The sequence below is a fragment of the Uliginosibacterium silvisoli genome (genome assembly GCF_036017035.1).
Lineage (GTDB): Bacteria > Pseudomonadota > Gammaproteobacteria > Burkholderiales > Rhodocyclaceae > Viridibacterium > Viridibacterium silvisoli.
Genome location: NZ_JAYXHS010000002.1, coordinates 230,687 through 287,999, shown reverse-complemented (window position 1 = coordinate 287,999; position 57,313 = coordinate 230,687). Strand labels below are relative to the sequence as shown.

The window sequence follows — 57,313 nt, the reverse complement described above, 5'->3', positions numbered from 1 at the left end:
TGACAGACCTGTGCTGCCAAGGCAGGACCGGCCACGCATGATTGCGTGCTATCGGCGCACAATCTGCGCGAGCCACTGCGCGTCAAACCCGACGTACAGAGACGGCATCTCGATACACCACCCACGCGCCTGCAAGCACAGCCTGCGCTGACGACCGCCGCCCTTGCATGCTTCATCGCGACCATGACAACAGCCCCATGAATTCCCCGGCCCAGCCTCCACTCCCCCACGTTCATATCGCCGGACGCGGCCTCGCTTGCGCCCTCGGCAGCGATCTGGCGGAGAGCGTTGCGGGATTGGCCAGCGGTGGCTATCCGGCCCGGCTGACTGAAACAGCGCAAGGCGCGATTCCCTGTTTCACGATGGAGCCGCCTGCGCCCGACACATCCGCAGGCTGGAATGCGCGCGCCCGCGAAATCCTCTGCCGGGTCGTACGCGAAGCCGGCGGCGACACGATCCGCCACGCACCGCTGTTCATTGCGAGCTCGTCCCTGAACATGGGCGCCATCGAGCGCGGCCAGCCATTCCGCATGGACATGCAGTCCGCAGCCGAAGAGATCGCGAGGTGGCTTGAGTGGCAAGGCCCGGTGCACTGGATCTCGACGGCCTGCACCTCCTCGCTCAATGCACTGATCACGGCCGGCCGCATGATGCGCAGCGGTTACTGTGACGATGCCCTCGTGCTGGGTGTCGAACTCGCCAACAACTTCACCCTGCAGGGTTTTGCCGCCATGCAGTTGCTGTCGGCCAGCGCAGCCCAACCTCTCGGTGCAACACGCGACGGGCTGGTGCTCGGCGAAGCCGTGGCTGCCATACGCCTGAGCACTGCGCGGCAGCGTTGGGCCTTGCTGGGTGGCGCCAGCGTCGTCAGTGACAAGGATGCAACCGGTGCTTCGCAGGAGGCGGTGGTCTCCTGTTGGCAACAGGCATTGCACGCCAGCGGCCTGGGCACCGACGGCTCGGTCGATGTACTCAAACTGCAGGCAGCAGGCAGCCCCGGTAACGACGCGATCGAGCTGGCCGCCGTCGATGCCACGTTTGTGTGCCCACCTGCTCTCACCAGCCTCAAGGCATACATTGGTCACACGCTTGGCGCCTCAGGCGCTGCCGAGATCGCATTGCTCACCGCAAGCCTCGAAGCCGGCGTGTGGCCGGCAGTTCGGCACGCGCAGGACGCTGCTCTGGCACATGGCCTCAGCAAGGCGGCCCCGGCAAGCGTCGCGCGGCTGCTCGCCAGCATCGTCGGCTTTGGGGGCAGTCACGCCAGCGTGGTCCTGCAGGACAGTCATACCGAGCCTGAGCTGCCGCCTGCTCATGCAAGCTCGCCTGCCAATGCCTGGGAAATCTGCGGGCGCAGTGCTTCGGCCTTGGCCGAGGACTGGCAACAGCAACTCATCAAGCGCCTTGGCCAACGGCCACGGCGGATTGGCGCCTGGGCGGAGGCCGGCCTGCATGGCGCCCTCGAATGCATGCATGCGGCAGGCGAAGTCACGCTGCCGGCCGGGGATCTTCTGCGCATCACCAGCCTGTATGGACCGATGGCGGCCACCCAGCAGACGCTGCAAACAATCCGCGAAGACGGCATGGCAATGCCATTCGGCTTTCTGCAAAGCCAGCCCGGCCAATTGCCGGCCATTGTTGCCCAGGCTTTGCAATGGCAAGGTGATGCGCGCATCGCCAATCAGCGCTCCCCGCTCTCCGTGCTGGAAACCGCGTGTTGCGAGGCAGGGCCGCAAGGCATGCTGATCGGCTGGCTGGAGGAAGCACGCGATGCCGCCAGCGCCCCCGGCGGTCAGAGCGGCGCGCTACCCGCATACAGTTTCTGGCTGCGTCTGCGCCCCGCAACGCCAGATGCGCACCTGACATTTGCCCCGGTCACAGCAGACGACCTGCAAAGCTGCCGTTACCTGCGCCTCGGCACACAGGGCCTCGAATGCGCATTTGCATGAGGATTTGCGCGGGCGATATGCATTTTTTTATTGCCAGGACGTTAGTATCGCGACGGTGTAGCCTGTCGCCCCCCGACCGGCACTGAGTTTGCAAGCTGCACCGCCGGAGCTCCGGAAGTCGGCTCCGCGCTGCCTGCCGTAGGGCTTGAAGACCGAGCCGACGAGCGCAGGGATAAAATCATCAATTTTCGTGTCTCACGGCCGTCTACTGAAGAGATGACCAGTTCAAGGAACTCAGAATGATCGTTTGCACCGCCTGTACCGCAGAAAATCTGGATGGCGAGACCATTTGTCATGCCTGTGGCGGCAACCTGCCGACACCCGTCATGGTTGATTGCGTCGTCTGCGCCGCGCCGGTCAAGCAAGGCGCCAAGTTCTGCAAACGCTGCGGTTCGGCCCAACCGGAGGACAAGGCCGCCCCTGATGCAAGCGCGGCGCCAGTCAAGCCAGCTGGCCGCCGGGCCCAGGCAGAGGAAGATGACAACGAGAAAACCGTCATCCTGACGCCCCAGGCACGCGAAGCCATGATGGCGCAGGTCAAGGCTTCTGCGCAGCGCACGCAAGCCCCGGCCCCGACGCCTGCCGCAAGCCCTGTTGCCGTCGAAGCCGATGTGGCAAGCCTGTTTGCACCGGCACCCACGCCAGCCCCTGCGCCCGCGCCGCGCACCGAAGCAACGCCTGCACCTGCAGCCAAGCCCCGCGAGCCGGGTGCTGCACCCACGATGTACGAGCTGGCCGCCGCGCAACAACAGAAAAAGGCAGAAGCCAAACCCGCCGCTGCACCGAAGCGCAACTACGTGGCGATCGGTCTGGGCGCAGGCGCCTTTGCCGTCGCAGCGCTGGTGAGCGCGCTCTTGCTGATGAGTGGCCACTCCAACGAAGAACCAGCACCGCTCGCCAGCGACGCCTCCTTGCCGCAACCCGAGGCATCTACACCTCCGCCCGTTGCCACCACCCCGGCGGCGCCAGCGCCAGAAGTGTCAGCCCCGGTAGCCGCCGCGCCCGAACAATCGGCAGCCGTTGTGCTGCAGCCGCCACCACCAGTCGTGACTGCAGCGCCACCAGCACGCCCTGCTGCTGTCGCAGCTGAACCAGCGACGGTGCCGCCTCCCGCTGCGGCAGCTGCAAGCTCGAGCGCTCCACCGGCAAATACGGCAGCCGCCAAGCCTGCTGATGCAGCGCCCAAGAAACCCAAGGCGACCACCAGCAAGCCAGACGCGTCGGCCGCCAAGCGCAAGCAGGCCGAAGAGGCTCTGCAGCGCCTGTTGAATCAATAGTCACATCACTTAGTCGAACACCGATGATCAGGAGTCCCCTCAAAATGCAAATGAAGACAACCAGCGCGCTTTGCGCCTTGGCCATTTCCATCCTTGCCGGTTGCGCCACCAGCGGCGACGAAGCGCCCAAGACGGCCCCCCCTCCTGTCGCACCAGCGCCTGCACCGGCCGTGGCCAAGGCCCCTGCCCCGATTGATTCGACGATCGCCTGGCGTCAAGGCAAGGAACAAGACCTGGCCGAAGCCCGGTCGCTTGCCTCGAAAGCTCAATCCATGAAGATCCCTGTCGTGGTGAAAACGGGACGGGCGCAAAAGCGCGACGAGGCCTACAACAAGACGGAACAGCTGGACGCAGTGAAGAACGTCACCCTGAGACCGCTGGCGCTCGACAAGATCGGCAAGAACGACAAGATCTGGGCGGAAGTCATTCGCCAGATCGGCAAACATGCCGCGCAAGCCAACGTGCACGAACCACAGCAGATCCTCGTCAGCGTGACCAAGGGCACGAAGGCCCGCGTGACCCAGTGGATCAACGAGGGCGTCACTTCCGCCAACAATGGCCAGAGCCCGGAAATCCAGGTGTTCGAAACCACCCAGACCAAGGACGCAGCGGTCTTCTATCAGCCGCAAGACCAGAAGCAGTTCTTGAATTGATGCCGGGCCGACCTGGCCAGCAGATATGACAAAGGGGCCAACGGCCCCTTTTTTCATGCGGCAAGGTCAAGGAACTAGGCTGACAGCGCAACCACCTGCAGCTCACCCAGGCGCACGCCGGTCCCCTGCCCCAGCACACGCGTGAACACTTCGTGTGTCACAGGCGGACAGAAGAAATACCCCTGCGCCGTGCGGCAGCCTTCGCGAATCAGGAAGTCCACCTGCGCCCGCGACTCGGCGCCTTCGGCCACCACGTCGAGCTTGAGGCTCTTGCCCATCTGGATGATGGCGCGAACGATGGCAGCGTCATCCGGATCCTCGACGATGTCACGCACGAAGCTCTGGTCGATCTTCAGGCGATCGACCGCGAAGCGCTTGAGGTAGGACAGTGAAGAATAGCCCGTACCGAAATCGTCGATCGATAGACGCACGCCCAGCGCCTTGAGACGCTGCATGGTGTCGAGCACGTCTTCAGCATGCTGCATGATGAGCGACTCGGTGATCTCGAGCTCAAGATGCTCTGGCGCCAGGCCGGTCTCGGCAAGAATCTCGCGCGTCGTTGCCACGATGTCATCGCGACGGAACTGCAGCGCTGAAATATTCACTGCGACAGCCACATTCGGGAAACCACCCTCCTGCCAGGCCTTGGCATGCAGGCATGCCTGACGCATGACCCAGCGACCGATCGGCAGGATGAGACCAGACTCTTCCGCGATAGGGATGAAGCGCCCCGGTGGCACGAAGCCCAGCGCTTCCGACTGCCAGCGGATCAGCGCTTCGGCGCCAACGATGGCACCCGTGGCGAGATCGATCTGCGGCTGGTAGTTGAGCAGCAACTCGCCGCGATCCAGCGCCTGGCGCAAGTGGTTTTCCAGCTGCAGGCGCTCCAGCGCATTGGCATTCATCTGCTCGGTGAAGAAGCGGTACGTATTCCGTCCGCTCTCCTTGGCGTGGTACATGGCCGTGTCGGCGTTCTTCATCAGCGCGTCGGCATTGCGGCCATCGTTCGGATACACCGCGATGCCGATCGAGAACGAGGTGCCCAGCGTGTGGCCGTCGACATCGAAAGGCTCGGAAAGACGACGCAGGATTTTCTCGGCAATGCGCGCAGGCACGTCGGCATCCGTCAGGTCAGCGAGCACGATCAGGAATTCGTCACCGCCCTGGCGGCAGATCGTGTCGGTGTCGCGCACACAGTGCCCAAGGCGCTCGGCAACAGCCTGCAGCAGACGATCGCCCGCGAGGTGGCCCAGCGAGTCGTTGATGGTCTTGAAGCGATCCAGATCGAGGAACAGCAGCGACACCATAAGGTCGCTGCGCTCGGCGCGACCGAGGGCCTGTTCGAGTCGATCCTGGAACAGCGTGCGGTTCGGCAGCGTCGTGAGCGGGTCGTGATGCGCGAGGAAGGCGATGCGGGCCTCGCTGGCCTTGCGCTCGGTGATGTCGGAGAACACCGCGACGAAGTTGGTGACGGTGCCGCTGCGATCGCGCACGGCACTGATCGACAGCCAGCCCGGAAACTCCGTGCCATTGCTGCGCCGCTGCCAGGCTTCGCCTTGCCAGGAGCCCTGCTCCTCCGTGAGGTTCCACATGGCGGCGAGTTGCGCGTCATTGACGCGACCCGAGGACAACAGGCCGGGCGTCTGGCCGATGGACTCGCCCGCGTCGTACCCCGTCAGATCGGTGAAAGCACGATTCACCGACAGGATGTGGCGATGCGCATCGGTAATCATGATGGCCTCGACACTGTTGTCGAACACCGTTGCGGCAAGGCGCAATTCTTCTTCGGCGCGACGCTGCGCCGAGATGTCGGACATGGTGAACACCACCGGATGCAGACCCGTGCGTTCGTCGCGCGGCAAGGGTTCGGCACGCGCCACGAACCAGATGCGCGAACTGTCGCGGCGCTCGACACCGACCACAGCCGAAGTCGAACGCCCCGAGCGCATGGCGCGCGCCCCGGGCAATTCGTCGATCGGACAGGGTGAGCCGTCCTCGTAGAAGTAACGCAGGCCCATCGGATCGTAAAGCGGCGGGAACGCCTCGCCCGGCGCCAGGCCGTAGGTGCGGCGCGCTGCGGCATTGGCGATGATGACCTGGCCCGATGCGTCGCGCATCACCACGCCTTCGCGCATCGCCGCGAGGATCAGGCGCATGCGGCCTTCGCTCTCACGCAGATCAGCCTCGGCATGCTTGCGCGCCGTGACGTCTTCGATGACCTCCATGAACTGGGTCGAACCCAGGCGACGTGTCTTGACGATGGACAGGGTCAGATTGACCCACACCGTCTCGCCAGTTGCGCGCAGCAGGCGCTTCTCCATCGAGAATTTCTTGTCGCTACCGAGCACCAGCTGGTCGAGCAGGCGCTCGTTCGACTCCACGTCGTCCGGATGCGTCAGCTCGCGGAAATCCTTGCGCAGCAATTCTGCTTCCGTGTAGCCGGCGATCTCGCAATAACGCAGATTGACGCGCAGCAACTGGCCGGTGATCGAACACAGGCCCATGCCCACCGCCGCCTGCTCGAAGGCGCTGCGCAGACGCGCCTCACTGTCCTCCAGCGCTGCTTCCGATGCGCGGTGCGCGGTAATGTCGATGAAGATGCCGCGCATGCCGATCACATGGCCGCGTGCTCCCGTCACGAGCGTACGCAGATCGCGTACGAAAATTTCGGACCCATCGGCATGGAGCATGCGGTATTCGCATTCGTGCGAAGCCGCTGCACGGAACTGGGCCCGCAGGAAGGCCATTGCGACATCTGCATCCTCGGGGTGCAGACGTGAGCGCCAGAAGCCGGAACGCCTCCAGCTATCGAGATCGAACCCCAGGAGGCGCTCACCCGGTGCTGACACGTAGGTGAAGCAATCCGAGCCGACGTCATATTCCCAAGCCACCACATTGGTGCCTTCGACGATCAGGCGGTAACGCAATTCGGAAATTTCCAGCGCGCGACTGCGCGCGTGCAACTTGCCAACCTGGTTGCGATAGAGCAGTGCCGCTGCCAGCAGCAGCACAAAAGCCCCGAGCACGACCAGGCCGATAAGCCCGGGCGCCACGCTGTCAGTCACCACGCTCTGCGCCGCACAGTCGAACGCCGTCAGACTCCCCGTCAACGCGCAGGACAGGGTCGACACGAAGCGGACCACGCGGTGGCCCGCAGAACTGATGGAGAAGAGAGGCGCAAACGCTGTGCGCGCAGGCATTGACGTCATGGACCCTGGCTTACCTCCCGTTCACAGCGTGCCGATTGGAAAACCGGCAAACAGAGATGCTTGAGAATCATTGAAACGACACGCCGGCAAAACGCTCCGGCACGACATTCCATTACGGCATTCGATACGACGTCTACAGAAACGGTGCGGCGGCACTACGTCACGAAGACAACTACATACGACCCGTCGATGCGGAATGGGCATGCATTCGCATCAGCGTCGTACAACCCCTGCGGCCTGCTTCAGCCTGTATGTGTTTTGCGCAGCAACAAAATACTCCGGCGATCATGCTGCGCGAGTGGCCGCGCCTGCCGGATGGCCGCATGCGCAGCATACCTCATCCCTAAAGCATTGATTTGGCGTTGCATTGCAACATCGCGACAGAACGCACACCCAGCCATCCAGTCGCCAGACTGACTGTAACAATCAACGGCGCGACATGGAAAACTTGAACAGGGTCCACAAAACGAAACGCCCGCACAGGCTCTACAAGAGCATATGCGGGCGTTGCGGGCGGGTGGTCCCGGCCGGCGCGCTTGCCGGCTCCAGCGATTACAGCGCGCTGGCGTTTTCTGCCAGATAGGCTGCCACGCCTTCCGTCGACGCGGTCATGCCCTTCTTGCCCTTCTTCCAGCCGGCTGGACAGACTTCGCCATGCTCTTCCGTGAATTGCAGCGCATCGACAACACGCAGCATCTCGTCGATGTCGCGGCCCAGCGGCAGGTTGTTGACGACCTGATGCTGAACGACACCCTCCTTGTCGATCAGGAAAGAGCCGCGGAAAGCCACGCCAGCCTCGTCGAACTCGACGTCGTAGGCCTTGCAGATTTCGTGCTTGATGTCAGCCACCAGCGGATAGCCGACCTGGCCGATACCACCCTTGTCGACCGGCGTGTTCTTCCAGGCCAGGTGGGTGAATTCGGAGTCGATCGACACGCCGATGACTTCAACGTTGCGGCTCTTGAACTCGGCCAGACGGTGATCGAAAGCGATCAGTTCCGACGGACAGACGAAAGTGAAGTCCAGCGGGTAGAAGAACAGCACGGTGTACTTGCCCTTGGTGTGCTCGGACAAGGTGATGTTCTTGAATTCGTTGTTGCCCAGAACGGCAGTCGCGGTGAAATCAGGGGCTTTTTTACCAACCAGCACAGCCATGATGGTTCCTCTCTCTTGTCAGTCAGGGATATTGCGGGAAAATCGTTCGGGAAAAATTTCCGGACAAGTGCAGGACGCATCCGGCTGGATGACTCCGCCTCAGGGCTGCGGGGTCAAACGGGAGCGCATTGTAGATAACAATTGCCTAGACGGTGGGCAGTTGCGCGAACGCGTCATGCCGCTCGCTAGAGTCTTCGACCTCGATGCCATCGACCCGCGCCCCGGCAGGGCCCTTCCCGGCCCAATGAATCATCGCTGCCACGGCCGCGTTGGGCCCGCAGACAAGCGCTTCCACCGAACCGTCACGACGATTCCGTACCCAGCCGCCAAGGCCCAGGCGGCGCGCCTCTTCGACCGTGCTCCAGCGAAAGCCCACACCTTGCACGAGGCCCCTGACGATCAGCCGCCGCGCCACTATGTCATCAATGCTCATGGCCGCATCTCCGTCAGGGACTTCCGATTTACTTCACGCGCATGCCGGGCTGCGCGCCGCTGTCTGGCGACATGATGAACAGGCCGGGCACTTCGCCGGACTCATCCGAAGCGGCGAGCACCATGCCCTCGCTCATGCCGAACTTCATCTTGCGCGGCGCGAGGTTGGCGACCATCACCGTCAGCCGCCCGACCAGCAGCGCCGGATCGTAGGCGCTCTTGATGCCGGCGAAGACCTGACGCGGCTTCTCTTCGCCGATGTCGAGCTGCAGCTTGATGAGCTTGGCGGCGCCTTCGACGTGCTCGGCTGCAACGATCTTCGCAATGCGCAGATCGATCTTGCCGAAGTCATCGATGCTGATGAACTCGCCAGCCTCTGCTGCAGTGTCGGCAGGCTTGGGTGCAGCAGCCTTGGGCTCGGCCTTGGCGGCTGGCTTGGCCGGTTCAGCCGCTGCGGCCTCCGGCAAGTCGAACAACTTGTCCATGATCTTCGGGTCGACACGCGTCATCAGATGCTCGTAGGTGTTGATCGCCACCAGCGGCGATTCGTCATTCCAGTCCTCGAAGCTGCAATTGAGGAACTTGCCAACCTTGGCTGCCGTCGCCGGCATGATGGGCGCGAGCATCGCGGTGAGTATGCGGAAAGCATTCAGCGCAACGCTGCAGACTTCGTGCAGCTCGGCTTCCTTGCCTTCCTGCTTGGCCAGCTCCCACGGTGCGTGCGCGTTGACATATTCGTTCGTGCGATCAGCCAGCGCCATGATTTCGCGAATGGCCTTGGAGAACTCGCGCTCGTCCAGGTAAGTCTTCACGCCAGCCTTGGCGTCGCGCAGGGCGGCCAGCAGCGCCGCGCCTTCTGCGGCAGGCGATTGCGAAAGCTTGCCTTCGAAGCGCTTGGTGATGAAACCGGCGCAGCGGCTGGCGATGTTTACGTACTTGCCGATAAGGTCCGAGTTAATGCGCGCAACAAAGTCTTCCGGATTGAAGTCCAGGTCTTCGACGTTGGCATTCAGCTTGGCGGCGATGTAGTAGCGCAGCCATTCCGGGTTCATGCCGATGTCGAGATAGCGCAGCGGGCTGATGCCGGTGCCACGCGACTTGCTCATCTTCTCGCCCGACACGGTGATGAAGCCGTGCACGTAGACGTTGTCCGGCACCTTGTAGGGCTTGCCGGCGAAATGCATCATCGCTGGCCAGAACAGGCAATGGAAATTGACGATGTCCTTGCCGATGAAGTGCACCTGACGCGTTGCCGGGTCAGCAAGGAAGGCCTCGAAGTCGCCGCCAGTCTTGCCAAAGTAATTCGCGAGACTGGCGAGATAGCCCACCGGCGCATCCAGCCACACATAGAAGTACTTGCCCGGTGCATCCGGAATCGGGATGCCGAAGTACGGCTCGTCGCGCGAAATATCCCAATCGGATAGGCCGCTATCGCTCGCCAGCCACTCGTTGGCCTTGTTGGCAATCTGCGGCTGCAGGCGCCCGCCCTGTGTCCAGCCCTTGAGGAATTCCACGCAACGCGGATCGGACAGCTTGAAGAAGAAGTGTTCGGAGTCGCGCAGCTCGGGCGTCGCGCCGGTCAGCACCGAAACGGGATTCTTCAGGTCAGTCGGCGAGTAAACCGCGCCACACACTTCGCAGTTATCACCGTTCTGGCCGGGCGAACCGCACTTCGGGCATTCGCCCTGGATGTAGCGGTCCGGCAGGAACATGCTCTTCACCGGATCGAAGAACTGCTTGATCACCTTGCGGTCGATGAAGCCCGCTTCGCGCAGCTTGCGATAGATGTCCTGCGACAGGCGCGTGTTCTCGTCCGAATCGGTCGAGTGCCAGTTGTCGAAACTGATGTGGAAGCCGTTCAGGTATTGCGGACGCTCGGCAGCGATACGGCCGACCAGCTGCTGCGGCGTGATGCCTTCGCTCTCGGCCTTGAGCATGATCGGCGTGCCGTGCGCGTCGTCGGCACAGACGAAATGCACTTCGTGACCGACCATGCGCTGCAGACGCACCCAGATATCGGCCTGGATGTACTCCATGATGTGGCCGATGTGAAAGGAGCCATTGGCGTAAGGCAGTGCGGTCGTGACGAAGAGCTTCTGAAGCGACATGAGAGATCCGGAAAACGCTGTTTAGCCCGCGATTCTACCAAACGGCGCAAGCGAAACCGCTGCACTCAAGGATTGAGCCAGGCGTGAGGGCTGCTCCGGCTGCCCGAATATCCATCTGGTGCCTTCGAGGATATGAATGCACCATCGATTCAATTCATCCCGACCGCACAAGCACATGGCGCAATCCGCCGACCCCGCTGCGTCCGCGAGCTTGTCCGACAAGCATTTGCGGGCAGAACAGATCGAGCTGCTGTTCACGCACGGCCCGTCGCTTCTGCTGGGCAATACGCTCGGTGTCATCAGCGTGACCTTGATGCTGTGGCAGGCCTTCGAACTGCATGTGTTGCTGATGTGGCTAGGCGCCATTGCCGTACTCACCTTGGCGCGCATCGCCATGGTCACGGCCCACAACGGCCGCTGGCGCAATCGTTTGTCTACCGACGCCTGGGGTGTGCTGTTCATCGCAGGCGCCGCGCTGTCAGGTATCGGCTGGGGCTGCCTAGCCTACATCACATCCAATACCGACCCGCTGACGCTGGCGGCTATCGGCATGATCCTGGCGGGTCTCACCGGTGCTGCCGCGCCGGCGCTGGGCACGCTCTATCTGGCTTACGTGTTGTACGCCCTGGCGGCGCTCATCCCCTACGCCGTCCTCTGTTTCACCCAGTCTCATCCCCTCGCCTTCGGCATGGGCTTCATCGCCGTCAGTTACTTCCTGTGCACGCTGATTTTCGGCTGGGTGAACAATCGCTTCACCAAGGGCAGCATCCGTCTGCGCTTCGAGAATCACGAGCTGCTGCGCCAGCTGCAGGTACAAACCCAGGCGGCAGAGCGCGCCCGTTACTCTGCCGAAACCGCCAATTCCGGCAAGACGCGCTTTCTTGCCGCCGCCAGCCACGATATGCGCCAGCCGCTACAATCGATCAGCCTGCTGGCCGATGCGCTACAGGCCGAGCCGCTGACGCCCGCGGCAGAGCGCCTGCTGGCCAGCATGCGCGAGGCCACGACCAGCATGGGCGAGCTGATGGACGAGTTGATGGACTATTCGCGCATCGACAGCGGCACGCTGCAGGCCGAGTTCCGCTCCTTCAATCTCGCACCGCTGCTGATCCGCATCGAAGCCGAATTCGCGCCACTGGCCGCGCAGCGCGGTCTGCGCCTGCATATCCGCCATCGGCCGGTACGCGTGCTGTCCGACCCTCGCATGGTCGAGCGCATCCTGCGCAACCTCGTCTCGAACGCGGTGAAGTACACGGCCAGCGGCGGCATCCTCGTGGCGTGCAGGCCGCGCGGCAAGCATCTGCGGCTGGAGGTGTGGGATTCCGGCATCGGCATCCCGATGGACAAGCAGGATGAAGTCTTCCGCGAGTTCTACCAGCTCGACAACCCCGAGCGGGATCGCCGCAAAGGGCTCGGGCTGGGCTTGGCTATTGTCGACGGCTTGGTCCGGCTGCTCGGCCAACGCCTGGAATTGCGCTCCATCGAGGGCAAGGGTTCGGTCTTCTCGGTCGCGCTGCCGCTCGACACAACGCAGCAGGCCAAAACGGAAATCCTGCGGCCGGAGCTACCCGTGCTGCCGCAAAACATCAGCCGCGTGCTGGTGATCGACAACGAACCCATCATCCAGCAAGCCATGTCGGCCCTGCTGGCGGCCTGGGGCTGCAAACCCATCGCAGCGGAGTCGCTGGAAGACGCGCTGGCGCAGCTCGATTCGGCGCCCGACGCCATCCTCGCAGACTACCGCCTGCTCGAAGGCCGTACCGGCATCGAAGCCATCGAAGGCGTGCGCAAGCACTTCAACGTCGACATTCCTGCCGCCGTGATCACCGGCGACACAGACCCGCATCGCCTCGCCGAGGCACGCTCCAGCGGTTTCCCGCTGCTGCAGAAACCGACCCCCAGCGGGCATCTGCGCGAAGTCCTGTCGACCCTGCTGCAGACCACGCCGGCTCACCCCTGAGCTGTTGGCTTGTCCTGCAGGGGCGCCAAGCCAAGCCGCGCGCGGCCGGCATTGCAGCGCGGGTTCACCGTGCCATCCGCTTCATGCGTGTCGAACTCGCGGCACGGCGTCGGCCTGTTCAAATAGATACCGCAGGCCACGCATTCGCCGGGCTTGCCTTTCAACGCCACGCAGCCCAGCGCCTGAGGATGCGTGCCACGCATGGCGCGCAATACCGGCGTGACCTGCACGGTCAGGTCAGCAGGCACGTAGCCACCGGGCGCGTCATCGGCCTCACCCCAGTAGAACGACACGCGATAATCCGTGCAGCACGCGCCGCAGTTCAGGCAGGAATTGTCGTTACGGCCGTCCTCGACGGGCTCGACGTGACCGGCTTCGGTCATGCCGAGACGCTCGGGCCCCTGGACGGGCAGGCTCTGGCTTCGTAAAAGCCCGTGCTAAACTTGACCAAATCAATCAACTATTAACCCCCTACGGACAAGGCTCCTGATCTGCTTTGCGGCAGACGCGTGCCTCGCCTCCCGAACCCGCTATCGCGGCCATCTGCCGCACGAAGGACCATGATTTTATCCGATCAGCAATTGCTCACTCTTCTCGGCGAACAGATCGATCCGAACACCGGCAAGAGCTACGGCGAAGCCCGTGCGATCCGCTCGGTTCGCATCAATGATGGTTCTGTGGAAGTGACCGTCGAACTCGGCTACCCCGCCAACAGCCAGCATCTACCCATCGCCCAGCAACTCGAAAAGGCCGCGCTGGCACAAGACGGCATCCGCACCGCCACGGTCATTGTCAGCTCGAAGGTCGTCGCCCATGCCGTGCAAGGCAATGTGAAGCTGTTGCCGAATGTGAAGAACATCATCGCAGTTGCCTCGGGCAAGGGCGGCGTCGGCAAGAGCACGACCGCCGCCAATCTGGCGCTGGCACTGGCGCAGGAAGGCGCACGTGTCGGCTTGCTCGACGCCGACATCTACGGCCCGAGCCAGCCACAGATGCTGGGCCTGGCTGGCCAGCAACCGGAATCCGATGACGGCAAGACCATGAAGCCGCTGCTCGCCCACGGCATCCAGGCCAACTCGATCGGTTTCCTCATCGACACCGAACAGCCCATGGTGTGGCGCGGCCCGATGGCAACCCAGGCGCTGCGCCAGCTGCTTACAGAAACACGCTGGGACGACCTGGATTACCTCGTCATCGACATGCCCCCCGGCACTGGCGACATCCAGCTGACCCTGGCGCAGACAGTACCCGTCACTGGCTCCGTCATCGTCACCACACCGCAGGACATCGCCCTGCTCGACGCCCGCAAGGGCCTCAAGATGTTCGAAAAAGTCGGCATCCCCATCCTCGGCATCGTCGAGAACATGAGCATCCACGTCTGCTCGAACTGCGGTCACGCCGAACACATCTTCGGCGCCGGTGGCGGCGAGAAGATGTGCGCCGACTATGGCGTGCCTTTCCTCGGCAGCCTGCCGCTCGACATCCAGATCCGCGAACAGGCCGACTCCGGCGCTCCGACCGTCGTCTCGGCGCCCGACAGCCCGGTCGCCGATGCCTATCGCGGCATCGCTCGCAAGGTGGCAATTGCCATCGCCGAGAAGCAACGCGACCTGCGCCACAAGTTCCCGACCATCGTCGTGCAGAACACGTAACGCACGCGTTTGATGCCGATACCGCGCGGAGCCGTCACAAACCGGTAAAATCCGCGTTTTCCAAAGTCAGAACGCGTGAGAAGAGGAGCGAGCGCGCGGTTGGCCAGGCGGTTCGCGCAGAGCAGTGCTGAGGCACGGCGAGCGAACCAATAACGCCAGCCGCGTGCGCAGCCCTCTTTTCACGCGTTCTGTAGTGAGAGGCGACAAGAACGTGAGCATCAAGGCAGACAAATGGATTCGCCGCATGGCGGAACAGCACGGCATGATCGAGCCCTTCGAGCCCCAGCTCGTGCGCGAGGCCAATGGCGCCAAGATCGTGTCCTACGGCACCTCGAGCTATGGCTACGATATCCGCTGCGCTGACGAATTCCGGGTGTTTACGAACATCAACTCGACCATCGTCGATCCGAAGAACTTCGATCCCCAGTCCTTCGTTGAAGTGTCCGGCAAGGGTTACTGCGTGATCCCGCCGAACTCCTTCGCGCTGGCCCGCACGGTCGAGTACTTCCGCATCCCGCGCTCGGTGCTCACCGTCTGCCTCGGCAAGAGCACCTACGCGCGCTGCGGCATCATCGTGAACGTCACGCCATTCGAGCCGGAGTGGGAAGGCTACGTCACTCTGGAGTTCTCCAACACGACCCCGCTGCCCGCCAAGATCTACGCGGGCGAAGGCTGCGCGCAAGTGCTGTTCTTCGAATCGGACGAAGTCTGCGAGACTTCGTACAAGGATCGCGGCGGCAAGTACCAGGGTCAGGTCGGCGTCACGCTGCCGAAGATCTGAACGCCAGTGCGACCTCTGATCGTCCTGCTCTCTGCTTGCCTGCTATTGACGCAGGGCCTGGCGGAAGCTGCGGTATATAAGGTGATCGGCAAGGATGGCAAGGTCATCTATACCGACGAGCCGCCGGCTGACGGTACGAACGCAAGAGAGCTGCGTGTCCAGAGCTACTCCGGCCCGGCGCAACAGGGGAAACTCAGCGCACAAGAGGATTGGCAAGCCATTCTCAAGCGGCCGGCAGCCAGCAATTCAGCGCCTCCGCCTGTCGTCATGTACTCCACTGACTGGTGTGGCTACTGCAAGCAGGCGCGCCAGTACATGCGGGCCAAGAACATTGCTTTCAGTGACCGGGATGTCGAAAAGGACAAGTCGGCACAGGCGCAATACGCAAAACTGGGGGGTCGCGGCGTGCCGTACTTCGTGATCGGGCGGCTGACGCTCGCGGGCTTCAGCCAGGACTCTTTCGACGCTACTCTCCGCGACGCGCAGAAGTAGCCATTCCTTCATGTACGCGGAGTATCATCCGCGCCTTGTTTCGCTCGCCCCTCAAGGAGCCCGCCCCCATGCGTTTTCATTTCCCCATCATCATCATCGACGAAGACTTCCGCTCGGAGAACGCCAGCGGCTTCGGCATCCGTGCACTGGTCAAGGCCATCGAGGGCGAAGGCATGGAGGCGCTGGGCGTCACCAGTTATGGCGACCTGAGTTCGTTCGCGCAGCAACAGAGCCGCGGCTCAGCCTTCATTCTGTCTGTGGACGATGAGGAGCTGACCTCGGACGAGGCGGAAGAAACCATCGCCGAGTTGCGTGCCTTCGTGCAGGAAATCCGCTTTCGCAATGCCGAGATTCCGATCTTCCTGTACGGCGAGACGCGCACTTCGCGCCACATCCCGAATGACGTGCTGCGTGAGCTGCACGGCTTCATCCACATGTTCGAAGACACGCCGGAATTCATCGCGCGCTATGTCGTGCGCGAAGCCAAGGCCTATCTCGATTCACTGGCACCGCCCTTCTTCCGCGCACTGGTGCACTACGCGTCCGACGGTTCGTATTCCTGGCACTGCCCCGGCCACTCCGGCGGCGTCGCCTTCCTGAAGAGCCCGGTCGGCCACATGTTCCACCAGTTCTTCGGCGAGAACATGCTGCGCGCCGACGTCTGCAACGCGGTGGAAGAGCTCGGCCAGCTTCTCGACCATACCGGTCCGATCGCTGCGTCGGAACGTAACGCCGCGCGCATCACCCACTCCGACCACCTGTTCTTCGTCACCAACGGCACCTCGACATCGAACAAGATCGTGTGGAACTCAACGGTGGCGCCAGGCGACATCGTGGTCGTCGACCGTAACTGCCACAAGTCCATCCTGCATTCCATCATCATGACAGGCGCGATTCCGGTGTTCCTGATGCCCACGCGCAACAACTACGGCATCATCGGTCCGATCCCGAAGAGCGAGTTCAAGTGGGAAAACATCCAGAAGAAAATCGCGAAGAACCCCTTCATCGAAGACAAGAACGCCATGCCGCGCGTGCTCACCATCACGCAGAGCACGTATGACGGCGTCCTGTACAACGTCGAGGAAATCAAGGAAGAGCTCGACGGCAAGATCGACACGCTGCACTTCGACGAAGCCTGGCTGCCGCACGCCGCTTTCCACGACTTCTACGGCGACTATCACGCCATCGGCAAGGACCGTGCGCGTTGCAAGGAGTCGATGGTGTTCTCCACGCAATCGACGCACAAGCTGCTCGCCGGCTTGTCACAGGCCTCGCAGATCCTCGTGCAGGATTCGCAGACCCGCAAGCTCGACAAAGACCTCTTCAACGAGGCCTATCTGATGCACACCTCGACCTCGCCGCAATACGCCATCATCGCCTCGTGCGACGTGGCCGCCGCGATGATGGAAGAGCCCGGCGGCACGGCGCTCGTCGAAGAGTCGATCCAGGAAGCCATGGAGTTCCGCCGCGCCATGCGCAAGGTGGACGAAGAATGGGGCGCGGACTGGTGGTTCAAGGTGTGGGGCCCGGACGACGAGCTCGCCGAAGAAGGCATGGGCGAGCGCGAAGACTGGATGCTCAAGGCCAACGAGCGCTGGCACGGCTTCGGCAACCTTGCCGAAGGCTTCAACATGCTCGACCCGATCAAGGCCACCATCATCACGCCGGGACTCGACGTGGATGGCGCCTTTGGGGACAGCGGCATTCCCGCCGGCATCCTGACCAAGTACCTGGCCGAGCACGGCATCATTGTCGAGAAGTGCGGCCTGTACTCCTTCTTCATCATGTTCACCATCGGCATCACCAAGGGCCGCTGGAACACACTGGTGACCGAGCTGCAGCAGTTCAAGGACGACTACGACAAGAACGAGCCGCTGTGGCGCGTCATGCCGGAATTCGTCGCCAAGCACCCACGCTACGAGCGCATCGGCCTCGCCGACCTGTGCCAGCAGATTCACGACGTGTACAAGCTCCACAACGTGGCACGCCTGACGACAGACATGTACCTGTCCGAAATGGAACCTGCCATGCGCCCGACCGATGCCTGGTCGATGATGGCGCATCGCAAGATCGAACGCGTGTCCATCGACGAGCTCGAAGGCCGCATCACCGCCATGCTGGTCACGCCTTACCCACCCGGCATTCCACTTCTGATCCCGGGCGAGCGCTTCAACAAGACCATCGTCGACTACCTGAAGTTTGCACGCACCTTCAACGAGCGCTTCCCGGGTTTCGAAACCGACGTGCATGGTCTCGTCAAGGAAAAGGAAGACGGCGGGGTAGCACGTTACTGCGTGGATTGCGTGGCGCAACCACAACCCTAAGACTGCAGGCGTCAAAACAACGAGGGCCGTGAGAAACAGCTATATCGCTGTTCTCACGGCCCTCGTTTCTTGATGAGGCGCCCGGTGCAGGCGCACAAAACCTCAATCCGTCGATGCGCCCGATCGTGCCTGGAATGCCGCGACGCCCGCATAGATCTCCTGCTTGGCAGCCTCCGGCCCCTCCCAACCCAGCAGCTTGACCCACTTGCCTTTCTCCAGATCCTTGTAGTGCTGGAAAAAGTGTTCGATCTGTTTGATCAGCAGCGGAGACAAGTCGGTATAGGACTGCACGTGCGAGTACAAGGGCGACACCTTGGTGATCGGCACTGCAAGCACCTTGGCGTCCTCGCCAGCCTCGTCCTCCATGTGCAACACGCCGACGGGCCGGCAGCGGATCACCACGCCAGGAATCAGCGCAAACGGCGCCTCGACCAGCACGTCCACCGGATCGCCATCGCCCGCGATGGTGCCAGGCACATAGCCGTAGTTACATGGGTAGTACATCGTCGTACCCATGAAGCGGTCGACGAAGACCGCGCCCGTGTCCTTGTCGACTTCGTACTTGATGGGGTCGGCTCGCAACGGGATTTCGACGATGACGTGAATATCGTTCGGCACATCAACGCCGGGGGAAACGCGATTAAAACTCATGAACAGCTCTCTTGATTAATAACTGCCGGCCATTATAGCGATCAAGGCCTTACAGCACCCTTTCGGAAAATACGCAGTGCCTGGGCAAAAAAACCAAGGTTCCGGCGGACCATACCGCGCTCCCCTGCAATCCCGGCCAGCCAAGGAGTCATGCGTTTCCTAGAATGAAAGCAGAACAGAACGCAGGAAAGCCCAAGTTACGCAGGAGGTCGCCATGTACAAGCACATTCTGGTTCCCGTCGACGGCTCTGAACTGTCATCCCATGCCGCCACGAGTGCCGTCGCCTTCGCGCGCTCGATCAGCGCACGCATCACGTTTCTCCACGTCCAGCCCGACTACCCGCGCCCCATCGTCGGCGAAGGCACCTTGATCGCGCCGGAGAACCGCGAGGACTTCCTGCGGGGCACGCAGGAAGTCGCCGACGCGATCCTGCACAAAGTCAGCGCACTGGCCGAAGGCGCCGGCGTGGCAGCCAGCACGCGTACCGAGGTCAATGACATTCCCTGGGAAGTCATCACCCGCACCGCGGTCGCGGAACAGTGCGACCTGATATTCATGGCTTCACATGGCCGACGCGGCCTGGCGGGCCTGTTGATCGGCTCGGAAACGCACAAGGTGCTCACCCATACAACGACACCTGTGCTGGTCTATCGCGAAAAATAGCGCGCGTCAGGCTTCAGACGGCGAACAGGTGCTTCACGCGCAGGGTTTCCTGACGCTCGACGAGACCGAACAAACGGTCGATATTGGGGTGTTTGCCTGGATTCGCACGTGCGTCTTCGGTGTGCTCGGCATATAACTCCAGACCCTTGCTGGCCGCCTCGGGCGTGATCGCGCCGAAGGTCTGTGCAAGGTGGTTGTACACCACCAGCGAACCGCCTTGCCCCGGCTTGTTTTCAATCGTCGCCACGACCGCATCACTGCTGTCCACAAGTTGAATACCTGCCAGATGGGAAACGCCGGGCAGTTGTTTGAGCGTGTCGGAGAAAGCCATGATTGCGCACCAGAAGTCGGAAAATTCGGAGCGGCGAAGTGTAGCGCAAAGCATGGCGCGCCCAATCATCCACACGCCTCGCGATTTCCTGCAAGATGTGGAACCGGAGCACCTCGCCAATACCTAAGCATGCAACCGGCCAGCAGTGCCCGGGCTCGACGCAAATAACCAGACAAGCCAATCCCCACCATCAGGAGCGCAATAGATGAGTACGAACAACGCCGGATCGACGAAGAAAGTCAAAGTCTGGGATTTGCCGCTGCGACTATTTCATTGGCTATTGTTGATCGCAGTGTCGGCCGCATTCATCACCATCTGGGCCAAGTCGGATCGCAACCTGCATATGCTTGCGGGATACAGCGTGTTGGCACTGCTGCTGTTCCGCCTCGTGTGGGGCTTCATCGGCGGCGACCATGCACGCTTCTTCAACTTCGTGAAAGGCCCGGGCGCAGTTCTGAGTTATCTGGGCTCCCTGGGCTCAGGCAAGCACGACCCGAGCCGCACCGGCCACAACGCGCTGGGTGCCCTGTCAGTTCTGGCGCTGCTGCTGTCGCTGTTGTTTCAGGCAGTTTCCGGCCTGTTCAATTATGACGATGAACTGAACGACGGCCCGCTGCGCAAGCTCATCAGCGAAAGCCTGTCGGACAAGCTGCATGTCGCACACTCGATCAATCAGTGGATCATCATCGGTCTGATCGTGCTGCACATCCTCGCGATCCTCTTCTACCGCTTCATCAAGAAAGACGATCTGGTCTCGCCGATGATTACCGGCAGCAAGACCTTGCCAGCAGACGCCAGCACGCCGGACGCCAAGGGCGGCAACGCGCTGCTCGGCGCGATCGTCCTGGCCATCGCAGCAGGTGCCGTCTGGTACATCGTCACCAAGCTCTGAACGGCTCACCGGAATACGCACGAAAAAAGGCTGGCACATGTGCCAGCCTTTTTCATTACGACGCCAGGCAATCAGTGGTAGCTGCTGTCGCGATAGTTGTCGTGGCAGTTCTTGCAAGCACCACCAATATCCGCCAGTGCCGCCTTCAACGAGTTGGCATCGCCAGCAGCAGCGGGCAACTTGCGCGTGATGACCAGCAGCTTTTCTTGTGCGGCCTTGAAGCCAGCATCGTCAGACCAGATCTTCGCGTTGGCACGCGTTGGCGCGCCCTTGTCCGAACCCGCGCCGAAACCAGCCCAGATTTGCGGAACGAGCAGGCTTACAAACTCGGCCGTATTGGTTGCCGTTTCCTTGTTGAAAGGCACGTCGCCCTTGGCGATGGAATTCAGAGCACCCACATTGCGCGCCAGCAACTGAAAGCCGCCTTGACGCAAGTGAATCAGATCTTCGGGCTTGGACTGGGCTTGTGCAAGGGTGCTGACGGCGGCGAGCGCGACAACGGCAAGGTAACGAAGCTTCATGCGGTTCTCCTGATTGATTCTCTGTTGATGGGTCTACTTTTGGATACGGCCGGGGTAACAACCGGATGAACACACGCAGCGTGCAGCTTATTCCGGCACAACAAAACTTCTTTCCAGCTTCAATTGCTCAGGCCTGCGCGACATGCTGCGCCAGCGCCCAGCCCACATGCTCGCGCACCAGCTCTGACGCATCATCCTGCCTCGTCCTCAAGGCCGCAAGAATGCCGGTCGATGAGGGCGCCACTGCCAGGGCATTGCCCAGGCCGACAGCCAGATTACGCAACCAGCATTCGTAGCCGATGCGATGGATCGCGCTGCCTGCCATGCGCGTTTCGAACTCCTCGCGCGTCCAGGCAAACAGTTCGACCAGTGATGCGCTGTCGAGCCCATTGCGCACCGAGAAGTCCTTCTCCTCGGTGACGCGTGCAAAACGATTCCACGGACACACCAGCTGGCAATCATCGCAACCATAAACACGATTGCCAATCATGGGCCGGAATTCGACGGGAATCGCGCCTCTGAGTTCAATCGTGAGGTAGGAAATACAACGCCGCGCGTCCAGTTTGTAGGGCGCCACGATGGCTTGCGTCGGGCAGATGTCGATGCAGCGCGTGCACTGCCCGCAGTGCTCGGAAACAGGTTCGTCCGGCGGCAGGTCCAGATCGGTGTACAGCTCGCCCAGAAAGAACAGCGAGCCCGCCTCGCGCGTCAGCGTCAGCGTGTGCTTGCCACGCCAGCCAAGGCCCGCGCGCGTCGCCAGTTCGACTTCAAGAACGGGCGCCGAATCCACGAATACCCGGTGCCCGAAAGGCCCGATGTCGGCCGCGATGCGATCGGCCAGTTGCTGCAGACGCTTGCGCAGCACCTTGTGATAATCGCGCCCCAATGCATAGCGCGAAATGTAGGCGCGCTCGCCATCGGCCAGCGCTGCCTCGGCAATCCCGCGATCGCTCTCGCTCCAGTAATTCATGCGCAACGAGATCACGCTGAGCGTGCCCGGCACCAATTCCGCGGGGCGTGCGCGCTTCATGCCATGGCGCGCCATATAATCCATCTCGCCATGAAAACCGGCGGCCAGCCAGTCGGCCAGGCCCTGCTCTGCATCGCTGAGATCGATGCCCGCTACCCCCGCATTGGCAAACCCGAGTTCGAGCGCCCACGCCTTGATGCGGCCCTTGAGCGCCACCTTGTCGAGAGAGTCCTGTTCTTGTCCGCTCATTTGTCTGATAGCCATTCCGCCGCCGATGATAATCCGCCCGGCCCCGCGCTGAGCTTGCGTTTAGCAGATGCCGCGGCCACCGAAGCCTTCGGTGCGTCACTGGCGCCCGTCGTGAACAGCGAGGAAGCGCATGGTCTCGTCATCTGGCTGACGGGCGACCTGGGCGCTGGCAAGACCACCACCACGCGCGGCCTGTTACGCGCACTGGGTCACACGGGAAATGTGAAAAGTCCCACCTACACCTTGCTAGAACCTTATTCAGTTTCTAGAATATCGCTGTATCACTTTGATTTTTATCGATTCAACCACCCGGACGAATTTCTGGATGCAGGGCTTGATGAATACTTTTCGGACGGCGGCATCTGCCTCGTCGAATGGGCCGACAAGGCCCTGCCCTACGTCCCGCAACCGGACATCGAATTGCGCCTCGCAGTCGAACAGGAAGGCCGCCGTGCCGAGTTACGTGTTTTCACCGAGCGAGGCCGCGCATGTCTGACGCATTCAAGCCTGACCACAAACCCACCGCCAGACGCGAAGTGAATCCGCTGCTGGAAAGCATGTCGCGTCGCAGCCTGCTGAAAGCGGGCGGCGCGTTGATGACCGTGCTCGTATCCCCCGTTGCGTTGGGTGCCGATACCAAGGTACTTGCCGTGCGTGTCTGGCCTGCGCAGGACTACACGCGCGTCACGCTGGAAGGCGGCGATGCGCTGCGCTACACCGCGCAGGTCGTCAAGAATCCCGAACGCCTCGTCGTCGATCTCGAAGGCGTGGAATTCAATAGCGTGCTGCAAAGCCTGCCCTCCAAGATCATCGACGCCGACCCCTACATCAAGCTCATCCGTGCGGGCCGCAACCGGCCCGGCGTGGTGCGTCTCGTGGTGGAGCTCAAGGGCGAGATCCGGCCGCAGATCTTCACGCTCGCCCCGGTGGGCAATTACGGTCACCGCCTCGTGCTCGACCTCTATCCAACACAACCCGTCGACCCGCTGCTGGCCCTGATCGAAAAGAGCACTCCCGAAAACGCAGCCGCTGGTAACACCAACCCGAACCCGGAGCTCGCCAAGGCCGACCCGGCAAAGATCGATCCAGCTCAGCCCAAACTCGAAATCACCCGGCAAACGATAGAGATCACGCCCGACAAACGCACCGAAACGATCCAGAAGACTCGCGTTACGCGCCTTATCACCATCGCGCTCGACCCCGGTCACGGCGGCGAAGACCCGGGTGCGGTCGGCAGGGCAGGCACCTACGAAAAGCACGTCACGCTCTCCATCGGCAAGCGCCTCAAGGCCCTCATCGACAACGAGCCCAATATGCGCGCCATGCTCACGCGCGATGCAGACTTCTTCGTGCCGCTCGGCCAGCGTGTGCAGAAGGCTCGACGTGTCGAAGCCGATCTGTTCGTCTCCATCCACGCTGACGCCTTCATCAAGCCCGAAGCGCGCGGCAGTTCCGTCTTCATCCTCTCCGAGCGCGGCGCATCCAGCACCGCGGCGAAATGGTTGGCACAGAAAGAAAACGCGGCCGACCTGATCGGCGGCATCAACGTCGGCGTCAGGGACTCGCACCTCGCGCGCACCCTGCTCGACCTGTCGCAGACCGCCACGCTCAACGACAGCACCAAGCTCGCCAAAGCCATGCTCAGCGAAATCGGCGGCATCAACACCCTGCATCGCGGCGCCATCGAAGAAGCCAGCTTCGCCGTGCTCAAAGCGCCGGACATCCCCAGCATCCTCGTCGAGACCGCCTTCATCTCCAATCCCGAAGAAGAGAAGAAACTCGCCGACGAGGACTACCAGGACAAGATGGCTGCCGCCATGCTGCGCGGAATCAAGCGCTACTTCGCCAAGAACCCGCCGCTGGCCAAGTCCAAGCTGGCGATGCTCGAATAGCAGCGCCGCCCGCCAAGGGCATCTGGGTCAGGCGGCGCAAGGCCTATAATCTCGCCTTTGCCGCCTGATTCCGCGCATGCCCACCATCCGCAAGCTTCCCGAAGTCCTCATCAACCAGATCGCTGCCGGCGAGGTGGTTGAACGCCCCGCGTCGGTGCTCAAGGAGTTGCTGGAGAATTCACTTGATGCCGGCAGCAAGGCTATCGAGGTACAGCTCACGCAAGGCGGCATCAAGCAGTTGCGCATCACCGACGATGGTTGCGGCATCGACAAGGAGGACCTGGCGCTGGCGCTGGAACGTCATGCGACAAGCAAGATTGCTTCGCTCGAAGATCTGGAAGCCGTCGGCACGATGGGCTTTCGCGGCGAAGCGCTGGCCGCCATTTCCTCGGTGGCCCGCACCAAGATCACCAGCCGTGCACGCGGCGCCAGCCATGCGTGGAAGGTCAGCGAGCGCGATCACGAGCCGATGCCGGCAGCATTGAATGGCGGCACGGTCGTCGAGGTCGAAGATCTGTACTACAACACGCCGGCACGCCGGAAGTTCATGAAGTCGGACTCGACCGAATACGGCCATTGCGATGACGCTTTCCGCCGCGTGGCGCTGGCACGTCCTGAAGTCGGCTTCCAGCTGTCGCACAACGGCCGCGTCAATCTGCGTCTCGCACCGGGCGATGCGGAACGCCGCGCACGCGAAATTCTCGGCGACGATTTCATGGAGCAGGCACGCGTGGTGGACGTCGCAGCCAGCGGCTTGCGCCTGTTCGGCTTCGCTTCGTTGCCGGCCTATGCACGCAGCAATCGTGACGGGCAGTACTTCTACGTCAATGGTCGCTTCGTACGCGACAAGATCATCCAGCATGCGCTGCGCGAAGCTTATGCAGACATCCTGCACGGCAATCGCCATCCGGCGTATGCACTGTTCCTCGAGCTTGATCCTGCGGGCGTGGATGTGAATGTGCATCCGGCGAAGACGGAAGTGCGTTTCCGCGAAGGGCGCGCGATCCATCAGTTTGTTTTCCACGCATTGACGCGCACGCTGGCTGCGCCTGTGCAGGCGGCCGTCGCCGCGCCCGTGGTGGACGAATACGTGGCCTATGCCAGCCCGACCGAACAGGTACACCTCGGCGTGGAAGAGCCTGCGCTGGCGCGTTATTTCTCGCCGACGCAGTTCGAGCGCCCGCTGAGCCGCTCGCCGGCTTTCGAATCGGTTGCGTCCTCACTGAGCGCATCGTTGAGCAACTTCGCGCCGCGCAACCCGGCTGCGGACATCGCCCCGCGCCCCTTGCCGCAAACCACGCAAGGCGCGCCGCTGGGTTACGCCATCGCACAATTGCACGGCGTCTTCGTGCTGGCGCAAAACGAAACGGGCTTGGTGTTGGTCGACATGCACGCCGCCCACGAACGCATTCTCTACGAGCAGCTCAAGCACGTGCTCGAAGGCACACCCGGCGTGCAACGCCTGCTGATTCCTGCCGTGTTCAACGCCAGCAAGATCGAGATGGCAACCGCCGAAGACCACGCCGACACACTTCAGCGCATGGGCTTCGATGTTGCACCGGCCGGTCCCAACGAACTGTCGGTGCGCAGCGTACCGGTGCTGCTGGCGCGCGCCTCCGTCACCGAGTTGCTGCGTGCCTTGCTCGCAGAACTGCGTGACTTTCCCGCAACCGAAGTGATCGCCGCGCGTCGCAACGAGCTGCTCGGCACCATGGCCTGCCACGGCGCGGTGCGCGCCAACCGGCAGCTCACGCTTCCAGAGATGAATGCGCTCTTGCGCGACATGGAGGCGACCGAGCGCGCCGACCAGTGCAATCACGGCCGCCCGACCTGGGTGCAGTTGTCGATGAATGAACTCGACAAGCTCTTCATGCGAGGCCAGTGAGATGGCCGGCCACGACGATCCCGCCACGCCATGCGACATGCACGCGGGCGACGACATGGTGATCGTCGAGCAGCGCCTCAAGCCTGCGGAAGCTGCCATCTTGCGGGCGACGCTCGTAGCCGGTGGCGTGCCCGCAGTGGTCGATGACGTCAATACCGCGCACTATTTCGGCTATCTCGCCTATGCACTCGATGGCGTACGCATACGCGTGCCGGCCCGTCATGCTGCGCAGGCGCGCGAAATCCTCGCGGCCATCGCTGCAGATCGCTACAAGCTCGAAGAGTGGGAATACAACCCCGACGATCCGGCTTTCGACGAACCGCAGAGCGAACCCGATATCGGCCATGAACGCCTGCTGGCCTTCACTCAGGACGCAAGCTATGCACGACGCTGGCATCAGGCAACGCCACGCACCGGGTTCATGTGGTCTGCCCTGTTCTTCGGCTCGGTCTGGTTTCTCTATCGCAAGCTGTACCGCACCGGCACGCTACTGTTTTTCATCGAAAGCATGCTGCTGTGTGGCATCGCCAGCAGCGGCGCATCGCAGCTGAGCTTCGCCGCATTCATCGCCCTGCGCATCCTGGTGGCCTGCACGGCCGAGGGCCTGTATTACGCGCGGGCCCGCACCATCACCCACGAAGTGACACAGATGCTGGATGACGAAGCACGCGTACGCGACATGCTGAAACGACGCGGCGGCGTCAGCTTCCCGCTGGGACTGGGCGCGCTGTTCCTGCAGCGCCTGCTCACCTACGCTCTCTAGACCCTCTCGATACCACTCCCCAATACACATGCAACTCGACAGAATTCTCCAGTCCCAAGGCTTCGGCTCGCGCAAGGAGTGCCGCAAGGCCATCCGTGAAGGCGAAGTCAAAATCGGCGGCGTGGTCGTCAACGACCCCTTCCAGGAATACGACACGACCGACTTCACTTTCGAACTCAACGACTGGGAATGGGAGTACGCCGAGAAGGTATACATCGCGATGAACAAGCCGCCGCGTTATGAGTGCTCGCACAAGCCCAAGCACAACGAGACGATCTACAACCTGCTGCCCGACCCCGTCGTGCTGCGCGGCGCCCAGAGCGTTGGCAGACTCGACGTCGACACCACCGGCCTGCTGCTGTTCTCTGACGACGGCCAGTTCATCCACTCCATCTCGTCCGCCAAGCGTCAGGTGACGAAGAGCTATCGCGCCACCACCAACCAGCCGGTAGATGACGAGCAGATCCGCAAACTGCTGGAGGGCGTGCAACTGGTTGATGAAAACGAGCCTTCGCGTGCCTTGCAGGCGAAGCGCGTGAGCGACAAGCAGATCGAACTCGTCGTCGACCAGGGCCAGTACCACCTGGTCAAACGCATGATCGCGGCAGCCGGCAACCACGTCGACGCATTGCATCGCTTCGCCGTCGGTAACCTGTCGATGGAGGATGGCTCCTTGCCGGAGCTGGAGCTGGGTGACTGGTGCTATCTGCGGCCGAAGCATCTGGCATTACTTGGCTACAACACCTGATGCCATTGCCGGATCATTCGTGCCGCGAAGGCGGGCCGGAAGCAGTGCTGAGGCCCGGCAAGGCGAAGTCGACAAAGTCACGAATGGTCTGGCGCTGGAATGAAGCCAGCGGACGAGCTACGAATGTTTACCTGCCGGACCACCTGCCCGGCACCTACAATGCATCGACCCTGCGCACGATCTTGCACGCTTCCCTTGCCGTGTCATGCACACGGAATCCCGAACTGAATCGATCCCGAACACCTCATGTCCGATACTGAAAAACCCAAGAAACTCAGCTTGCCCACCAAGGCCGCACCGGAAAAGCGAGTACCTGGTACGCCACGGCGCGCACCCGTCCGTGCAAGTGGTGTCGTCAAACCGCGTATCTCGACCGCCGAGGCCAAGGCTCAGGAAGCGAAGCGCAAGCCACCGCGCCGCGAAGAGAGCGAGCCTGAGGCAGCTGCGCCGCGCGCACGCCCGGCTCCCGCCTCGCAATTCGCGAAGCGCGACGAGACACCACGCAGCCGGTCGCAACGCGGCGAAGAGGATGCCCCCAGGGTACGTCGCTCGACGCGCGAGGCCAGCCCGACCTTCAACCCCGATCTGCGCCCTGCCAAACCGCGCGATTACAACGACACCGGGCCGGCCCGTCCGCACGAGCGCCGTACCCGCGGCGCTGATGGCGTCGACACAGAACGCACGGAGCGCCCTCGCCGCCCCGCAGCGAAGCGGCAAAGCGCACCGCAGATCAAGGATGCCGATGGCTCGGTGCGCCTCTCCAAGCGCATGGCCGAACTCGGGCTGTGCTCGCGCCGCGAAGCTGATGACTACATCGAGCGCGGCTGGGTGAAGGTAGATGGCGTAGTCATCGATGAGCTGGGCAGCAAGATCCTGCCCGACCAGAAGATCGAGCTGACACCGATTGCGGAGACCACCCAGACGCAGCGCGTCACCATCCTGCTGCACAAGCCGGTGGGTTACGTGTCGGGTCAGGCAGAAGATGGCTACGAGCCCGCCAGCGTGCTCATCACGCCGGAGAACCACTGGGAAGAAGACCCGATCAAGCGTCGCGTCGAAGCACGCCACCTGCGCAAGCTAGCGCCTGCCGGACGCCTCGACATCGACTCCACCGGCCTGCTGGTACTGACGCAGGATGGCCGCATTGCCAAGCAACTGATCGGCGAAAAGAGCGATGTTGAAAAAGAGTATCTGGTGCGCGTGGAAGGGCCGCTGTCCTTCGACGATCTCAAGCTGCTCAATCATGGCCTGATGCTGGACGGCGTCGCCCTGCAGCCCGCCAAGGTGAGCTGGCAGAACGAAGACCAGCTGCGCTTCGCGCTGCGCGAAGGCCGCAAGCGCCAGATCCGCCGCATGTGCGAGCTGGTCGGCCTGCGTGTCGTCGGCCTCAAGCGCGTGCGTATCGGCCAGGTGAAGCTCGCCAAGCTACCACCCGGCAAGTGGCGCTATCTGGGCGATCACGAGAAGTTCTAACAGGACAGAAAGGCGCTGGCGCTCTCGGCCAGCGCCTTTGCCAAACAAAAGAGACGCAGAAAAGAAAAATGGCTCAGATCTTTCGATCTGAGCCATTTTCTTGCATCTGGCGCGCCCGGAAGGATTCGAACCTCCTACCCCTTGGTTCGTAGCCAAGTACTCTATCCAGATGAGCTACGGGCGCTAAAGGAGCGGCATTGTATAAGCACTGCAACAATTCCGCAACTACTCTCACGATTATTTTGTGAGTTTCTTTGGCGGAGAAGAAGGGATTCGAACCCTTGATACAGTTTTTGACCGTATGCTCCCTTAGCAGGGGAGTGCCTTCGACCTCTCGGCCACTTCTCCAAAAGAGCGCGCATGTTAGCCGCAGCGCGCCCTCCCGTCAATTCGATTCCGTGTCAGAAGTGATGTTTCCTCTCACTTCCGACAAAGAACTCACGCGCCGACCTGATCCAGCTCGAACGCCTTGTGCAAAACACGCACGGCCAGCTCCAGATACTTCTCGTCGATCGCCACAGAAATCTTGATTTCCGAGGTCGAGATCATCTGGATATTGATGCCCTCTTCGGCCAGCGTACGGAACATCTTGCTGGCGATGCCCACGTGCGAGCGCATACCAACACCCACCACCGACACCTTGGCCATCGAGCGATCGCCACGCACTTCGCGCGCGCCAGCATGTGCCTTCACGTCCTCGAGGATCTTCGTCGTACGCTCGTAGTCGTTGCGATTGACGGTGAACGAGAAGTCGGTCAGGCCATCATGACTGACGTTCTGGATGATCATGTCGACGTCGATATTGGCGTCAGCGATCGGGCCGAGGATCTGGTACGCGATACCGGGACGGTCAGGCACGCCCAGAACGGTGAGTTTGGCTTCATCGCGGTTGAAGGCGATACCGGAAATGATCGGTTGTTCCATCTTGATGTCTTCCTCGAATGTAATCAGGGTCCCTTCGCCACCTTCCTCGAAGCTGGAGAGCACCCGCAATCTGACTTTGTACTTGCCCGCAAACTCGACCGAACGAATCTGCAGAATCTTTGAACCGAGGCTGGCCATTTCCAGCATCTCTTCGAATGTGATGCGATCGAGCTTGCGTGCCTCGGGCACGATGCGCGGGTCGGTCGTATAGACGCCATCGACGTCGGTGTAGATCTGGCACTCGTCCGCGCGCAACGCAGCCGCCAGGGCAACGCCGGTGGTGTCCGAACCGCCGCGGCCCAGCGTCGTGATGTTGCCAAGATCATCCACACCCTGGAAGCCAGCCACCACGATGACGTGTCCGTCATCGAGATCTTTACGCATGCGATCTTCATCGATCTTGAGAATGCGCGCCTTGGTGAACGAACTATCCGTCAGGATGCGGACCTGCGCACCGGTATAGCTGCGTGCCTTCACGCCACGCTCGATCAGCGCCATGCACAACAAACCGATAGTGACTTGTTCGCCGGTCGAAACGACCACGTCAAGTTCGCGCGCATCCGGGTTCGGCTGGATTTCCTTGGCCAGACCAATCAGGCGATTCGTCTCGCCGCTCATGGCAGAAACCACCACCACGATCTGGTCACCCGCAGCCTGCGCTGCGGCGACGCGGCGCGCGACATTCTTTATCCGCTCGGGATTACCCACCGAGGTGCCACCATATTTTTGAACGATCAGTGCCATCTTGCAGTGACTAGCTTGAAGTTGGAGAGCCCGTTATTTTAGCTGATTCCGCCAACTCGCCTACCCTCTTGATGCAATGGCGTTTTCCACCCGCCTCAAGCCGTCAACAATTCGCTAACACTTATTTGCAAAACGGGCCTGAAAAGCAGGCTGGACAAGGTTGTATGTTGTCGAGATATTGATCTATACTTTATACGTCTATAACTAAAGTTATAGATCAGAAGAAGCCCGCCGCTCCGCAGTACCTGCTTGGCCGGAGATTGGTCAGATGGAATGCGCTGCAGAAACAAGAACAGACGGCGAGAGGTAGCTCCGGTCTAGCGAGCAACGAACAAATGCCTTGTGCATGAACGTGCTCATTTACCAGAACTCTCTATGCGGGCCCGGAGGTCCAGGAATGAATGAAATTTTCTGCATCGTATACACAGGTACAGGTACAAAGACATGAAAACAATTGAAAACGTTGATGTTCGCGAAATCCGCCGCAAGTTGGGCCTGAATCAATCGCAGTTCTGGTCCAAGATCGGTGTGACGCAAAGTGGCGGCTCCCGTTATGAAAGCGGTCGCAATGTTCCGCGTCCGGTTCAAGCCCTGCTCCGCTTGGTCCACATCGAGCAGATCGACCTGAACAAGATCCGCAAGGATGATTTCGAAGTTATCGAGTACCTGCGTGCTCATAAGTCCGAAATGTTCAAGAACCTGAAGAAAGAAGCCAAGGCAAAGAAGAAGGAAAAGTAAGTTTCCTTCTGCCTCAGCCGGGGCGACGGACTTTCGTCGCTCCGGTAATAATCCAAGACTCGCTCGAGTCGAGCTGGTGGCCCCACCAGCGTTCGTGTGTATGCCGCGCGCCCTGCGCTGCAAAATATCCTTGAAGTACTCCTGCCGTTACAATGCCGGGCTTCGCTCGCCATTTCTGGCCGCATCTTTTGCTCCCGGTAATTACCCGTGCTTATAACCAGACGACTCGAATTTGACGCGGGCCACCGTATTCCGGATCACCGCAGTCTGTGTCGCCATCTTCATGGTCATCGCTACGTCATTGAAGCCACGGTTTCGGGCGATGTCACGCTACAGGATGGTAATCCACGCAACGGTATGGTGCTGGACTTCTCGGAAGTAAAGAGCGCCATGCGCTCGACCATCGTGGACGTTTGGGATCACGCCTTCCTGGTCTATCGCGGTGACACGCAGATCCGCACATTTCTCGACAGCCTTCCCGACCATCGGACCGTGGTTCTGGATGTCGTACCAACGGCAGAGAATCTGGCCGCAGAAGCCTTTCGCCTCCTCGCGCCACGCATTGCCGAATTGTGCGAAAAAAGCCTTCGACTGGAAGCTTTACGCCTATATGAAACACCCAATTGCTGGGCAGACGTCACGCGCGCCATGCTTCAGGATTAAGCTGGCGGCAAAAGCAAAAGGCTCCTTACGGAGCCTTTTTTGTTCTTGGCGGAGGCGGTGAGATTCGAACTCACGATGGGTTTCCCCACGCCAGTTTTCAAGACTGGTGCATTCAACCGCTCTGCCACACCTCCGCGTGCAAACAGCATCAATGCTGGATTTGCAGGGCGCTGAGTTTATTCGTCATGTCCGCAGGAAGCAAGCACGCCCACTCCAAAATACGTTTGCAGCCCTGCCGAAAGTGGTTAGCATTCCGGCTATGGAACCCTTGGCAATGCCAAGAGTCTTATTTGTGCGCCACCCGGACGGGGCGCCACTCTTAATGGAGATTCAAATGGAAGATCGCATGCTGGACGTCGGCACCATTGGCGTGCCACAAAGTCAGAATCGTGTGCTGCGCAATACGTATGCGCTGCTGGCGCTGAGCATGATCCCGACCGTACTGGGCGCACTGCTGGGCGTGCAGATGCACTTTGCCTTGACTGGCGGCATGGGCTTTATCGTATTCATGGTCGGTGCCATGGGCTTCATGTTCGCTATTGAGAAGTTCAAACACAGCAGCGCAGGCGTCGCCATTCTGCTGGCCTTCACTTTCTTCATGGGCCTCATGCTGTCACGCCTGATCCAGTCTGTCCTGGGCTTTTCCAACGGCGGTTCGTTGATCGCAATCGCAGCGGGTGGCACAGGCATCTCGTTCCTGGGCCTGGCGTCTTTTGCCAGCACGACCAAGCGCGATCTATCGAACATGAGCAAGTTCCTGACGATTGGCTCGCTATTGTTGCTGGCCGCAATTGTTGCCAACATATTCTTGCAGATTCCAGCGCTGTATCTGACGATCGTCGTCGTGTTGCTCGGCATTTCATGCGCCTGGCTGGTGCATGACATCAACCGGATCGTGCAAGGCGGCGAGACCAACTATGTATCGGCAACGCTCGCTGTATATCTCGACGTCTACAACATCTTCCAGAGTTTGCTGGCCTTGCTTGGTATCTTTGGTGGCGACCGGGATTAAAAGCGCCCGCCAGAAAAAAGCCCGCGTTCAACGCGGGCTTTTTTTATGTGCTGACTCCTTGCGTCACAGTCGCTCGAACAAGGCAATCGATTCGACATGCGACGTATGCGGAAACATGTTCGCGACACCTGCACCGCGCATGACATAACCTTTTTCGCGCACCAACACCGCGGCATCGCGTGCCAGTGTGGCCGGGTTGCATGACACATACACGATTCGACGCGGTGCGTCGTCGCCCAATGCCTTGACTAGCGCGATTGCGCCTTCACGTGGCGGATCGATCAGCATCTTGTCCAGCGCGCCGAGTGCACGCAGGCTCTCAGGCGTCACTTCGAACAGGTTGGCAACCGAAAAATCCGCCAGATCAGACAAACCGTTTTCCCGCGCATTTTCTGCTGCCCGCTCCACCAGCGCTGCGCTGCCCTCCACCCCCACCACGCGCGCGCCACTGCGGGCTATCGGCAAGGTGAAATTACCAAGGCCACAGAACAAATCTGCAATGCGCTCACCGGGCTGCGGCTGCAGCAACTGCATTGCGCGTCGAACAAGCAAGCGGTTGATATGAACGTTCACCTGGGTGAAATCTGTTGGCTTGAATTTCAGCGCGAGATTGAATTCGGGCAAGGTGAAATAAAGATGGTCGGGCTCTCCTGCTCGCAGCGGGCGTGCGGTCTCCGGCGCACCCGGTTGTTGCCACATGTGAAGTGCATGTTGCTCACCGAATGCCAGCAACAGGGCTTTGTCTTTTGCCGTAAAGGGCAGCAGATTACGTAGTACAAGCACGGTGCGATCATCGCCCACGGCTAGCTCTACCTGTGGAATACGATCAGGGGAAGAGAGGCTTGCGATCAGGCGACGCAAAGGAATCAACACATCCGAAACATGCGGCGGCAAGACCTCGCAACTGGTCATGTCGACAATGTAGCTACTCTTCTTCTCGTGAAAACCGATGAGCACGCCACCTTTACTCGGCACCATGCGTATGCCGATACGGCCACGATAACGATAACCCCAGGCAGGGCCATAGATGGGGGGATAAATGCTGCCAACCGGCACCTTGCCAATGTGCTTCAGTGCGTCTTCCATGACGCGCTGCTTGGCCGCGACCTGCGCCCCCAGCTCTGCGTGCTGCAGGCTGCAACCGCCACAGAGATCAAAGAACTTGCAGCGTGGTTCGGCGCGTTGCGCACTATGCTTGATGACACGCGTCGTCGTGGCCTGCTCGAAACGCTCGCGTTTGCGGTAGCTGGAATACTCCACTGTCTCGCCCGGCAAGGCGCCTTCAATGAAGATGGCCTTGCCTTCGACATGAGCAATGCCGCGACCTTCGTGGTCCAGTGATTCGATGGTCGCAACCGACATCAGATGGGGCTTTCCGCAAAAAAGGCCTGCAATTCTAGCGTGCCGTCAGGGCCGATTGCGCAGCTGTGTAGAATGGCACCATGACCGAAGCACTACTTGGCGGCATGAAGCCGCAACAATTTCTTGATGAATACTGGCAGAAGAAGCCGCTGTTGATCCGTAACGCGATCCCCGGCTTTCAGGGACTTCTGACGCCCGCCCAAGCCAAAGAGCTCACAGCAGACGAGGACGTCGAATCACGTTTGGTGCATGCAGGGAATGATGGGTGGGACATGATCAACGGGCCACTGCGCAAACGTGACTTTCCCAGATCCGGTCCCTGGACGGTGCTGATACAGGGGCTCAACCTGCTGCTCGAAGAAGGGGATGCGCTGCTACGCCAGTTTTCGTTCATCCCGTTTACACGCCTGGACGACCTGATGGTTTCGTACGCCACGGATGGCGGCGGTGTCGGCCCGCATTTCGACTCGTACGACGTATTCCTGCTTCAAGGACTTGGCCAGCGCCGCTGGCAGATCAGCGCACAGAAGGATCTGACCTTGCTCGACGATGTGCCGCTGAAAATCCTGAAAAACTTCAGCCCCACGCAGGAATGGATTCTCAACCCTGGCGACATGCTGTACCTGCCACCGAAATATGCGCACAACGGCACGGCCATTGGCGAATGCATGACTTACTCCATCGGTTTCAGGGCCCCGTCTGCGCGCGAACTGAGTTCAGCCTTTCTGGGCTTCCTCGAAGAGAAACTTTCGCTCGAAGGTCTTTACACGGATCCCGACCTGCGCGCCACGCCAACGCCCGCGCGGATTCCCGACGAAATGGCAGTGCGTGTGGCGGAAATGCTGTCGCGGATCCGCTGGGCGCAACGCGACGTCACGGAATTTCTCGGGCAATACCTTTCCGAGCCGAAAGCCCACGTTTTCTTCGACCCGCCGCATGAGGAACTCAGCCCGGCAGCATTCAAACGCGCCGCCCTGACGAACGGTTTGCGCCTCGATTTGCGCACGCAGATGCTCTACGCCGGGGGCAAGTTCTTTTTGAATGGAGAGGTCGTGATCATTCCCGCTGCCGACGCCAAAGCGTTCCGCAGACTGGCAAATGAACGCACTTTGAGCGAGCTCAAATCGCTCTCCCAAACCGGCTGGGATCTGCTATCCGATTGGTATGCCGACGGCTTTCTACACCTGCAGCAGAAGATGTAAAGACGGCTTTCGTTGCGTCGCACAACCTTTCCAAACGCTGAAATTGAATGTTAGAATGCGCAATCGGCTATTAGGGCCGATTTAAATTTTGGCTCAATATACTCACCGCACATTTTTGCAAGGGAATTCAACAATGAAACAATCTCTCCTCGTTGCAGCCCTGATTGCTCTGGCAACTACCGCTTGCAGCAAGACTGAAGAAGCTCCGGCCGCGGCCGTCGAAGCATCGGCTCCGGTCGCTGCTCCTGCGGAACAATCCCCTGCTGAAGTTGCTCCAGCAGCTGACGCATCGGCTCCAGCTGATGCATCGGCTCCTGCAGATCAGTCGGCCGCCAAGTAATACTGGCTGCTACAAGAAAAACCGGCTTCGGCCGGTTTTTTCGTTTACGGCGCCAGACATCGGGCGCATCGTCATGAACGGCCGTAGCGCCATGTTCGTATCGTAAAATCGTCGCTCTCTGTGGTCAGAATGCTCGCAATGGATGCTCCGGGAATCCTGAAGTCGCGCCGCAATCCGCACGATAGCCTTGCCAGCCTCGTTGCCCGCGAATTGATCCAGCGCATCGATCGCGGCGAACTCCGCCCTGGCGATCGCCTACCAAGCGAGCGTGAATTGATGCAGACTTATGGCGTCAGTCGCACCGTCGTGCGTGAAGCCACCTCCAGCCTGCGCTCGGCCGGACGAATCGCCACCCAGCAAGGGCGCGGCGCTTTCGTGATGGCCTCGGTTGGCCCTGTTGCCCGCCCGTTCTCTGTATTACCCGCGCAGAGTGCGGCCTCGAAGGATAGCCAGCTCGCCGTGCTCGAAGTGCGTATCGGGCTGGAAACCGAAGCCGCGGCGCAAGCCGCGCGGCGGCGTACGCCCGAGGCGCTGGAAGCAATCAAGCAGGCCTGGCAATCGCTGTCGATCGCGCTGGATGGCGGTAGCAGCGGCGTGCGCCGCAAGGACAGGGAATTCCACCTGGCGATCGCCCGCGCCACCAACAATGTCTATTTTGCCGATCTGTTGTCATCGCTGACCGCTCTGCCGGGCGACAAACCCGCCCGCGTCTACGTGGACCTCGCGGCACGCAAGTTGCACCTGCAGCAGGTGCGCATCGAGCACGAACAGATCGTGCGCGCCATTGAACGGCGCGATCCCGATGCTGCGCGTGCAGCGATGCGCATCCATCTCGCCAACAGCCAGGAGCGCACGGCAGGCGTCTTCGACGCCGCGGCATGCAGGCCCGACGGCGACGAGTGAACAGCTTTGGAGGCATGATGAGCCCGCAACCCCACCCAGCTCGTGAGCGCGCAGGAGATTTGTTCAAGACGCAGGCCTTCGTGGGCGGTCAATGGCTCGACAGCCCGCAACGCTTCGCGGTCACCGATCCCGCCACGGGCGAGCAGCTGGCCGAGGTCAGCAATCTAGATGCGAACGCAGCCCTCGGAGCCATTGAAGCTGCGAATGCAGCATTGGCTAGCTGGCGTGACCGGCCTGCGCGCGAGCGCAGCCAGATCATGCGCCGCTGGTTCGAACTGATCGTCGAACACGCCGACGCCATCGCTGCGCTGCTGACCGCCGAACAGGGAAAACCTCTGGCCGAAGCCAAGGCCGAAGTGCTCTATGGAGCGTCCTTCATCGAATGGTTTGCTGAAGAGGCACGCCGCATCCAGGGGGACGTGACGCCGACGCCGGGCAATGACCGTCGCATACTGGTCATCAAACAGGCGACCGGGGTTTGCGCGGCAATCACCCCGTGGAACTTCCCGGTCGCGATGGTCACGCGCAAAGTGGCGCCTGCGCTGGCAGCCGGTTGCACCATCGTCCTGAAACCTGCCGAACAGACTCCTTTGTGCGCGCTGGCGCTGGCCGAGTTATCGCAACGCGCCGGCATTCCGGCCGGCGTTTTCAACGTGCTGAGCTGCGACGCGCAGAACGCCATCGACATCGGCAAGGCGCTGTGCGCGAGCCCTGTCGTGCGCCACCTGTCTTTTACCGGTTCGACAGAAGTCGGTCGCATCCTGATGGCGCAGTGCGCGCCAACCGTCAAGAAACTGGCTTTGGAGCTTGGCGGGCATGCCCCCTTTATCGTGTTCGACGATGCCGACCTCGACGCGGCGGTCGAGGGTGCGATGCTTTCGAAGTACCGCAACGCGGGCCAGACCTGTGTGTGCACCAATCGCTTCATCGTGCAGTCCGGCATTCATGACGCCTTCGTCGAGCGGCTCGTTGCGCGCACGCGCGAACTCAAGCTCGGCAACGGTTTCGAGGCCGGCGTGCAGCAGGGTCCGTTGATCGACGACGCGGGCGTCGCCAAGGTCATGCGGCATATCGACGATGCGCGCGCCAAAGGCGCCCAGGTGCTCACTGGCGGCACACCGCCACAGGGGCGTTTCGTCACGCCCACCGTACTGCGCGATGTCACGCAAGACATGCTGATCGCGCGCGAAGAAACTTTCGGGCCCGTCTCTGCGGTGATGAAATTCGCGACCGACGAGGAAGCGATTGCGCTGGCGAACGCCAGCGAATTCGGTCTGGCAGCCTATTTCTACAGCCGCGACATCGGCCGCGTATGGCGTGTCGCCGAAGCCCTCGAATACGGCATGGTCGGCATCAATACCGGCGCCATATCGTATGAGACGGTTCCGTTCGGCGGCATCAAGCAATCCGGTTTCGGCCGCGAAGGCTCACACTACGGCATCGAGGAATACGTCGAGATGAAGTATCTCTGCATGGCAGGGCTGTAACGCGGAGCTCCACCGGAGGTTCCGTCTGCCGCCGGGAGGCGGCTAGACGCAAAGTAGGTGCAAGCTCCGCCCTACTCCGCCTCGAGCTTGGCGACGCTCAATGCCAGCAGCTTGATGCCTACGCCCGAACCGAAATTGACCTGCACGCGCGCATCGGCACCGCTGCCTTCGGCCGATACGATGACACCCGAACCGAAGCGGCCGTGGCGAACGGCCTGACCGACGTAAAAACCACCCAGATCACGGCCGTTCTGCCGTGGCGTGTTGAGTCGCGATGTCGCATGGTTATCGCCATCGTAGTTGCGCGTCGGCGTATGCACGGCCCCAAAGCCTTGCTGCACGCGTGGCGTGAGCCACTTCAGCAACTCCTCCGGAATTTCCGTGAAGAAGCGCGACTTCATTGCATAGCGCGTCTGACCATGCAGCATGCGGCTCTGTGCCAGTGACAGATAGAGCCGCTGGCGCGCACGTGTGACAGCGACATACATCAGGCGCCGCTCTTCCTCCAGGCCCTCCAGCGAGGTAATGGAATTCTCGTGCGGGAACAGGCCGTCCTCCAGCCCGCTCAGGAAGACCATATCAAACTCCAGCCCCTTTGCGGCATGCACTGTCATGAGCTGGATAGCGTCCTGGCCGGCATCAGCCTGATGATCACCAGCCTCAAGCGAGGCATGCGACAGGAAGCGCGAGAGCGGATCACCCGCTAGCACCTCTTCGCCCTCTGCAGGAGGCGCTCCGTCCTCATGTACGAAGTAGGCAGCCGCATTGATGAGTTCATCGAGGTTGGCGAGGCGCTCTTCGCCCTCGCGTTCCGCCTTGTAATGCGTGCGCAAGCCGGACACATCGAGAACATGATCGACCACCTCCGGCAAGGGCAGGCCTGTCGTCGCATGACGCATCTCCTCGATGAGCCGCACGAAGGCACCAACGGCCTGCGCTGGCTTGCCGGACAAATGCGACACCGTGGCGTAGAGGCTGGTGTTGTAGACGCGCGACGCATCCTGCAATTGCTCCAGCGAACGCGCGCCGATGCCACGGGTCGGGAAGTTCACGACGCGCGCGAAGGCGGTGTCGTCATCCGGGTTGGCGATCAGACGCAGGTAAGCCAGTGCGTGCTTGATCTCCTGGCGCTCGAAGAAACGCAGGCCGCCATAGACGCGATAGGAAATGCCAAGCGAGAACAGCTGGTGCTCGAGCACGCGTGACTGGGCATTGCTGCGGTAGAGCAAGGCAATATCACTGCGGGACGCACCGTCACGCACCAGTTGCTGGATTTCCTCAACGATCCAGCGCGCCTCATCGAGGTCGGCCACAGCCTCGTAAACACGGATCGGCTCGCCGCTGCCCTGGTCGGTCCACAGGTTCTTGCCGAGGCGTTTGCTGTTATTGGCAATTATGGCGTTTGCAGCATCGAGGATATTGCCGTGCGAGCGGTAGTTCTGCTCCAGGCGAATGACGCGGGGTACCTTGAACTCTCGCTCGAAGTCACGCATATTGCCGACCTCGGCGCCACGAAAACCATAAATACTCTGATCGTCGTCACCCACGGCAAATACAGCTGCAGGCGACGCAGTGGCATGACCGGCCAACAGTTTCAACCACAGGTATTGCAGTCGATTGGTATCCTGAAATTCATCGACCAGCACATGGCGGAAACGGCTCTGATAATGACGACGGATCGGTTCGTTGCGCTCGAGCAATTCATAGGAACGCAATAGCAACTCAGGGAAATCGACTACGCCTTCACGCTGACATTGCGCATCGTATTCGGCGTACAGTTCGACGCGTTTGCGCGTGTAGTCATCCCATGCCTCGACGGCATGCGCGCGATAACCCGCCTCCTTGTTGCCGTTGATGAAATGCTGCAGTTCGCGCGGCGGGTATTTTTCATCGTCGACATTGAGCGCCTTGAGCAAGCGCTTGATGGCGGCAAGCTGGTCCGATGTATCCAGAATCTGGAAGGTCTGCGGCAGCGCAGCTTCACGATGATGCGCTCGCAGGAAACGGTTGCACAACCCGTGAAAAGTGCCGATCCACATGCCACGGGTATTGATCGGCAGCATGGCGGAGAGACGCGTAAGCATCTCCTTGGCAGCTTTGTTCGTAAAGGTAACGGCGAGGACGCCGGACTGCGTGACCTGCCCGGTCTGCAGCAGCCAGGCAAGGCGCGTGGTCAGCACCCGCGTCTTGCCGGAGCCGGCGCCCGCGAGAATCAATGCGGGTTCGGCAGGCAGGGTGACGGCGGCGAGTTGTTCGGGGTTGAGCTTGTCAAGCAGGCTGGCCATGAGAAGAATGCTTTGAGAGAAGCCTGTATTGTACGGGCCTCGGCCGGATCAAGCCCTGTCCTGAATGATTCGGGCATCACTAAAGACAATTGCGGAACGCGTTTTGGCACAGGTACGGAACACTGGAACAGCAATGAGCAGGCGTGAGATCAGCAGGAGACTCGTGGACATTGGCTTGTCTGTTGCGCTGGCGACGATGGCCGCGCTCGGCTCGCTGTACTGGCATCTTCCTGAAGTTGTGGCCCTCGCGCTGACCGGCTTCAGCGCCCTGCTACTCGCCCTCTGGAATCTCACGAAACCGACGCCTCCCGAAGGCGGCACTGCGCAAACGCACGCCTTTTTGCAGCGCATCATCAACATCATTCCCGAACCGGTTTACATCAAGGACGCGAACAGTCGCTACCTGTTGGTCAACCAGGCTTTTGCGCGCCAGCTGAACAAGCAGCCGGAAGAGATGATTGGCCAGCTGCCAGAACATGTCTTCGACGACCCCACCTACGGCAAGATGGTCTTCGACGAGGACCGCAAGGTGCTCGCAGGCCTTCAGCTCTTCAAGGAAGAACACGGCCCCAACCCCGTCACCGGCGAGGAGCGTTTCCAGGTGGTGGCGAAGGAGGCGTGCATGGATGCGCGCGGCCACAAAGTCATCATCGGCACCAACTTCAACGTGACACGCTGGCGTGTCGCCGAGCGCGAGTTGCAGGAGGTGCTGGAGCGTGAGCGTGAACAACGCAAACGCACCCAGGATTTCGTGCAGCGACTCATCGACGTGATGCCCGAGCCTATCTACATCAAGGATGCGCAAGCGCACTTCCTGATGGTCAATCAGGCATTCGCGCGCGAGCGCCAGCGCCCAGCGCACGAGCTCATTGGCATGACCTCATTCGATCTCGCACCGAATGCCGACTCGATTCACATGGTGGCCGAAGAAGACGCCGAGATCCTGCGCAACGGCACGAACATTTTCAAGGAACACCACGCACGCACGCCGGTGACGGGCGAAGAACGTATCCGCCAGGTCCACAAGCGCCTGAGCTTCGATGCCGACGGCAACCCCATCATTGTCGGCGCGCACTTCGACATCACCAGCCTGCGTATCGCCGAGCGCACGCTACAGGCCGCGCTGGACCGCGAGGTGGAATTGCGCCAGCGCGTGCAGACCTATATGCAGCGCCTGATCGACGTCATCCCGCAGCCGGTGTACGTGAAGGACGCCGAAAGCCGTTACCTGATGGTCAACGAGGCTTTCATCCAGGAGCGTGGCCGCCCGCGCGAAGCCATCATTGGTGATTCGTCGATCCACCCGAGCAATCCGAATCCACGGGATCCGAAGATCCTCGAAGAGATTTTCCATGTCGTTTCCGCGGAAGACGCTGCGGTCCTCCAGGGCGCCGTCATCCTGAAGGAGGAAAGCCGCCCTCACGCAGAAACCGGCGAAGCGCGCTATCGGCTCATTTCCAAACGCGCCTGCGTCGACGCCGAAGGCAACAAGGTCATCGTCGGCGCCAACTTCAACATTACGCAGTGGCGTCAGGCCGAGGAAGAAGCTGCGCGCGCCAACCAGGCAAAGTCGGTATTCCTCGCCAGCATGAGCCACGAGATCCGCACGCCCTTGTCGGGCGTCATCGGCACCTTGCGCCTCGCCCTGCACGACCGCTCGCTGACGCGCGAAACGCACGACTATCTCGACATGAGTCTGTCGAACGCCGAATCGCTGCTGGGCATCATCAACGACATTCTCGATTTCTCGAAGATCGAGGCCGGCCAGCTGAAGATCGAGCACATCGACTTCGATCTCCGCGCCAAGACCCGTGACAGCATCCAGGCCTTCCGCTCACATGCCGCCAGCCGCAGCCTGCGCTTCGATCTCGACATCGCCCCGACGCTGCCGCAGTACCTGCAGGGCGACCCGACGCGTATCCGCCAGGTACTCATGAATCTGGTTGGCAACGCCGTGAAGTTCACCGATCAAGGCTCCATTGCCGTCACCGTGAATGACCTTGGCATGGTCGGCGAGCAGCATCATGTCGGCTTCAGCGTCCGGGATACGGGCATCGGCATCCCGGCCGAAGCCTTGCCACGGCTTTTCCAGAAATTCCATCAGGCTGACGTCTCGACCACGCGCCGCTACGGTGGCACCGGCCTGGGCCTGGCAATCTGCCGCGAGCTGGTCGAGGCCATGGGCGGCAAGATCGAGGTAAGCAGTGAGGACGGTGCGGGCACGACCTTCCGTTTCGACCTGTTCCTGTCGCCGGGTGTTGCGCCCAGCGTCGACCTGGAAGCGCCCCTGCGCCCGCATGCACGACGGCTTAGCGTGCTGTGCGCCGAAGACGTGCCCGTAAACCAGCTCATCGTGCGTACCCAGCTGACGCACATGGGGCATGAAGTAGATATCGTCGGGACCGGCCTGGCCGCCGTGCAGGCATTGGCCAACAGGGACTATGACGTCGTCCTCATGGATGGACGCATGCCGGAGATGGACGGTGCCGATGCGACACGTGCCATCCGCGCCGGCGGCCTGCCGGGGATGACCGTACGCAATCCCGACATCCACATCATCGCGCTCACCGCAAACGCCAGCGACGAGGATAGGCAGCAGTACCTCGACGCGGGAATGGACGATTTCGTGACCAAGCCGGTGTCCGAACGTCAGCTGCACCAGATTCTCGAGACTATCATTCAGACGCTTGAGGCCAACCATGTCCCGGCCACCAGCACCCAGCCCTGGCAGGATACGGCCCACCGTAGCTGGTACGAGACGGCGAGCAGCACCTCAGGGCACACAAGCGGGGTCGAACTGGCCGGGCAGGCAGACGACTTGATGGAGCGAGTCATGAACGTGTTCGTTTCTGCCATTCCGGAGCGCATCAGCCTGATGGACGCTGCCTGGCAGAGCCGCGACATGGAGGCACTGGCCAGTTTGTTTCAAAGCATCAGCGGCAGCGCGGAAAAAGTCGGCATGGACGAGATGCACGACTTCGCAGCCCACCTGAAGGATGCCGCCGTTCGCGCCGATACGCCGGCGCTGGAGCGCGAGTACCCGCGCCTGCGCGGCGCGCTGACGAGCATCCAGGAGTGCTTTGAATAGGCACTCCCGGCAGGCACGAAGCCTTGCGCGGACTCAGGGCCTGGCAGGAAAGTCGAGATCCACCCAGTCGTCGACAAGAGACTTTTCGTAGCGCAGCGTGTCGCCGGGGCTACCAGTGCTGACCATGAAGTTCATGTCACGCAGCTTGCGTTCGCCACTGCGCAGCACCTGCCCATTTTCATCGACGACGCGGAAGACAACGTGCATGCGCGGTGGGGTCGTGTCACGCACCACCCGCGGGCCACTGCCTGCCGGCCCGCTCCAGGACTCAACATTCCCTGCAAACTTGAGATCACGCACCTCGATCTCCGCACGCTCGTTGCCTGCCAGGCCCGGCGAAATCGTCTTCTGCATGTACAGGCCCAGCTGAACCAACCAGGCGCCTTGCTGTTTGCTCACATAGCTCCGGTCGCGATTCTCGGAGAGGCCCGCAGGCGGGCCGAAGCGCACGGCGACCTTGGGAGCCTGGGTGGCCGCCATCGCCAGCACGGGCAGCATCAGGCACGCCCCCAACGCAGCGCCCAGTGACACTCGCCATCCGGCCCTGCCCACCAATTGCTGCCTTGCCTCGCGTCTCATATCAACTCTCCATGTCCGCGCCACGCGGCGCTGAAGATCCCATCATAGGACCTGCCGACGGGCGTCGCATACGTCCCATGCGGGCTTTGCCGCGAGCGTGCTGCTAAAATGGCGGATTCGCCAACCGAACCAGGCCCTACTCGGCCCACGCCCATCCCCATGCAGGAAAATCTCAGCTCTCATTACGACCACACGGCCACTGAAAAGACCTCCCAACAGCACTGGGAGCGCACCGAGGCCTTCAAGGCCGTCGAAGATGCGACGAAGCCGAAGTACTACTGCCTGTCCATGTTTCCTTACCCGTCGGGCAAGCTGCACATGGGCCACGTGCGCAACTACACCATCGGTGACGTGCTGACGCGTTTCCACAAGATGCGCGGTTTCAACGTGATGCAACCCATGGGCTGGGATGCCTTCGGCCTGCCCGCCGAGAACGCTGCCATCGCCAACAAAGTGCCGCCCGCAAAGTGGACCTTCGACAACATCGACTACATGAAGGGTCAGCTCAAGTCGCTGGGCTTCGCCATCGACTGGAGCCGCGAGCTCGCCACCTGCACGCCTGAGTACTACAAGTGGAACCAGTGGCTGTTCCTGCGCATGCTCGAGAAGGGCATCGCCTACCCGAAGACGCAGGTCGTGAATTGGGACCCGGTCGACATGACCGTGCTCGCCAACGAACAGGTCATCGATGGTCGCGGCTGGCGCACCGGCGCCGTCGTCGAGAAGCGTGAGATTCCCGGTTACTACCTCGCCATCACGCAATATGCCGAAGAGCTGCTCGGCGACCTCGATACGCTGGAGAACTGGCCAGAGCGCGTGCGCCTGATGCAGGCCAACTGGATCGGCAAGAGCACCGGCGTGCGCTTCGCTTTCCCGCACGACATCAAGGATGAGAGCGGCGCACTGATCGGTGACGGCAAATTGTGGGTGTTCACCACGCGCGCCGACACCATCATGGGCGTGACCTTCTGTGCCGTTGCGGCCGAGCACCCGCTCGCCACGCATGCTGCACAGAACAATCCCGAACTCGCCGCCTTCATCGCCAAGTGCAAGAGCGGGTCGGTCATGGAAGCCGACATGGCGACCATGGAGAAGGAAGGCCTGCGCACCGGCCTCTTCGTTACCCATCCGCTCACCGGCGAACAGGTCGAAGTGTGGGTCGGCAACTATGTGCTGATGTCATACGGTGACGGCGCCGTGATGGCCGTGCCGGCGCATGACGAGCGCGATTTCGGCTTTGCCAAGAAATACGATTTGCCGATCAAGCAGGTCATCGCAGTTGGCGACAAGAGCTTCTCTACTGATGCGTGGCAGGAGTGGTACGGCAGCAAGGAAGGCCAGACGATCAACTCCGGCAAGTACGACGGCCTGGGTTACGCCGCCGCTGTCGATGCAATTGCCGACGACCTTGTGGCGAAGAACATCGGCGAGAAAAAGACTCAGTGGCGCCTGCGCGACTGGGGCATCTCACGTCAGCGTTACTGGGGCTGCCCAATCCCTATCATCCACTGTGCCGATTGTGGCTCGGTGCCGGTGCCCGACGACCAATTGCCCGTCGTGCTGCCGACCGATTGCGTGCCGGACGGCTCGGGCAATCCGCTCAACAAGCTGTCGTCCTTCCTCGATTGCGCCTGCCCGAAATGCGGCAAGCCCGCCCGTCGCGAAACGGACACGATGGACACTTTCGTGGACTCGTCCTGGTACTACGCGCGCTTCGCCACGCCGGGCAATGACAAAGCTATGGCCGACGAGCGTGCGGACTACTGGATGCCGGTCGACCAGTACATCGGCGGCATCGAGCACGCGATTCTCCACCTGCTCTACTCGCGCTTCTGGACCAAGGTGATGGGTGATCTGGGACTCGTGAAATATCGCGAGCCCTTCAAGCGCCTGCTCACGCAAGGCATGGTGCTCAACCACCTGTTCTCGCGCCGTTCGGACAAGACAGGTATCGAATGGTTTGCGCCGGAAGAGATCGACTTGATCAAGGACGAAGCTGGCCGCGTCACCGGCGCCACTGCCAAGCGCGACGGCAATCCTGTCGACTACGGCGGCTACGGCACCATGTCGAAGAGCAAGCGCAACGGTGTCGATCCGAACGCGATGATCGAGCAGTACGGTGCTGACACCTCGCGCTTCTTCATGATGTTCACTGCGCCGCCAGAGCAGACGCTGGAGTGGAGCGATGCGGGCATCGAAGGTTCGTACCGCTTCCTCAAGCGCGTGTGGGCCTTCGGCAATGTGTTCGCCAACGAAGTGCGTAGCAAGCTGCCTGCGCAACGCGAACTCGCGACGGCCAAGCTGCCGGATAACCTCGCGACCTTGCGCCGTGAAATCCACCTGAACCTGAAGCAGGCCAACTACGACCTCGGCAAGCAGCAGTTCAACACGGTCGCATCTTCGTGCATGAAAATGCTCAACGCACTGGAGAAGGCGCCGCGCGATTCTTCACTGGCCGCCGAAGTGATCGAGGAATGCTTTGGCATCCTGCTGCGTGTGCTGTCGCCGATCACGCCGCACATCACGCACGTGCTGTGGGCCGACCTCGGATACGGAGATGACATCCTGCAAGCCACCTGGCCAGAGCCGCTCGAAGCTGCACTGGTACAGGACGAGATCGAACTCGTGCTGCAGGTGCTGGGCAAGACGCGCGGCTCGATCAAGGTGCCCGCAGGTGCCGACAACAAGGCCATCGAGGCGATTGCCCTCGCTTCGGAGGTTGCCGTGAAGTTCATGGAAGGCAAACCAGCGAAGAAGGTCATCGTGGTACCGGGCCGTCTGGTGAACATCGTCTGCTGATCTGATCCTCGCTGCATCGACAAAGAGGCGCCTGTGGCGCCTCTTTTTTTGTCATGCTCTGCCCTGTTCCGCGCTGACGAGATGCACAGGAGATTCGACATGAAAACCGCAAGGCGTGTGCTACGGACCTTGGCGCTGACCTTCGTATCGATCGGATGCCTATCGCTGGCCTTGAGCTTCGTGCGGACGGCGACTGGCGAAGAAGCGTCACGCCCCATGAGCTGGGCCGACGCACCACGTCACTCCTCCGGCATTGCCCCCGACCCTGCCACGCTGGCAGACACAGCCATCGTGCAGGTCTATGCCGCACAGACCTGGGGCTGGCGCGGGCGTTTCGCCGTGCATACCTGGATCATTTACAAGCGACGCAGCGAGACGGCCTGGACGCGCTATGACGTGGTCGGCTGGCGCGGCAGTGACGTCGTGCAGCGTGACTACGCGATTGCCGACGGCCTGTGGTTCGGCGCGCAGCCACAGCTGCTGGTCGAGCATCGCGGCCCGGGCGTGGAGGCAATGATCGGCGAGATTGAAGCGGCCATCGCGAGCTATCCGTATGCCGACACCTACGATGCCTATCCCGGCCCCAACAGCAATACCTTCGTCGCACATATCGGCCGCGAAGTGCCGACGCTGCGTCTCGACATGCCCGCCAATGCCATCGGCAAGGACTATCGCCCGCTCACCCGGCCGTTGGGTCTGAGCCCTTCCGGCCGCGGAATACAGTTGTCATTGTTGGGCCTGCTCGGGTTCAACCTTGGCCTCGAGGAAGGGATCGAGCTCAATGTGCTCGGCCTGGACTTCGGCATCGACTTCAACCGCCCCGCGCTGCGCCTGCCCTTCATCGGCCGCCTGGGCATGGACGATACGACGCGCGAATTGCACGACTGAGCCTGCGTCGCACGCAGTAAGAAAGGCCGGAATCACCCGGCCTTTTCTGCATCCGATGCGGTCTGACTTCTTGCGGGTCAACCGATCTTGTAGCGCGACAGGGAGTTGTGCAGGCTGCTGGAAATCTGATCGAGTCTGGTCGCTTGTTCGGCGATGTTGCGCGTGTTCGACTCGGCTTCATCGGCCATCCTCGCGATACTTTCAACATGACTGGAGATCTGCTGCGAAGCAGCTGTCTGCTCACTCAGCGCATCCGAGATGTGACTGACGATCTGGCCGACCTGCCCGGTCTTCTCGGTAATCACGCCGATGCGCTGCCCCGCACCGCTCGCTTGCGCCACGCCTTCGTGCGCCTGACTGACGGCCATCTGGATGGACTCCAGCACGGAGTTCTTGGCGTTGTGCATGTCACCCATCATCGCGGCAATCTCGTTGGTTGCGCTGGTCGTGCGCTCGGCCAGCTTGCGCACTTCATCGGCCACGACCGCGAAGCCCCGGCCCGTCTCGCCAGCACGCGCCGCTTCGATCGCCGCATTCAGGGCGAGCAAATTCGTCTGGTCCGCGATGTCCTTGATGATGGTGACCACCTGGGCGGCTTTCTCGGCCTTGCTGCCGAGCTCTTCGACACTCGCTACGGCGCGGTCGACGACGTCGGCAAAACTGGTCATCTGTTCAACAGCGCCCTGCACGACTTGCGCGCCGGCATGCGCTGCGTTGCTCGACTGCTCTGCCAGATCGTGCGCCGACGTCGCGCTCTCGGAGATGTCGCGAATGGTGTTGCCGAGCTCCTGCATGGTCGAGGCCATATTGCTCGTCGCATCGTTCTGTCGCGATGCACCCTGTGAGATGACACGTGAGGATTGACTCAGGCTGGCAGCCAGCGCGCGCAGTGCCGTCGCCTGTTGCTGGGTGTCGCTGATCAAGCTGCGCAGCCAGGCTTGCAGCCCCGCGATGGACGTCAGTTCGCTGCTCTGTTGCAGGCGCTTTTCGTCGAAGCGGAAATCGAGCTTGCCTTCATGCACGTGCGAAGCGAAACGCGAAATATCGATACCGCTCTCGACGCGCAGCAGCAGCTGCCGCGCGATGTAGCAGAGGATGGCCGTCTCGATCACGACATAGGCCGCGTGCAGGAAGACAAAGGAAACGCCCTCGGCCTTGGGGAAAACAAACACGCCGACGCCTTGCGCCTGCATGAAGGAGAAACCGAGATGGTGGACCGCGATGACAGCGGCAGCCATGATCAGCGGGCGCCAGTCGCAATACAGCAGCAGGAAGGCCAGCAAGGCGAAGATGCCGAAGTGCGTCTCCAGCATGCCGGAGCTCTGGTGAATGAGCAGTGCCGAGAAGATCATGAAGCCGGCGGCCACCGCCAGGCTGGTCACGAGTTGCCCTGGCACCGTTCGCCACAGGAACACTGGCACGGCAAGGGCTGGTATGCCGATCAGCAAGGCGGGCAACCAGGTGCTGGTAAAAGCCGCCACCACCAGACAAACGCCGAGGTGGGCTGCCAGCACGACGACAAGTACCGCATCGGCACGTGCCCGGAACAATCTCAATGCATCATTCATACGACATTCCTCGTCTAATCGTGATCCGAGAAAAGTAAGCGGCTCAAACCCCACGCTGGCCGGGCGTCTTCAACCACCGCACAAGAGCCCGCGCAATGCGGACTGATATTCAAAAGCACCCAGCACGGCGAGACTGCCCGCCAGCCAGACGCCTAGCACCAACCAGTGTCGCCAGCTCACGGCATGCGTCGCGCCGGCCTCGACCGGGGCGGTGTGCGGAGACATGACGGGAGGACGCTGGGCAAGCTGCTTCATCTTCCGGTTAACGCGGAATGTGGCTGGTTCTTGAGTGGCAATTGATGTCGGCGCAGGGGCGATCAGGCGCTCACCGCATAGCGGAATGATCGGCCCGCGAAGGCCCTTGCCATTGCACTCACATCAAATGATAATGATTCTTATTTAATTGATTGAGGCCGCCATGCGCCATTACTTCTGTCACTTGTCGCCCGTCGAGAAATGGCGCTGGATGGGCATGCGCGTGCGGCTGTCCCTGTTTCCCTGCGAGCCGCGCCTGCTGGACCAATATCTGACGACAGGACGCTGGCTGCATGCCAATACGGACTACCCGCTGTGGCAGATGGCGCACACGACGGCCAATCTGCTGCTCACCACGGCGGCCGACCCGTCCCTGCCGCTGTACTGGCGCAGCCTCTGTCTCGATCACATCTACCAGCCGCTGGACCAGATGGTGCGCATCGTGAAAGGCGAAAGCCAGCAGCGTCAGCTAGCCGAGCTACGCTTCAAACTGGTCCGTCTCGACATCACGCCGGCAGACGACACCGCATCCGGTGCGGCAGACTGAAAGCCCGACTGAAACGCCAGTTCCTTCTCGTAACGCCTTGAAGAAAGCCCCCGCACCATGAGCACACGTTCCGAACGCGACACCTTTGGCCCGATCGACGTACCCGCCGAGCGCCTGTGGGGCGCGCAGACACAGCGCTCGCTGCAGAACTTCGATATCTCCGGCGAGCAGCAGCCACGTGAAATCATCCGCGCGCTGGCGCAGGTCAAGCGTGCTTCGGCCAAGGTCAATCATGCCCTCGGCCTGCAGGACGCACAGAAGACGGAGGCCATCATCGCCGCCGCCGATGAAGTCATTGCCGGCAAGCATCCGCAGGAATTCCCGCTGGTGGTGTGGCAGACCGGCTCGGGCACGCAGACCAATATGAACGTCAACGAAGTGCTGGCCAATCGCGCCAGCGAATTGCTGGGCGGCGAACGCGGCGAGGGGCGCAAGGTGCACCCGAACGACGACGTCAATCGCAGCCAGTCGAGCAATGACGTGTTCCCCACCGCCATGCACGTCGCTGCCGTCGAAGCCCTCACGCACAAGCTGCTGCCTGCCATCGCGAAGCTGCGCGCCACGCTGGAAAACAAGTCGCGCGACTTCGATGACATCGTGAAGATCGGTCGTACCCACCTGCAGGACGCCACGCCGCTTACGCTGGGTCAGGAGATCTCCGGCTGGGTCGCGCAGCTCGCACAGGGTGAGCGCCACGTACGCGCAGCTCTGCCGCATCTCTGCGAACTGGCGCTGGGCGGCACCGCTGTCGGCACCGGCCTCAATGCGCCGAAAGGTTATGCCGAACAGGTGGCAGCCGAACTGGCGCGGCTCACTGGCCTGCCCTTCGTCACTGCACCGAACAAGTTCGAGGTGATGGCTGCCTGCGATGCACTGGTGCACGCCCATGGCGCGCTGAAGACGCTGGCCGCCAGCATGATGAAGATCGCCAACGACGTGCGCTGGCTGGCCAGTGGCCCGCGCAGCGGCATTGGCGAGATCAGCATTCCCGAGAACGAGCCGGGCTCGTCCATCATGCCGGGCAAGGTCAATCCGACGCAGAGCGAGGCAGTCACCATGCTTGCCGCGCAGGTGTTCGGCAATGACGTCGCCATCAACATCGGCGGCGCCTCGGGCAATTTCGAACTCAACGTCTTCCGCCCGATGGTGGCGCACAACTTCCTGCAGAGCGTGCGCCTGCTCGCGGACGGCATGGTCAGCTTCAACGACCACTGCGCCGTGGGCATCGAACCGAACCGCGCGCGCATCGACGAGCTGGTGGCACGCTCGCTAATGCTGGTGACAGCACTGAACACGCACATCGGCTACGACAAGGCGGCCTACATCGCGAAGAAGGCCCACAAGGAAGGCACGAGCTTGCGCGAAGCAGCTGTCGCGTCAGGTCATGTGAGCGGCGAAGACTTCGACCGCTGGGTCGTACCCGGCGACATGGTGGGTCGCTGAGCAGATCGGCAAAGCGGAGGGTACGCGGGCCGTCAGCCTGCGCACCCGCCTCGCTCATTTCCGCTTCTGTTTCGGGAAATCGCGATCGACCCAGTCGTCCAGCAGGCGCTTCTCGTAGCGCAGCGGATCGGAATCACCGAAGTCGCCGTAGCTCAGGTAGTTCATGTCGCGCAGCTTGCGCGTCTCCGTCCGCACGACCCCACCGCTGGCATCGAGCAGCCTGAAGCTCAGGTCGATGCGCGGCGGGTCCGTTTCGCGAATGACACGAATATCGCCCGCCCCGCCCGGCGTGCCCCGCGCGTTGCGCGCAGACGAGCCTGCACGTTTAAGGTCGAGCACATCAATCTGCAGAGTCTGGCCAGCGGGCAGGCGTGGCGCCACCGCTTGCTGCGCGTATTTCCCCAACTCGGTGAGCATCGCATCGCGACGTCCTGCAGGCTCGCGGTCGAAACGGCTTGTCGCAAACTTGTCGATCTGCACGAAGCGTAGCTTGACGGGCAACTCAGGCGTCGCCTCCAGCGTCAGATCGCTTGCCATGGCCGGGCCGACGAAGCCCCCCAGCAAGGCTGCCAGCAAGAAGCATCGCCGCCAGCCAAAACCAGCAAGGCCCTGCCCGAAACCCATCCCGCCCGCCTTCATCTCCGCACCTCCGTTGCCATGTCAATGATCAGCATGCCCGATAAGACCGGGCTTGTTCGTGTCGGTTTCCTGCGACAGGGCCGGAAGCCGTAGAATGGCGATCCGCCTGATTAATGGATTCACGCTGATGACGTCCGCCCTGCGCACCCCTTTCTGCAAGCCCACCAGCGCCCCGTCCGCCCTTCTTTCCTTCGTCCTGATTGCTTTCATCGCCCTCGTACTGAGTGCCTGCGGCTTCCAGCTGCGCGGCCCCAAGCCGATGGCTTTCAAGACGATCTATCTTGAAATGAGTCCGTATTCGGAACTGGCTGCTGACCTGAAGCGCCAGATCAGGACTTCCGGCACGACCGTGGCCGTGGACAAGCGCGAAGATGCAGAAGTGCGCTTCGTGGTGCTGGAGGACAGCCAGGAGAAAGCCATCCTGTCGCTCGGCCCGACCGGTACGGTGCGCGAATACCAGCTGCGCAAGCGCTTCGCGTTCCGCCTGCATGACAAGGCCGGCAGGGAAGTCCTGCCGCTGCAACAGATCAACATCACCCGCGACATCACCTACAGCGACAGCATCGTTCTCGCCAAGGATCAGGAAGAAGCCCTGCTCTATCGCGACATGCAGAGCGACCTCGTGCAGCAGATCAGCCGCCGCCTTGCCGCAGTCCGCATGACTCCGGTTGCGCCCGATGCCGAACCAGCAGTTTCCGGCGTACCGATCGGCCCGGGTGCCCGCCCGTAATGAATCTGCGCCCCGAGCAACTGGCGAGTCACCTTGAGCGTGAGCTGGCGCCGCTCTACGTCGTGCATGGCGATGAGCCACTGCTGACAATCGAAGCAGGCGACGCGATCCGCGCCGCTGCGCGCGCCAAGGGCGTCACCGAACGCGAAGTGCTGGTCGTGACGCAAGGCTTCAAGTGGGACCAGTTCAATCTCGCGGGCGGCAATATGTCGCTATTCGGTGATCTCAAGCTGGTCGACCTGCGCATCCCCACCGGCAAGCCCGGCCGCGATGGCGGCGACGTGCTCACGCGCTTCTCGAAGGAAGTCGATCCGCATGGCGGTGTGATCACCCTGGTCACCCTGCCGCACATGGACTGGGCTGCGCGCAAGCTCGGCTGGTTCGTAGCGTTGAGCGAAGCCGGTGTCACGGTCGAGTGCAATGCACCGCAACTCAACGAACTGCCGCAATGGATCGCCAGCCGCCTCGCCCGCCAGCAGCAGACTGCACCGCGCGAAGCGCTCGTCTTCATTGCCGAGCATGTAGAAGGCAACCTGCTCGCTGCCCACCAGGAGCTGCAGAAACTGGCCTTGCTCTACGGAGAGTGCGCACTGACGCTGGAACAGGTCGAAGATGCCGTGCTGCACGTTGCCCGCTATGACACCGAGAAACTGCGCACAGCCTTGCTGGAGGGCGATGCGGCGCGCTGCGCACGCTTGCTGGAAGGCCTGCAGGGAGAAGGTGCCGCGACGCCACTGGTGTTGTGGGCGATGGCCAATGAAATCCGCACCCTGGCCAATGTGCGTGCCGCCATGGACAGCGGCCAGCCTGTCGATATGGCCCTGAAAAACGAACGCGTCTTCGGCCCCCGCCAGATGCTATGCAAGCGCGCCGTGCAAAGGCTTCGTGGCGGCGCCCTGCGTGCCGCGCTGATGCATGCCGCGCGCATAGACCGCATGGTCAAGGGCTTGACGACCGGCGACGTGTGGGATGAATTCCTGCAGCTTTCCCTGCGCGTCCGCGCTGGGAACCCGTAGAAAATGGGCTGCGCCCGCAGCTGGCGTTGTTGGCTCGCTCGCCGTGCCTGAGCGCTGCTCTGCGCGAGCCGCCTAGCCAGCTGCGCGCTCGCTCCATTTTTACAGGCTCCCTACCCACTGAAAATCTGCAAAAAAAGAGCGTTGATTCAGCCGCGCGCCCTGCGCATCGGCGCGGCAATCGTCGACAGCATGTTCGACAGACGCGTGCCCGGCCCGATGCTGCTCACGCCCACGTCCTGCTGCAGGAATACACCCGCATCGTCGCCTGCATTCAGGTGGCTGACCACGCAATCGCGGCCGCGCTGCTTGGCGGCATAGAGCCACTGGTCGGCGCGCTGCACCAGCACATCAACGTTGCCCTCACCGCTGTGACTACCGATGCCGAAACTGGCGGTCACCAGACCAGCCGAGGAAAAGGCCTTGCGGCGAATCGCACGGCGCATACGGTCGGCGATCTGCATGGCGCCCTCCGTGTCGGTCTCCGGGCAGATCAGCAAGAACTCTTCGCCGCCCCAACGCCCCAGATGATCGGTCGCGCGCATCTTGCGCTGAATGCGCCGCGCGATACCCGCAAGCACCAGATCACCGGCAGGGTGTCCCAGGGAGTCATTGATGCGCTTGAAGTGATCGACGTCGAACATGACCAGCGACAGCGGGCGCGCGTAACGCAGGGCACGATCGAACTCGCGCTCAAGGAGTCGCTCGGTCTTGCGACGGTTGTGCAGTCCGGTCAGGCCGTCGGTGTCCGCATCGGCCATCATGTCGTCAAGTTCGCGCCAGCGCCGCCAGGCAAACACCAGCACCAGCGGAGAGGACAAGCCCATCAGGACGACTAACGGCAAGACGTGCCACGCCGGATGCCTGGCATCCAGCGCCGCCAGCCAACCGGTTAGATCGAGACTGGCTACACCCATGCACAGCACGCCTACGGCACCCGCGAGGATGCCGAGATCGAGGATGGACTGGCGATGATCCTGTAGCCAGCGAAGCTGTTTTCCGGGGCGTGGCCTGGTCACGATGGGCTGAAGAAAATGGCGCGCTGACAGAGCGCGATACGCACATCATCGGCCCTGTCGTTCGGGCGCTACAGCCCGAGGCAGCACAATACGATGCTCGGGTGTGAAATTCTCAACGCTGCACGCGCGATCTCCGCTCTGTGTGACGGAAATCAGCCACTCCACAGGTATCGATCTGCCCTGCGAAACACTGCGACACAATTGCGCAACAACGGAGACACCCCGGCAAGAAATATGATGTATGTTTGAGCGCACGCTGAATACGCCGCGATCCGGGTGTCAGACACCCGCATGGCAGGACGCAACGATGCGCCACGCCAACGTCATGGTCTCACCGATGTGATGCCGCAGGAGCTTCCGCAGCATGATGGTTCGAGTTTTCGTCTTGGTGGTATTGCTGTTCTGCAAGCCGGCATTGGCCATGGAGACGCTACGCGTTCTCGCCTGGCCAGGCTACGCCAGCCCCGAAACCATCCGCAGCTTCGAAGCCGCGCACAACGCCATCGTCGAGCTCAGCGTGGTCAGCACCGACGACGAGCTCTGGAACAAAGGGCGCCACAATAACGGCGGTGATTTCGATGTCATCGCACTGAACAGCGTCGAACTGCGCCGCTTCATCGACAAGGGGCTGGTCACGCCCCTCCAGCTGCGCAACATCCCGAACGTGCGCAGGCAACTGCCGCGCTTCCGCAACCTGGCCTCCATTCCCGGCCTCGCCCGCGAGGGGCACATTTATGGCGTGCCGTTCACCTATTCGGCGATGGGCTTGATCTACAACCGCAAGCTCGTCACCGAAACCCCCACGTCGATGAATGCCATGTGGGATCCGCGCTATCGCGGCAAGGTGCTGGCCTACAACAGCAGCAGTCACAGTTTCAGCTTCACCGCACTTGCATTGGGCTTGCCTGATCCCTTCAACCTGAACACCTCCCAGTTCCGCCAGGTGCTCGACAAACTCATCAGCCTGCGCAGCAACGTACTCAAGTTCTACAGCCAGCCAGAAGAAGTCGTGGATATCTTCCGCGACAATGAAATCGCACTGATCTACGGCAACTACGGCGAGCAGCAACTCAAGCTGCTACGCGCCGCCGGCGCGGATATCGGCTACGTGATGCCCAGCGAAGGTGCGCTGGCCTGGCTCGACTGCTGGGCCATCATGAGCCAGGCGAGCAATCGCGGCCTTGCCGAGGCGTGGATCAACCACATGCTGACGCCGGGCGTGTCCGGTCAGCTCACGGAAGAGCAAGGTTTCGCTAACACCTTGCGCGAGACGCCTAACAAGACAATGCGAGACTCCGACAAGATGTTCTGGCTGGCACCGGTCGAGGACGTGCAGAAGCGCGCCTCGTACTGGGAACGTCTGATGTCAGGCGCAGCCCCTCGCCCCCGTTACTGAGGCTGCGGAGACGCGCCGCCTGCCTGTGCGCACACATGGGCAGCGGCCGACCGCCGGCTTGCAGGACAACGAGGCGACTGTCTACCATGGCCCCCCATGAATCCCTCGCCAGCCCACCGCGCGCTCTACGCGTCGTTCGACCGTGTGCCATCGCCGAAAGGTGCGGCCACGCACATCGAGCGCTTCGCAGGCACCTTGTTCGACACCTTTGGCGGCGGCCTGCTATATGTGCTGGGTGACGCCTCCTTGCCGGCGCATGGACGCGAAGGCTCCGTAGAAGTCCTGCGCCATATTTCGCAGCACGACAACCTCGTTGACCGAACGCAGCACTTCGGCCAGCAGCTTGCCGCAACGCTCGCCAGCCTCGACGCCTCGCTGGAAATCTGTCACTTCCGTGACCCGTGGAGCGGCGTCCCCATTCTCGATCGGCCGCACCGCTACCGTACGGTCTACGAGGTGAACGGCCTGCCGTCGATCGAACTGCCGAGCACCTATCCCCTGCTCTCGCCACGAACACTGGACAAGATCCGCCGCGCCGAGCGCTTCTGCTGGGAAAATGCCGACAGCATCGTGACGCCCTCCGAGACGATTGCCGACAATCTCGTCCGCATGGGTGCAGCGCACCAGCGCATCACGGTCATCCGCAATGGTGCAGAAC

The 57,313-nt window shown here is 61.6% G+C and carries 48 protein-coding genes and 3 tRNA genes (1 of these 51 only partly in view); 31 read left to right on the top strand and 20 right to left on the bottom strand.

All coding sequences use genetic code 11. The features are described from left to right. Positions 1 to 197: 197 nt before the first annotated feature. The 3 genes from VVD49_RS10915 (at position 198) to VVD49_RS10905 (ending at position 3,879) form a co-directional block, all read left to right on the top strand. Positions 198 to 1,949, top strand: coding sequence for a beta-ketoacyl synthase N-terminal-like domain-containing protein (locus tag VVD49_RS10915; protein ID WP_327599209.1), 1,752 nt, complete (start codon positions 198 to 200; stop codon positions 1,947 to 1,949). Between the two features lie 239 nt (positions 1,950 to 2,188). Further along, a complete protein-coding gene (locus VVD49_RS10910) occupies positions 2,189 to 3,226 on the top strand; it encodes a zinc ribbon domain-containing protein (RefSeq protein ID WP_327599208.1) in 1,038 nt (345 codons plus the stop codon). 44 nt (positions 3,227 to 3,270) lie between these two features. Then, positions 3,271 to 3,879: a hypothetical protein gene (locus tag VVD49_RS10905; protein WP_327599207.1), complete on the top strand. Its 609-nt coding sequence runs from the start codon at positions 3,271 to 3,273 to the stop codon at positions 3,877 to 3,879. Between the two features lie 74 nt (positions 3,880 to 3,953). Here VVD49_RS10905 and VVD49_RS10900 read toward each other — a convergent pair whose 3' ends face one another. The 4 genes from VVD49_RS10900 to metG all read right to left on the bottom strand — a co-directional run bounded on the left by VVD49_RS10900 (position 3,954) and on the right by metG (position 10,783). Beyond that, on the bottom strand, positions 3,954 to 7,088 hold the full coding sequence (locus VVD49_RS10900; protein ID WP_327599206.1) for a sensor domain-containing protein: 3,135 nt from the start codon (positions 7,086 to 7,088) through the stop codon (positions 3,954 to 3,956). Positions 7,089 to 7,640: 552 nt separating this feature from the next. Beyond that, positions 7,641 to 8,243, bottom strand: a complete 603-nt coding sequence (locus VVD49_RS10895; protein ID WP_327599205.1) for a peroxiredoxin — start codon at positions 8,241 to 8,243, stop codon at positions 7,641 to 7,643. A gap of 145 nt (positions 8,244 to 8,388) precedes the next feature. Further along, the gene (locus VVD49_RS10890; protein WP_327599204.1) at positions 8,389 to 8,676 is read right to left on the bottom strand and encodes an acylphosphatase; all 288 of its coding nucleotides are present in this window, start codon (positions 8,674 to 8,676) and stop codon (positions 8,389 to 8,391) included. A gap of 28 nt (positions 8,677 to 8,704) precedes the next feature. Further along, positions 8,705 to 10,783, bottom strand: a complete 2,079-nt coding sequence (gene metG / locus VVD49_RS10885) for a methionine--tRNA ligase (RefSeq protein ID WP_327599203.1) — start codon at positions 10,781 to 10,783, stop codon at positions 8,705 to 8,707. A 175-nt stretch (positions 10,784 to 10,958) separates the two neighbouring features. Between metG and VVD49_RS10880 the strand changes: the two genes are divergently transcribed. Next, the gene (locus VVD49_RS10880; RefSeq protein WP_327599202.1) at positions 10,959 to 12,743 is read left to right on the top strand and encodes an ATP-binding response regulator; all 1,785 of its coding nucleotides are present in this window, start codon (positions 10,959 to 10,961) and stop codon (positions 12,741 to 12,743) included. Here VVD49_RS10880 and VVD49_RS10875 read toward each other — a convergent pair. Further along, complete coding sequence (locus VVD49_RS10875) at positions 12,734 to 13,126, bottom strand: YkgJ family cysteine cluster protein (RefSeq protein ID WP_327599201.1); 393 nt, start codon at positions 13,124 to 13,126, stop codon at positions 12,734 to 12,736. The genes VVD49_RS10880 and VVD49_RS10875 overlap by 10 nt on opposite strands. A 177-nt stretch (positions 13,127 to 13,303) precedes the next feature. Here VVD49_RS10875 and apbC point away from each other — a divergent pair, with 177 nt between their 5' ends. The 4 genes from apbC to VVD49_RS10855 all read left to right on the top strand — a co-directional run bounded on the left by apbC (position 13,304) and on the right by VVD49_RS10855 (position 17,992). Then, complete coding sequence (gene apbC, locus VVD49_RS10870) at positions 13,304 to 14,395, top strand: iron-sulfur cluster carrier protein ApbC (RefSeq protein WP_327599200.1); 1,092 nt, start codon at positions 13,304 to 13,306, stop codon at positions 14,393 to 14,395. 211 nt (positions 14,396 to 14,606) lie between these two features. After that, positions 14,607 to 15,176: a dCTP deaminase gene (gene dcd, locus VVD49_RS10865; RefSeq protein WP_327599199.1), complete on the top strand. Its 570-nt coding sequence runs from the start codon at positions 14,607 to 14,609 to the stop codon at positions 15,174 to 15,176. A gap of 6 nt (positions 15,177 to 15,182) precedes the next feature. After that, positions 15,183 to 15,668 (top strand): glutaredoxin domain-containing protein, encoded by a 486-nt coding sequence (locus tag VVD49_RS10860; protein WP_327599198.1) that lies wholly within the window; start codon positions 15,183 to 15,185, stop codon positions 15,666 to 15,668. Between the two features lie 68 nt (positions 15,669 to 15,736). Beyond that, positions 15,737 to 17,992, top strand: coding sequence for an arginine/lysine/ornithine decarboxylase (locus VVD49_RS10855; RefSeq protein ID WP_327599197.1), 2,256 nt, complete (start codon positions 15,737 to 15,739; stop codon positions 17,990 to 17,992). Positions 17,993 to 18,094: 102 nt separating this feature from the next. On the opposite strand, the gene ppa is transcribed toward VVD49_RS10855, so the two are convergent. Further along, entirely contained in the window at positions 18,095 to 18,643 is a 549-nt protein-coding gene (gene ppa, locus VVD49_RS10850) for an inorganic diphosphatase (RefSeq protein WP_327599196.1), read from the bottom strand. A 214-nt stretch (positions 18,644 to 18,857) separates the two neighbouring features. Between ppa and VVD49_RS10845 the strand changes: the two genes are divergently transcribed. Continuing rightward, on the top strand, positions 18,858 to 19,307 hold the full coding sequence (locus tag VVD49_RS10845) for a universal stress protein (RefSeq protein ID WP_327599195.1): 450 nt from the start codon (positions 18,858 to 18,860) through the stop codon (positions 19,305 to 19,307). 13 nt (positions 19,308 to 19,320) lie between these two features. Here the strand turns inward: VVD49_RS10845 and VVD49_RS10840 are convergent, their stop codons facing one another. Next, the gene (locus VVD49_RS10840) at positions 19,321 to 19,638 is read right to left on the bottom strand and encodes a DUF2322 family protein (protein ID WP_327599194.1); all 318 of its coding nucleotides are present in this window, start codon (positions 19,636 to 19,638) and stop codon (positions 19,321 to 19,323) included. A 205-nt stretch (positions 19,639 to 19,843) separates the two neighbouring features. Here VVD49_RS10840 and VVD49_RS10835 point away from each other — a divergent pair, with 205 nt between their 5' ends. Beyond that, on the top strand, positions 19,844 to 20,530 hold the full coding sequence (locus tag VVD49_RS10835) for a cytochrome b/b6 domain-containing protein (protein ID WP_327599193.1): 687 nt from the start codon (positions 19,844 to 19,846) through the stop codon (positions 20,528 to 20,530). 71 nt (positions 20,531 to 20,601) lie between these two features. Here the strand turns inward: VVD49_RS10835 and VVD49_RS10830 are convergent, their stop codons facing one another. Continuing rightward, positions 20,602 to 21,051, bottom strand: coding sequence for a c-type cytochrome (locus VVD49_RS10830; RefSeq protein ID WP_327599192.1), 450 nt, complete (start codon positions 21,049 to 21,051; stop codon positions 20,602 to 20,604). A 127-nt stretch (positions 21,052 to 21,178) separates the two neighbouring features. Next, positions 21,179 to 22,270, bottom strand: coding sequence for a tRNA epoxyqueuosine(34) reductase QueG (queG, locus tag VVD49_RS10825; RefSeq protein ID WP_327599191.1), 1,092 nt, complete (start codon positions 22,268 to 22,270; stop codon positions 21,179 to 21,181). Between queG and tsaE the strand changes: the two genes are divergently transcribed. The 6 genes from tsaE (at position 22,271) to VVD49_RS10795 (ending at position 29,031) form a co-directional block, all read left to right on the top strand. Next, on the top strand, positions 22,271 to 22,810 hold the full coding sequence (gene tsaE, locus VVD49_RS10820) for a tRNA (adenosine(37)-N6)-threonylcarbamoyltransferase complex ATPase subunit type 1 TsaE (RefSeq protein WP_416384901.1): 540 nt from the start codon (positions 22,271 to 22,273) through the stop codon (positions 22,808 to 22,810). A gap of 17 nt (positions 22,811 to 22,827) precedes the next feature. Further along, a complete protein-coding gene (locus VVD49_RS10815; protein WP_327599964.1) occupies positions 22,828 to 24,162 on the top strand; it encodes an N-acetylmuramoyl-L-alanine amidase in 1,335 nt (444 codons plus the stop codon). Positions 24,163 to 24,238: 76 nt separating this feature from the next. Beyond that, positions 24,239 to 26,047 carry a DNA mismatch repair endonuclease MutL gene (gene mutL, locus VVD49_RS10810; RefSeq protein ID WP_327599190.1) on the top strand — a complete coding sequence of 603 codons (1,809 nt, stop codon included), beginning with the start codon at positions 24,239 to 24,241 and terminating at the stop codon, positions 26,045 to 26,047. Beyond that, complete coding sequence (locus VVD49_RS10805; protein ID WP_327599189.1) at positions 26,013 to 26,810, top strand: DUF2628 domain-containing protein; 798 nt, start codon at positions 26,013 to 26,015, stop codon at positions 26,808 to 26,810. The genes mutL and VVD49_RS10805 overlap by 35 nt, the downstream gene beginning before the upstream one ends. 28 nt (positions 26,811 to 26,838) lie before the next feature. After that, positions 26,839 to 27,558, top strand: a complete 720-nt coding sequence (locus tag VVD49_RS10800) for a pseudouridine synthase (RefSeq protein ID WP_327599188.1) — start codon at positions 26,839 to 26,841, stop codon at positions 27,556 to 27,558. 246 nt (positions 27,559 to 27,804) lie between these two features. After that, entirely contained in the window at positions 27,805 to 29,031 is a 1,227-nt protein-coding gene (locus VVD49_RS10795; RefSeq protein WP_327599187.1) for a pseudouridine synthase, read from the top strand. Positions 29,032 to 29,138: 107 nt separating this feature from the next. Here VVD49_RS10795 and VVD49_RS10790 read toward each other — a convergent pair. From VVD49_RS10790 to VVD49_RS10780, 3 genes are all read right to left on the bottom strand, one after another. Next, positions 29,139 to 29,215: transfer RNA gene (locus VVD49_RS10790), tRNA-Arg, on the bottom strand. Positions 29,216 to 29,286: 71 nt separating this feature from the next. Next, positions 29,287 to 29,379: transfer RNA gene (locus tag VVD49_RS10785), tRNA-Ser, on the bottom strand. A gap of 90 nt (positions 29,380 to 29,469) precedes the next feature. Next, on the bottom strand, positions 29,470 to 30,699 hold the full coding sequence (locus VVD49_RS10780; protein ID WP_327599186.1) for an aspartate kinase: 1,230 nt from the start codon (positions 30,697 to 30,699) through the stop codon (positions 29,470 to 29,472). Between the two features lie 444 nt (positions 30,700 to 31,143). On the opposite strand from VVD49_RS10780, the gene VVD49_RS10775 reads away from it, so the two are divergent. Both VVD49_RS10775 and queD read left to right on the top strand, forming a co-directional pair. Continuing rightward, positions 31,144 to 31,437 (top strand): helix-turn-helix domain-containing protein, encoded by a 294-nt coding sequence (locus VVD49_RS10775; RefSeq protein ID WP_327599185.1) that lies wholly within the window; start codon positions 31,144 to 31,146, stop codon positions 31,435 to 31,437. Between the two features lie 207 nt (positions 31,438 to 31,644). Next, complete coding sequence (queD, locus tag VVD49_RS10770) at positions 31,645 to 32,100, top strand: 6-carboxytetrahydropterin synthase QueD (RefSeq protein WP_327599184.1); 456 nt, start codon at positions 31,645 to 31,647, stop codon at positions 32,098 to 32,100. Positions 32,101 to 32,146: 46 nt separating this feature from the next. Here the strand turns inward: queD and VVD49_RS10765 are convergent. Next, positions 32,147 to 32,234: transfer RNA gene (locus VVD49_RS10765), tRNA-Ser, on the bottom strand. Between the two features lie 17 nt (positions 32,235 to 32,251). Between VVD49_RS10765 and VVD49_RS10760 the strand changes: the two genes are divergently transcribed. Continuing rightward, on the top strand, positions 32,252 to 33,112 hold the full coding sequence (locus VVD49_RS10760; RefSeq protein ID WP_327599183.1) for a Bax inhibitor-1/YccA family protein: 861 nt from the start codon (positions 32,252 to 32,254) through the stop codon (positions 33,110 to 33,112). Positions 33,113 to 33,175: 63 nt separating this feature from the next. Here the strand turns inward: VVD49_RS10760 and rlmD are convergent, their stop codons facing one another. Next, a complete protein-coding gene (gene rlmD, locus VVD49_RS10755; protein ID WP_327599182.1) occupies positions 33,176 to 34,474 on the bottom strand; it encodes a 23S rRNA (uracil(1939)-C(5))-methyltransferase RlmD in 1,299 nt (432 codons plus the stop codon). An 80-nt stretch (positions 34,475 to 34,554) separates the two neighbouring features. Between rlmD and VVD49_RS10750 the strand changes: the two genes are divergently transcribed. The 3 genes from VVD49_RS10750 (at position 34,555) to VVD49_RS10740 (ending at position 38,406) form a co-directional block, all read left to right on the top strand. Further along, positions 34,555 to 35,676, top strand: coding sequence for a cupin domain-containing protein (locus VVD49_RS10750; RefSeq protein WP_327599181.1), 1,122 nt, complete (start codon positions 34,555 to 34,557; stop codon positions 35,674 to 35,676). A gap of 478 nt (positions 35,677 to 36,154) precedes the next feature. After that, the gene (locus tag VVD49_RS10745; RefSeq protein WP_327599180.1) at positions 36,155 to 36,919 is read left to right on the top strand and encodes a FadR/GntR family transcriptional regulator; all 765 of its coding nucleotides are present in this window, start codon (positions 36,155 to 36,157) and stop codon (positions 36,917 to 36,919) included. Between the two features lie 17 nt (positions 36,920 to 36,936). Further along, positions 36,937 to 38,406 (top strand): NAD-dependent succinate-semialdehyde dehydrogenase, encoded by a 1,470-nt coding sequence (locus VVD49_RS10740; RefSeq protein WP_327599179.1) that lies wholly within the window; start codon positions 36,937 to 36,939, stop codon positions 38,404 to 38,406. A gap of 71 nt (positions 38,407 to 38,477) precedes the next feature. Here VVD49_RS10740 and VVD49_RS10735 read toward each other — a convergent pair whose 3' ends face one another. Beyond that, on the bottom strand, positions 38,478 to 40,691 hold the full coding sequence (locus VVD49_RS10735) for a UvrD-helicase domain-containing protein (RefSeq protein WP_327599178.1): 2,214 nt from the start codon (positions 40,689 to 40,691) through the stop codon (positions 38,478 to 38,480). Between the two features lie 133 nt (positions 40,692 to 40,824). Here VVD49_RS10735 and VVD49_RS10730 point away from each other — a divergent pair, with 133 nt between their 5' ends. After that, positions 40,825 to 43,779, top strand: coding sequence for a PAS domain-containing hybrid sensor histidine kinase/response regulator (locus VVD49_RS10730; protein ID WP_327599177.1), 2,955 nt, complete (start codon positions 40,825 to 40,827; stop codon positions 43,777 to 43,779). A gap of 33 nt (positions 43,780 to 43,812) precedes the next feature. Here the strand turns inward: VVD49_RS10730 and VVD49_RS10725 are convergent, their stop codons facing one another. Beyond that, positions 43,813 to 44,310: a DUF3016 domain-containing protein gene (locus VVD49_RS10725; RefSeq protein WP_327599176.1), complete on the bottom strand. Its 498-nt coding sequence runs from the start codon at positions 44,308 to 44,310 to the stop codon at positions 43,813 to 43,815. 207 nt (positions 44,311 to 44,517) lie between these two features. Between VVD49_RS10725 and leuS the strand changes: the two genes are divergently transcribed. Together leuS and VVD49_RS10715 are read left to right on the top strand one after the other, a co-directional pair. Further along, positions 44,518 to 47,157, top strand: coding sequence for a leucine--tRNA ligase (leuS, locus tag VVD49_RS10720; RefSeq protein WP_327599175.1), 2,640 nt, complete (start codon positions 44,518 to 44,520; stop codon positions 47,155 to 47,157). 99 nt (positions 47,158 to 47,256) lie between these two features. Next, positions 47,257 to 48,045: a DUF3750 domain-containing protein gene (locus VVD49_RS10715; RefSeq protein WP_327599174.1), complete on the top strand. Its 789-nt coding sequence runs from the start codon at positions 47,257 to 47,259 to the stop codon at positions 48,043 to 48,045. Positions 48,046 to 48,122: 77 nt separating this feature from the next. On the opposite strand, the gene VVD49_RS10710 is transcribed toward VVD49_RS10715, so the two are convergent. Further along, positions 48,123 to 49,613 (bottom strand): methyl-accepting chemotaxis protein, encoded by a 1,491-nt coding sequence (locus VVD49_RS10710; protein WP_327599173.1) that lies wholly within the window; start codon positions 49,611 to 49,613, stop codon positions 48,123 to 48,125. A 69-nt stretch (positions 49,614 to 49,682) separates the two neighbouring features. Continuing rightward, positions 49,683 to 49,838 (bottom strand): hypothetical protein, encoded by a 156-nt coding sequence (locus VVD49_RS10705; RefSeq protein ID WP_327599172.1) that lies wholly within the window; start codon positions 49,836 to 49,838, stop codon positions 49,683 to 49,685. Positions 49,839 to 50,031: 193 nt separating this feature from the next. On the opposite strand from VVD49_RS10705, the gene VVD49_RS10700 reads away from it, so the two are divergent. Further along, positions 50,032 to 50,415 (top strand): hypothetical protein, encoded by a 384-nt coding sequence (locus VVD49_RS10700; protein ID WP_327599171.1) that lies wholly within the window; start codon positions 50,032 to 50,034, stop codon positions 50,413 to 50,415. A 57-nt stretch (positions 50,416 to 50,472) separates the two neighbouring features. Then, positions 50,473 to 51,858 (top strand): class II fumarate hydratase, encoded by a 1,386-nt coding sequence (gene fumC / locus VVD49_RS10695; protein WP_327599170.1) that lies wholly within the window; start codon positions 50,473 to 50,475, stop codon positions 51,856 to 51,858. 54 nt (positions 51,859 to 51,912) lie between these two features. On the opposite strand, the gene VVD49_RS10690 is transcribed toward fumC, so the two are convergent. Beyond that, positions 51,913 to 52,497, bottom strand: a complete 585-nt coding sequence (locus tag VVD49_RS10690; RefSeq protein WP_327599169.1) for a DUF3016 domain-containing protein — start codon at positions 52,495 to 52,497, stop codon at positions 51,913 to 51,915. Between the two features lie 94 nt (positions 52,498 to 52,591). On the opposite strand from VVD49_RS10690, the gene VVD49_RS10685 reads away from it, so the two are divergent. Beyond that, a complete protein-coding gene (locus VVD49_RS10685; RefSeq protein ID WP_327599168.1) occupies positions 52,592 to 53,227 on the top strand; it encodes an LPS-assembly lipoprotein LptE in 636 nt (211 codons plus the stop codon). Beyond that, the gene (holA, locus tag VVD49_RS10680; RefSeq protein WP_327599167.1) at positions 53,227 to 54,243 is read left to right on the top strand and encodes a DNA polymerase III subunit delta; all 1,017 of its coding nucleotides are present in this window, start codon (positions 53,227 to 53,229) and stop codon (positions 54,241 to 54,243) included. The genes VVD49_RS10685 and holA overlap by 1 nt, the downstream gene beginning before the upstream one ends. A gap of 146 nt (positions 54,244 to 54,389) precedes the next feature. On the opposite strand, the gene VVD49_RS10675 is transcribed toward holA, so the two are convergent. Then, positions 54,390 to 55,259, bottom strand: a complete 870-nt coding sequence (locus VVD49_RS10675) for a GGDEF domain-containing protein (protein WP_327599166.1) — start codon at positions 55,257 to 55,259, stop codon at positions 54,390 to 54,392. A gap of 364 nt (positions 55,260 to 55,623) precedes the next feature. On the opposite strand from VVD49_RS10675, the gene VVD49_RS10670 reads away from it, so the two are divergent. Both VVD49_RS10670 and VVD49_RS10665 read left to right on the top strand, forming a co-directional pair. Beyond that, a complete protein-coding gene (locus VVD49_RS10670) occupies positions 55,624 to 56,655 on the top strand; it encodes an extracellular solute-binding protein (RefSeq protein WP_327599165.1) in 1,032 nt (343 codons plus the stop codon). A 96-nt stretch (positions 56,656 to 56,751) separates the two neighbouring features. After that, on the top strand, positions 56,752 to 57,313 hold the start of the coding sequence (locus VVD49_RS10665; RefSeq protein ID WP_327599164.1) for a glycosyltransferase family 4 protein. Its footprint extends 659 nt past the window's final position; 562 of the gene's 1,221 nt are visible here — the first part of the coding sequence; its start codon is at positions 56,752 to 56,754; its stop codon lies beyond the right edge, outside the window.

Bases quoted from the DNA above. Each gene is read 5' to 3' on its own strand.
- rlmD (WP_327599182.1), bottom strand. From the start codon at position 34,474: ATGTCGGTTGCGACCATCGAATCACTGGACCACGAAGGTCGCGGCATT.
- VVD49_RS10830 (WP_327599192.1), bottom strand. From the start codon at position 21,051: ATGAAGCTTCGTTACCTTGCCGTTGTCGCGCTCGCCGCCGTCAGCACC.
- VVD49_RS10705 (WP_327599172.1), bottom strand. From the start codon at position 49,838: ATGTCTCCGCACACCGCCCCGGTCGAGGCCGGCGCGACGCATGCCGTG.
- VVD49_RS10685 (WP_327599168.1), top strand. From the start codon at position 52,592: ATGGCGATCCGCCTGATTAATGGATTCACGCTGATGACGTCCGCCCTG.
- queG (WP_327599191.1), bottom strand. From the start codon at position 22,270: ATGAGCGGACAAGAACAGGACTCTCTCGACAAGGTGGCGCTCAAGGGC.
- VVD49_RS10895 (WP_327599205.1), bottom strand. From the start codon at position 8,243: ATGGCTGTGCTGGTTGGTAAAAAAGCCCCTGATTTCACCGCGACTGCC.
- VVD49_RS10710 (WP_327599173.1), bottom strand. From the start codon at position 49,613: ATGAATGATGCATTGAGATTGTTCCGGGCACGTGCCGATGCGGTACTT.
- VVD49_RS10750 (WP_327599181.1), top strand. From the start codon at position 34,555: ATGACCGAAGCACTACTTGGCGGCATGAAGCCGCAACAATTTCTTGAT.
- VVD49_RS10905 (WP_327599207.1), top strand. From the start codon at position 3,271: ATGCAAATGAAGACAACCAGCGCGCTTTGCGCCTTGGCCATTTCCATC.
- fumC (WP_327599170.1), top strand. From the start codon at position 50,473: ATGAGCACACGTTCCGAACGCGACACCTTTGGCCCGATCGACGTACCC.
- mutL (WP_327599190.1), top strand. From the start codon at position 24,239: ATGCCCACCATCCGCAAGCTTCCCGAAGTCCTCATCAACCAGATCGCT.
- holA (WP_327599167.1), top strand. From the start codon at position 53,227: ATGAATCTGCGCCCCGAGCAACTGGCGAGTCACCTTGAGCGTGAGCTG.
- VVD49_RS10795 (WP_327599187.1), top strand. From the start codon at position 27,805: ATGTCCGATACTGAAAAACCCAAGAAACTCAGCTTGCCCACCAAGGCC.
- VVD49_RS10875 (WP_327599201.1), bottom strand. From the start codon at position 13,126: ATGACCGAAGCCGGTCACGTCGAGCCCGTCGAGGACGGCCGTAACGAC.
- VVD49_RS10890 (WP_327599204.1), bottom strand. From the start codon at position 8,676: ATGAGCATTGATGACATAGTGGCGCGGCGGCTGATCGTCAGGGGCCTC.
- VVD49_RS10800 (WP_327599188.1), top strand. From the start codon at position 26,839: ATGCAACTCGACAGAATTCTCCAGTCCCAAGGCTTCGGCTCGCGCAAG.
- VVD49_RS10840 (WP_327599194.1), bottom strand. From the start codon at position 19,638: ATGGCTTTCTCCGACACGCTCAAACAACTGCCCGGCGTTTCCCATCTG.
- VVD49_RS10700 (WP_327599171.1), top strand. From the start codon at position 50,032: ATGCGCCATTACTTCTGTCACTTGTCGCCCGTCGAGAAATGGCGCTGG.
- VVD49_RS10690 (WP_327599169.1), bottom strand. From the start codon at position 52,497: ATGAAGGCGGGCGGGATGGGTTTCGGGCAGGGCCTTGCTGGTTTTGGC.
- VVD49_RS10740 (WP_327599179.1), top strand. From the start codon at position 36,937: ATGAGCCCGCAACCCCACCCAGCTCGTGAGCGCGCAGGAGATTTGTTC.
- leuS (WP_327599175.1), top strand. From the start codon at position 44,518: ATGCAGGAAAATCTCAGCTCTCATTACGACCACACGGCCACTGAAAAG.
- VVD49_RS10775 (WP_327599185.1), top strand. From the start codon at position 31,144: ATGAAAACAATTGAAAACGTTGATGTTCGCGAAATCCGCCGCAAGTTG.
- VVD49_RS10730 (WP_327599177.1), top strand. From the start codon at position 40,825: ATGAGCAGGCGTGAGATCAGCAGGAGACTCGTGGACATTGGCTTGTCT.
- VVD49_RS10805 (WP_327599189.1), top strand. From the start codon at position 26,013: ATGAACTCGACAAGCTCTTCATGCGAGGCCAGTGAGATGGCCGGCCAC.
- VVD49_RS10900 (WP_327599206.1), bottom strand. From the start codon at position 7,088: ATGACGTCAATGCCTGCGCGCACAGCGTTTGCGCCTCTCTTCTCCATC.
- ppa (WP_327599196.1), bottom strand. From the start codon at position 18,643: ATGAGTTTTAATCGCGTTTCCCCCGGCGTTGATGTGCCGAACGATATT.
- VVD49_RS10910 (WP_327599208.1), top strand. From the start codon at position 2,189: ATGATCGTTTGCACCGCCTGTACCGCAGAAAATCTGGATGGCGAGACC.
- VVD49_RS10855 (WP_327599197.1), top strand. From the start codon at position 15,737: ATGCGTTTTCATTTCCCCATCATCATCATCGACGAAGACTTCCGCTCG.
- VVD49_RS10760 (WP_327599183.1), top strand. From the start codon at position 32,252: ATGCTGGATTTGCAGGGCGCTGAGTTTATTCGTCATGTCCGCAGGAAG.
- VVD49_RS10835 (WP_327599193.1), top strand. From the start codon at position 19,844: ATGAGTACGAACAACGCCGGATCGACGAAGAAAGTCAAAGTCTGGGAT.
- metG (WP_327599203.1), bottom strand. From the start codon at position 10,783: ATGTCGCTTCAGAAGCTCTTCGTCACGACCGCACTGCCTTACGCCAAT.
- apbC (WP_327599200.1), top strand. From the start codon at position 13,304: ATGATTTTATCCGATCAGCAATTGCTCACTCTTCTCGGCGAACAGATC.
- VVD49_RS10670 (WP_327599165.1), top strand. From the start codon at position 55,624: ATGATGGTTCGAGTTTTCGTCTTGGTGGTATTGCTGTTCTGCAAGCCG.
- VVD49_RS10915 (WP_327599209.1), top strand. From the start codon at position 198: ATGAATTCCCCGGCCCAGCCTCCACTCCCCCACGTTCATATCGCCGGA.
- VVD49_RS10845 (WP_327599195.1), top strand. From the start codon at position 18,858: ATGTACAAGCACATTCTGGTTCCCGTCGACGGCTCTGAACTGTCATCC.
- VVD49_RS10715 (WP_327599174.1), top strand. From the start codon at position 47,257: ATGAAAACCGCAAGGCGTGTGCTACGGACCTTGGCGCTGACCTTCGTA.
- VVD49_RS10780 (WP_327599186.1), bottom strand. From the start codon at position 30,699: ATGGCACTGATCGTTCAAAAATATGGTGGCACCTCGGTGGGTAATCCC.
- VVD49_RS10880 (WP_327599202.1), top strand. From the start codon at position 10,959: ATGGCGCAATCCGCCGACCCCGCTGCGTCCGCGAGCTTGTCCGACAAG.
- VVD49_RS10745 (WP_327599180.1), top strand. From the start codon at position 36,155: ATGGATGCTCCGGGAATCCTGAAGTCGCGCCGCAATCCGCACGATAGC.
- VVD49_RS10815 (WP_327599964.1), top strand. From the start codon at position 22,828: ATGTCGCGTCGCAGCCTGCTGAAAGCGGGCGGCGCGTTGATGACCGTG.
- VVD49_RS10735 (WP_327599178.1), bottom strand. From the start codon at position 40,691: ATGGCCAGCCTGCTTGACAAGCTCAACCCCGAACAACTCGCCGCCGTC.